This is a genomic window from Pseudomonas sp. Marseille-Q5299 (genome assembly GCF_943737035.1).
Lineage (GTDB): Bacteria > Pseudomonadota > Gammaproteobacteria > Pseudomonadales > Pseudomonadaceae > Aquipseudomonas > Aquipseudomonas putida_E.
This window is the reverse complement of sequence record NZ_CALSFR010000003.1, coordinates 792,100-848,229: the sequence shown is the minus strand read 5'-3', so window position 1 is coordinate 848,229 and position 56,130 is coordinate 792,100. Positions and strand designations below refer to the sequence as shown.

Annotated in this window: 54 protein-coding genes and 1 pseudogene (2 of these 55 cut by a window edge); 34 read left to right on the top strand and 21 right to left on the bottom strand. The window is 61.2% G+C overall.

Features of this window, described 5'->3' with window-relative positions:
- The 4 genes from NGJ21_RS12615 to NGJ21_RS12600 all read right to left on the bottom strand — a co-directional run.
- On the bottom strand, positions 1-201 hold the beginning of the coding sequence (locus NGJ21_RS12615; protein ID WP_046786736.1) for an endonuclease/exonuclease/phosphatase family protein. The gene continues 654 nt to the left of window position 1, outside the view; 201 of the gene's 855 nt are visible here — the first part of the coding sequence; the start codon lies at positions 199-201; the stop codon falls past the left edge of the window.
- An 11-nt stretch (positions 202-212) separates the two neighbouring features.
- Positions 213-848, bottom strand: a complete 636-nt coding sequence (dsbA, locus tag NGJ21_RS12610) for a thiol:disulfide interchange protein DsbA (protein WP_039602079.1) — start codon at positions 846-848, stop codon at positions 213-215.
- 169 nt (positions 849-1,017) lie between these two features.
- On the bottom strand, positions 1,018-1,635 hold the full coding sequence (locus NGJ21_RS12605) for a c-type cytochrome (RefSeq protein ID WP_115273175.1): 618 nt from the start codon (positions 1,633-1,635) through the stop codon (positions 1,018-1,020).
- A 31-nt stretch (positions 1,636-1,666) separates the two neighbouring features.
- On the bottom strand, positions 1,667-1,969 hold the full coding sequence (locus NGJ21_RS12600) for a c-type cytochrome (protein ID WP_046786739.1): 303 nt from the start codon (positions 1,967-1,969) through the stop codon (positions 1,667-1,669).
- Between the two features lie 193 nt (positions 1,970-2,162).
- Between NGJ21_RS12600 and yihA the strand changes: the two genes are divergently transcribed.
- A complete protein-coding gene (gene yihA / locus NGJ21_RS12595) occupies positions 2,163-2,795 on the top strand; it encodes a ribosome biogenesis GTP-binding protein YihA/YsxC (protein WP_012316856.1) in 633 nt (210 codons plus the stop codon).
- Positions 2,796-3,164: 369 nt separating this feature from the next.
- Here yihA and polA read toward each other — a convergent pair whose 3' ends face one another.
- Positions 3,165-5,912, bottom strand: a complete 2,748-nt coding sequence (gene polA / locus NGJ21_RS12590) for a DNA polymerase I (RefSeq protein ID WP_204919211.1) — start codon at positions 5,910-5,912, stop codon at positions 3,165-3,167.
- A 74-nt stretch (positions 5,913-5,986) separates the two neighbouring features.
- On the opposite strand from polA, the gene NGJ21_RS12585 reads away from it, so the two are divergent.
- Entirely contained in the window at positions 5,987-6,274 is a 288-nt protein-coding gene (locus NGJ21_RS12585; RefSeq protein WP_012316858.1) for a DUF2782 domain-containing protein, read from the top strand.
- Between the two features lie 69 nt (positions 6,275-6,343).
- Complete coding sequence (locus tag NGJ21_RS12580; protein WP_012316859.1) at positions 6,344-7,294, top strand: homoserine kinase; 951 nt, start codon at positions 6,344-6,346, stop codon at positions 7,292-7,294.
- 151 nt (positions 7,295-7,445) lie between these two features.
- Here the strand turns inward: NGJ21_RS12580 and NGJ21_RS12575 are convergent, their stop codons facing one another.
- On the bottom strand, positions 7,446-8,402 hold the full coding sequence (locus NGJ21_RS12575) for a zinc ABC transporter substrate-binding protein ZnuA (RefSeq protein WP_046786741.1): 957 nt from the start codon (positions 8,400-8,402) through the stop codon (positions 7,446-7,448).
- A gap of 18 nt (positions 8,403-8,420) precedes the next feature.
- Here NGJ21_RS12575 and zur point away from each other — a divergent pair, with 18 nt between their 5' ends.
- The 4 genes from zur to NGJ21_RS12555 all read left to right on the top strand — a co-directional run bounded on the left by zur (position 8,421) and on the right by NGJ21_RS12555 (position 11,286).
- Positions 8,421-8,906 carry a zinc uptake transcriptional repressor Zur gene (gene zur, locus NGJ21_RS12570; protein ID WP_046786742.1) on the top strand — a complete coding sequence of 162 codons (486 nt, stop codon included), beginning with the start codon at positions 8,421-8,423 and terminating at the stop codon, positions 8,904-8,906.
- Complete coding sequence (znuC, locus tag NGJ21_RS12565; RefSeq protein ID WP_046786743.1) at positions 8,903-9,676, top strand: zinc ABC transporter ATP-binding protein ZnuC; 774 nt, start codon at positions 8,903-8,905, stop codon at positions 9,674-9,676. Before zur ends, znuC begins: the two co-directional genes overlap by 4 nt.
- Positions 9,669-10,451 carry a zinc ABC transporter permease subunit ZnuB gene (znuB, locus tag NGJ21_RS12560; protein ID WP_046786744.1) on the top strand — a complete coding sequence of 261 codons (783 nt, stop codon included), beginning with the start codon at positions 9,669-9,671 and terminating at the stop codon, positions 10,449-10,451. The genes znuC and znuB overlap by 8 nt, the downstream gene beginning before the upstream one ends.
- Positions 10,452-10,578: 127 nt before the next feature.
- Positions 10,579-11,286 carry a PA5502 family lipoprotein gene (locus NGJ21_RS12555; protein ID WP_115273177.1) on the top strand — a complete coding sequence of 236 codons (708 nt, stop codon included), beginning with the start codon at positions 10,579-10,581 and terminating at the stop codon, positions 11,284-11,286.
- A 52-nt stretch (positions 11,287-11,338) separates the two neighbouring features.
- Here NGJ21_RS12555 and katE read toward each other — a convergent pair whose 3' ends face one another.
- A complete protein-coding gene (gene katE, locus NGJ21_RS12550; protein ID WP_251962173.1) occupies positions 11,339-13,483 on the bottom strand; it encodes a catalase HPII in 2,145 nt (714 codons plus the stop codon).
- Between the two features lie 226 nt (positions 13,484-13,709).
- Here katE and NGJ21_RS12545 point away from each other — a divergent pair, with 226 nt between their 5' ends.
- The 3 genes from NGJ21_RS12545 to NGJ21_RS12535 all read left to right on the top strand — a co-directional run bounded on the left by NGJ21_RS12545 (position 13,710) and on the right by NGJ21_RS12535 (position 16,223).
- Positions 13,710-14,717, top strand: a complete 1,008-nt coding sequence (locus NGJ21_RS12545; RefSeq protein WP_046786747.1) for a methionine ABC transporter ATP-binding protein — start codon at positions 13,710-13,712, stop codon at positions 14,715-14,717.
- Positions 14,717-15,388 carry a methionine ABC transporter permease gene (locus NGJ21_RS12540; RefSeq protein WP_039603885.1) on the top strand — a complete coding sequence of 224 codons (672 nt, stop codon included), beginning with the start codon at positions 14,717-14,719 and terminating at the stop codon, positions 15,386-15,388. Before NGJ21_RS12545 ends, NGJ21_RS12540 begins: the two co-directional genes overlap by 1 nt.
- 64 nt (positions 15,389-15,452) lie before the next feature.
- On the top strand, positions 15,453-16,223 hold the full coding sequence (locus NGJ21_RS12535; RefSeq protein ID WP_012316868.1) for a MetQ/NlpA family ABC transporter substrate-binding protein: 771 nt from the start codon (positions 15,453-15,455) through the stop codon (positions 16,221-16,223).
- Positions 16,224-16,318: 95 nt separating this feature from the next.
- Here the strand turns inward: NGJ21_RS12535 and pdxR are convergent, their stop codons facing one another.
- Entirely contained in the window at positions 16,319-17,845 is a 1,527-nt protein-coding gene (gene pdxR / locus NGJ21_RS12530) for a MocR-like pyridoxine biosynthesis transcription factor PdxR (protein WP_115273179.1), read from the bottom strand.
- An 89-nt stretch (positions 17,846-17,934) separates the two neighbouring features.
- On the opposite strand from pdxR, the gene NGJ21_RS12525 reads away from it, so the two are divergent.
- Genes NGJ21_RS12525 through NGJ21_RS12515 form a run of 3 tightly spaced genes read left to right on the top strand, consistent with a single transcriptional unit; the run spans position 17,935 to position 19,712 of the window.
- Positions 17,935-18,564: an FMN-binding negative transcriptional regulator gene (locus NGJ21_RS12525; protein WP_115273180.1), complete on the top strand. Its 630-nt coding sequence runs from the start codon at positions 17,935-17,937 to the stop codon at positions 18,562-18,564.
- A 12-nt stretch (positions 18,565-18,576) separates the two neighbouring features.
- Entirely contained in the window at positions 18,577-19,023 is a 447-nt protein-coding gene (locus NGJ21_RS12520) for a GNAT family N-acetyltransferase (RefSeq protein WP_251962172.1), read from the top strand.
- A gap of 14 nt (positions 19,024-19,037) precedes the next feature.
- A complete protein-coding gene (locus NGJ21_RS12515; protein WP_251962171.1) occupies positions 19,038-19,712 on the top strand; it encodes a GNAT family N-acetyltransferase in 675 nt (224 codons plus the stop codon).
- Positions 19,713-19,715: 3 nt separating this feature from the next.
- Here NGJ21_RS12515 and NGJ21_RS12510 read toward each other — a convergent pair whose 3' ends face one another.
- Positions 19,716-20,615 (bottom strand): homocysteine S-methyltransferase family protein, encoded by a 900-nt coding sequence (locus tag NGJ21_RS12510; protein WP_046786752.1) that lies wholly within the window; start codon positions 20,613-20,615, stop codon positions 19,716-19,718.
- 106 nt (positions 20,616-20,721) lie between these two features.
- Here NGJ21_RS12510 and NGJ21_RS12505 point away from each other — a divergent pair, with 106 nt between their 5' ends.
- Entirely contained in the window at positions 20,722-21,543 is an 822-nt protein-coding gene (locus NGJ21_RS12505) for an ABC transporter substrate-binding protein (protein ID WP_251962170.1), read from the top strand.
- Positions 21,540-22,361, top strand: a complete 822-nt coding sequence (locus NGJ21_RS12500) for an amino acid ABC transporter permease (RefSeq protein WP_237859656.1) — start codon at positions 21,540-21,542, stop codon at positions 22,359-22,361. Before NGJ21_RS12505 ends, NGJ21_RS12500 begins: the two co-directional genes overlap by 4 nt.
- 123 nt (positions 22,362-22,484) lie before the next feature.
- Here NGJ21_RS12500 and oadA read toward each other — a convergent pair whose 3' ends face one another.
- Together oadA and NGJ21_RS12490 are read right to left on the bottom strand one after the other, a co-directional pair.
- The gene (gene oadA, locus NGJ21_RS12495) at positions 22,485-24,293 is read right to left on the bottom strand and encodes a sodium-extruding oxaloacetate decarboxylase subunit alpha (RefSeq protein WP_046786754.1); all 1,809 of its coding nucleotides are present in this window, start codon (positions 24,291-24,293) and stop codon (positions 22,485-22,487) included.
- A gap of 98 nt (positions 24,294-24,391) precedes the next feature.
- Positions 24,392-25,807 carry an acetyl-CoA carboxylase biotin carboxylase subunit gene (locus tag NGJ21_RS12490; RefSeq protein ID WP_046786755.1) on the bottom strand — a complete coding sequence of 472 codons (1,416 nt, stop codon included), beginning with the start codon at positions 25,805-25,807 and terminating at the stop codon, positions 24,392-24,394.
- A gap of 205 nt (positions 25,808-26,012) precedes the next feature.
- Here NGJ21_RS12490 and NGJ21_RS12485 point away from each other — a divergent pair, with 205 nt between their 5' ends.
- Positions 26,013-26,960, top strand: a complete 948-nt coding sequence (locus NGJ21_RS12485; protein WP_251962185.1) for a LysR family transcriptional regulator — start codon at positions 26,013-26,015, stop codon at positions 26,958-26,960.
- Here the strand turns inward: NGJ21_RS12485 and NGJ21_RS12480 are convergent.
- Positions 26,902-27,120 (bottom strand): PA3496 family putative envelope integrity protein, encoded by a 219-nt coding sequence (locus tag NGJ21_RS12480; RefSeq protein ID WP_080952139.1) that lies wholly within the window; start codon positions 27,118-27,120, stop codon positions 26,902-26,904. The genes NGJ21_RS12485 and NGJ21_RS12480 overlap by 59 nt on opposite strands.
- Before the next feature lie 113 nt (positions 27,121-27,233).
- Positions 27,234-28,100 (bottom strand): transcriptional regulator HexR, encoded by an 867-nt coding sequence (hexR, locus tag NGJ21_RS12475; protein WP_012316879.1) that lies wholly within the window; start codon positions 28,098-28,100, stop codon positions 27,234-27,236.
- Positions 28,101-28,203: 103 nt separating this feature from the next.
- Here hexR and zwf point away from each other — a divergent pair, with 103 nt between their 5' ends.
- The 4 genes from zwf to NGJ21_RS12455 all read left to right on the top strand — a co-directional run bounded on the left by zwf (position 28,204) and on the right by NGJ21_RS12455 (position 33,430).
- Positions 28,204-29,646 carry a glucose-6-phosphate dehydrogenase gene (zwf, locus tag NGJ21_RS12470; RefSeq protein ID WP_046786757.1) on the top strand — a complete coding sequence of 481 codons (1,443 nt, stop codon included), beginning with the start codon at positions 28,204-28,206 and terminating at the stop codon, positions 29,644-29,646.
- Positions 29,647-29,743: 97 nt separating this feature from the next.
- Entirely contained in the window at positions 29,744-31,933 is a 2,190-nt protein-coding gene (gene uvrD / locus NGJ21_RS12465; RefSeq protein ID WP_115273184.1) for a DNA helicase II, read from the top strand.
- A gap of 120 nt (positions 31,934-32,053) precedes the next feature.
- Positions 32,054-32,908 carry a Tim44 domain-containing protein gene (locus NGJ21_RS12460; protein WP_012316883.1) on the top strand — a complete coding sequence of 285 codons (855 nt, stop codon included), beginning with the start codon at positions 32,054-32,056 and terminating at the stop codon, positions 32,906-32,908.
- Between the two features lie 114 nt (positions 32,909-33,022).
- A complete protein-coding gene (locus tag NGJ21_RS12455; protein ID WP_046786759.1) occupies positions 33,023-33,430 on the top strand; it encodes an SMI1/KNR4 family protein in 408 nt (135 codons plus the stop codon).
- 96 nt (positions 33,431-33,526) lie between these two features.
- On the opposite strand, the gene NGJ21_RS12450 is transcribed toward NGJ21_RS12455, so the two are convergent.
- Positions 33,527-35,287, bottom strand: coding sequence for a cation:proton antiporter (locus tag NGJ21_RS12450; protein WP_046786760.1), 1,761 nt, complete (start codon positions 35,285-35,287; stop codon positions 33,527-33,529).
- A gap of 321 nt (positions 35,288-35,608) precedes the next feature.
- On the opposite strand from NGJ21_RS12450, the gene NGJ21_RS12445 reads away from it, so the two are divergent.
- A complete protein-coding gene (locus tag NGJ21_RS12445) occupies positions 35,609-36,094 on the top strand; it encodes an acyl-CoA thioesterase (RefSeq protein WP_012316886.1) in 486 nt (161 codons plus the stop codon).
- On the opposite strand, the gene pdxY is transcribed toward NGJ21_RS12445, so the two are convergent.
- Entirely contained in the window at positions 36,091-36,963 is an 873-nt protein-coding gene (pdxY, locus tag NGJ21_RS12440; protein WP_046786761.1) for a pyridoxal kinase PdxY, read from the bottom strand. The genes NGJ21_RS12445 and pdxY overlap by 4 nt on opposite strands.
- Before the next feature lie 120 nt (positions 36,964-37,083).
- Here pdxY and NGJ21_RS12435 point away from each other — a divergent pair, with 120 nt between their 5' ends.
- Entirely contained in the window at positions 37,084-37,476 is a 393-nt protein-coding gene (locus NGJ21_RS12435; protein WP_012316888.1) for a DUF3301 domain-containing protein, read from the top strand.
- Here NGJ21_RS12435 and NGJ21_RS12430 read toward each other — a convergent pair whose 3' ends face one another.
- The 3 genes from NGJ21_RS12430 to zigA are packed head-to-tail and all read right to left on the bottom strand — an operon-like array spanning position 37,477 to position 40,319.
- Positions 37,477-38,448 carry a CobW family GTP-binding protein gene (locus tag NGJ21_RS12430; RefSeq protein WP_115273186.1) on the bottom strand — a complete coding sequence of 324 codons (972 nt, stop codon included), beginning with the start codon at positions 38,446-38,448 and terminating at the stop codon, positions 37,477-37,479.
- 39 nt (positions 38,449-38,487) lie between these two features.
- Complete coding sequence (locus NGJ21_RS12425) at positions 38,488-39,114, bottom strand: DUF1826 domain-containing protein (RefSeq protein WP_046786763.1); 627 nt, start codon at positions 39,112-39,114, stop codon at positions 38,488-38,490.
- A complete protein-coding gene (gene zigA, locus NGJ21_RS12420) occupies positions 39,111-40,319 on the bottom strand; it encodes a zinc metallochaperone GTPase ZigA (protein WP_174142385.1) in 1,209 nt (402 codons plus the stop codon). The genes NGJ21_RS12425 and zigA overlap by 4 nt, the downstream gene beginning before the upstream one ends.
- Before the next feature lie 111 nt (positions 40,320-40,430).
- On the opposite strand from zigA, the gene NGJ21_RS12415 reads away from it, so the two are divergent.
- Both NGJ21_RS12415 and folE2 read left to right on the top strand, forming a co-directional pair.
- Positions 40,431-40,811, top strand: a complete 381-nt coding sequence (locus NGJ21_RS12415) for a hypothetical protein (protein WP_039602354.1) — start codon at positions 40,431-40,433, stop codon at positions 40,809-40,811.
- Positions 40,812-40,835: 24 nt separating this feature from the next.
- Positions 40,836-41,723 carry a GTP cyclohydrolase FolE2 gene (gene folE2 / locus NGJ21_RS12410; protein ID WP_251962169.1) on the top strand — a complete coding sequence of 296 codons (888 nt, stop codon included), beginning with the start codon at positions 40,836-40,838 and terminating at the stop codon, positions 41,721-41,723.
- A 5-nt stretch (positions 41,724-41,728) separates the two neighbouring features.
- Here the strand turns inward: folE2 and NGJ21_RS12405 are convergent, their stop codons facing one another.
- Positions 41,729-42,256: a DUF3617 domain-containing protein gene (locus tag NGJ21_RS12405; protein ID WP_115273190.1), complete on the bottom strand. Its 528-nt coding sequence runs from the start codon at positions 42,254-42,256 to the stop codon at positions 41,729-41,731.
- 129 nt (positions 42,257-42,385) lie between these two features.
- Between NGJ21_RS12405 and cls the strand changes: the two genes are divergently transcribed.
- On the top strand, positions 42,386-43,825 hold the full coding sequence (gene cls, locus NGJ21_RS12400) for a cardiolipin synthase (protein ID WP_251962168.1): 1,440 nt from the start codon (positions 42,386-42,388) through the stop codon (positions 43,823-43,825).
- A gap of 35 nt (positions 43,826-43,860) precedes the next feature.
- Here cls and cfaB read toward each other — a convergent pair whose 3' ends face one another.
- Positions 43,861-45,045 (bottom strand): C17 cyclopropane fatty acid synthase CfaB, encoded by a 1,185-nt coding sequence (gene cfaB / locus NGJ21_RS12395; protein ID WP_046786767.1) that lies wholly within the window; start codon positions 45,043-45,045, stop codon positions 43,861-43,863.
- 201 nt (positions 45,046-45,246) lie between these two features.
- Here cfaB and lpdA point away from each other — a divergent pair, with 201 nt between their 5' ends.
- Positions 45,247-46,647: a dihydrolipoyl dehydrogenase gene (lpdA, locus tag NGJ21_RS12390; protein ID WP_046786768.1), complete on the top strand. Its 1,401-nt coding sequence runs from the start codon at positions 45,247-45,249 to the stop codon at positions 46,645-46,647.
- A 203-nt stretch (positions 46,648-46,850) separates the two neighbouring features.
- Complete coding sequence (locus NGJ21_RS12385; RefSeq protein ID WP_115273191.1) at positions 46,851-47,759, top strand: LysR substrate-binding domain-containing protein; 909 nt, start codon at positions 46,851-46,853, stop codon at positions 47,757-47,759.
- A gap of 68 nt (positions 47,760-47,827) precedes the next feature.
- Here NGJ21_RS12385 and NGJ21_RS12380 read toward each other — a convergent pair whose 3' ends face one another.
- On the bottom strand, positions 47,828-49,531 hold the full coding sequence (locus tag NGJ21_RS12380) for a BCCT family transporter (protein ID WP_115273192.1): 1,704 nt from the start codon (positions 49,529-49,531) through the stop codon (positions 47,828-47,830).
- A gap of 397 nt (positions 49,532-49,928) precedes the next feature.
- Here NGJ21_RS12380 and NGJ21_RS12375 point away from each other — a divergent pair, with 397 nt between their 5' ends.
- The 7 genes and pseudogenes from NGJ21_RS12375 to NGJ21_RS12345 all read left to right on the top strand — a co-directional run.
- On the top strand, positions 49,929-51,119 hold the full coding sequence (locus NGJ21_RS12375; RefSeq protein ID WP_115273193.1) for an aromatic ring-hydroxylating oxygenase subunit alpha: 1,191 nt from the start codon (positions 49,929-49,931) through the stop codon (positions 51,117-51,119).
- A 10-nt stretch (positions 51,120-51,129) separates the two neighbouring features.
- Positions 51,130-52,575, top strand: coding sequence for an aldehyde dehydrogenase family protein (locus NGJ21_RS12370; protein WP_115273194.1), 1,446 nt, complete (start codon positions 51,130-51,132; stop codon positions 52,573-52,575).
- 12 nt (positions 52,576-52,587) lie between these two features.
- Positions 52,588-52,749 (top strand): annotated as a pseudogene (locus NGJ21_RS12365) (rubredoxin); the annotation flags it as partial.
- Positions 52,738-53,973, top strand: coding sequence for an FAD-dependent oxidoreductase (locus tag NGJ21_RS12360; protein ID WP_239539515.1), 1,236 nt, complete (start codon positions 52,738-52,740; stop codon positions 53,971-53,973). The pseudogene NGJ21_RS12365 and the gene NGJ21_RS12360, both read left to right, overlap by 12 nt.
- Before the next feature lie 9 nt (positions 53,974-53,982).
- Positions 53,983-55,311 (top strand): NAD(P)/FAD-dependent oxidoreductase, encoded by a 1,329-nt coding sequence (locus NGJ21_RS12355; protein WP_046786774.1) that lies wholly within the window; start codon positions 53,983-53,985, stop codon positions 55,309-55,311.
- Positions 55,308-55,679, top strand: a complete 372-nt coding sequence (locus NGJ21_RS12350; RefSeq protein WP_046786775.1) for a EutQ-related cupin domain-containing protein — start codon at positions 55,308-55,310, stop codon at positions 55,677-55,679. The genes NGJ21_RS12355 and NGJ21_RS12350 overlap by 4 nt, the downstream gene beginning before the upstream one ends.
- A 28-nt stretch (positions 55,680-55,707) precedes the next feature.
- Positions 55,708-56,130 carry the 5' end (the start) of an MFS transporter gene (locus NGJ21_RS12345; protein ID WP_115273195.1) on the top strand. Its footprint extends 735 nt past the window's final position, so 423 of the gene's 1,158 nt are visible here — the first part of the coding sequence; it begins with the start codon at positions 55,708-55,710; the stop codon falls past the right edge of the window.

Genomic DNA, 56,130 nt, shown 5'->3' with positions numbered 1-56,130 from the left:
GGCGCGCCCGGTGTGCGGCAGCAGATGCTGCCAGCTGCGGGTCAGGTAATGCCGATAGCGCTCGGTACTGATGCCGACCTGGATATTGAAGCTGAGCAGCCGCAGGCGACCATCTTCCGGCAGGCCATTGGCCTGCAGATGATGCTCGTTGACCTGCGGCTGATGCAGGCCAATACCACGCGCGGCTCTGAAGCGGGGCATGGGTTCGCCGCTTACTTAGCGGCGCGCTCCTTGTCGATCAGTTGGTCAGCGACGTTCAGCACGCCTTCCGGGCCCTGAGCGGTGCCGAGGTCAAAACGGTACTTGCCGTTGACCACCATGCTAGGTACGCCGGTGATTTCGTACTTCTTCGCCAGCTCTTTGGCCTGGTTGACCTGGCCCTTGATGGCGAACGAGTTGAAGGTGGCGAGGAACTTGTCCTTGTCGACGCCCTGGGTGGCGAGGAAGTCAGCCATGTCCTGGGGATCGGTCAGGCGCTTGCGCTGGTTCTGAATGGCATCGAACACTGCGGCGTGAACCTTGTGCTCGACGCCCATGGCTTCGAGGGTCAGGAACATTTGGCCGTGGGCGTCCCATGCACCGCCGAACATCGCCGGCACACGTTTGAAGTTGACGTCCTTCGGCAGTTTTTCAACCCAAGGGTTGATCACCGGCTCGAAGTGATAGCAATGAGGGCAGCCGTACCAGAACAGCTCGACCACTTCGATCTTGCCGGGAACGGACACCGGAACAGGGTTGCTCAGCTCGAGGTACTCCTTGCCGGCTGTGGCAGGCTCCGCAGCCTGAACGGCGGACATACCGAATACGCTGGCGGCGACCAGCGCAGCGCTGAGAATCAGTTTACGCATGCTTTACTCCTGAGCAGTCTTTGGTCGCCTCGACACGACCTGTACTGAGACAGGTCGGGAAGGGCCCGAGTTCTGTAGTGTACCGGCTGCGGACTGAAAAAAGGGCGGTCCGCGCCGCCCTTTCATCTTTAGCGTTGCAGCATTAACCGAATGTTAATGCGCAGATAGCTCAGTGAAGGCCCTGGATATAACTGGCCAACGCTTCGATATCATGGTTGCTCAGCTTGCCGGCTATGGTCCGCATGGTCATGGCATCACCATCATTGGTGCGGTTGCCTTCACGGAAGTCGGTGAGCTGCTTGGTCACGTACTGCGAATGCTGGCCACCCAGGTGTGGAAAGCCGGCCAGCGCGATGCCTGCGCCATTGGGCGAATGGCACCCGGTGCAGGCAGGCATGCCTTTTTCCAGATCGCCGCCATTGAACAGCGCCCGGCCACGCTCGACCAACTTGGGGTCGGCGGCGCCGACGCTGCCTTTCTGGCTGGCGAAGTAGGCGGCGATGTCGGCCAGGTCCTGGTCATTGAAGTTGGCCAGCATGCCGGTCATCTCCAGCACGGTACGCTTGCCGGACTTTATGTCATGCAACTGTTTTTCGAGATAGCGCTGGCCCTGGCCGGCCAGTTTCGGAAAATTGGGTGCCAGGCTATTGCCGTCGGGGTTGTGGCAGGCACCACAGATGGCGGTCTTGGCCTGGCCGGCGGCGGCGTCGCCTTTGACAGGTTCTGCAGCATTGGCCGCACCTGCGACACCCATGGTCAACAGCAGACTCACGACTAGTTTGTTCATCAGCTAATCCAACACGGCTAAGGGTGAAATGTTATGTATCGGGACTGCCGCTCATCCAAAGGATGACCAAACGGTAGTCCTCGGCACTGCAGTCCCTGCACAATCCACGCGGCGGCATAGCCTTGAAACCCTGAGTCACATGTGCCATGAGTACCTCCATGCCTTGCGCCAGCCTTGGCTCCCAGGCTGCCCGGTCACCCTTCTTGGGCGCCTGTGGCAACTGCCCGGCGTGACAGGCCGCACACGTGCGGTTGTACAACGCCTCGGGATCCTGTGTAGCCTGTGCGCTGAAAAACGGCAGGAACATACCGACAGCTAGCAGCCATTTCGCCATGCGGAACGACCTGACAGGGTTGGGGGACGCGCTGCGTTCTGATGCGCGAGCTATTGTTCGACACCCCATGCCCGTTCTCCTTCGCTGGGAGAATGAGCACACAAATACTGGGGCATTATATACTTCCGCCATCCAAACGGAAACGACACCGCTTGCCGGCCTAGGCTTTGGCAACACCCACATCGGATATCCCATGCAAGTCAAGAACCCCATCCTCGGCCTCTGCCAGAAAGCCACATTCGCCCTCAGCGCTGCCAAGGTCGAACAATGCCCGGACGACCAGGGTTACGAGGTGGCTTTCGCCGGCCGTTCCAACGCCGGCAAATCCAGCGCCCTCAATACCCTGACTCATGCCAGCCTGGCGCGAACCTCGAAAACTCCAGGGCGCACCCAGCTGTTGAATTTCTTCAGTCTGGACGATGAACGGCGTTTGGTCGACCTGCCAGGTTACGGATATGCAAAAGTCCCGATCCCGCTCAAGCAGCATTGGCAGCGTCACCTGGAGGCCTACCTGGGCAGCCGCGAATGCCTGCGCGGCGTCATCCTGATGATGGATGTGCGCCACCCGATGACCGACTTCGACAAGATGATGCTCGACTGGGCCAGGGCAAGCGGCATGCCTATGCACATCCTGCTGACCAAGGCCGACAAGCTGACCCACGGCGCAGGCAAGAACACCCTGCTCAAGGTGCAGTCGGAAATCCGCAAAGGTTGGGGGGATGGCGTGACCATCCAGCTGTTCTCGGCCCCCAAGCGTCTGGGGCTGGAAGAGGCCTACAAGGTGCTGGCGGGCTGGATGGAGCTGGAAGACAAGCCGGTAGCCTGAAGCGACGTCATCGCCGGCAAGTCGGCTTCCCACCCTGTGGGGGCCGGCTTTTGGCGATAGTGCCGCCATCGTCACCCCCAAATTTCGGGCAAAAAAAACCCCGGACTTCGTATGGGGAGGGGGAAGTTCGGGGTCCAAGTCCGGACCGCTAGGGCGGGGTCCAGATATCTGCCAACACTTAACACAACATAGGAGCATCGAAGGGCTTCACCAGCCATTCAGTTACTCTGAGTTCCGCTTCACCGGTTTAGTTCCAGAGCCCTCAAAACTATTTGCGATAGTTTCATGAAACCGTAGTACTAATGGCATCGAGCCATGCCAGGATCCGCGTCGCTGCAACCCGGATCCTACACAGGTTTCCCTGCTCAATCAGTGAGCTTCGTCCCAATTCGAACCAACGCCGACTTCGACCAGCAGCGGTACATCCAGTTGCGCGGCCTTGCTCATGTGCCCGCGAATTTCATCTTTCACCTGCTCGACCAGGTCTTCGCGCACTTCAAGCACCAATTCGTCGTGTACCTGCAAGATCACACGAGCATCGAGGCCGCTTTCGCTCAGCCAGTTGTCCACGTTGACCATTGCCCGTTTGATGATGTCGGCGGCGGTACCCTGCATCGGTGCGTTGATCGCCGTGCGCTCGGCGCCCTTGCGTAGGGCCGGATTCTTGGCGTTGATGTCCGGCAGGTAAAGCCTGCGGCCGAACAAGGTCTCGACGAAGCCTTGCTCGGCAGCCTGGGCGCGGGTGCGTTCCATGTAGGCCAACACGCCTGGGTAACGGGCGAAATAGCGGTCGATGTAATCCTGCGACTGCTTGCGGTCTACGCCGATCTGCTTGGCCAGGCCGAAGGCGCTCATACCGTAGATCAGGCCAAAGTTGATGGCTTTGGCGCTACGACGCTGATCGGTGGTGACCGCTTCCAGGGCTACGCCAAAAACTTCCGCAGCCGTGGCACGGTGCACATCCAGGTCATTGCGGAAGGCGTGCAGCAGGCCTTCGTCCTTGGCCAGGTGGGCCATGATGCGCAGTTCGATCTGCGAATAGTCCGCCGCCAGCAACTTGTAGCCCGGGCTGGCGATGAACGCCTGGCGGATACGCCGGCCTTCGGCGGTACGGATAGGGATGTTCTGCAGGTTCGGGTCGCTGGACGACAGGCGCCCAGTGGCGGCCACGGCCTGCTGGTAAGACGTATGGATCCGCCCGGTTCGCGGGTTGATCTGCCCCGGCAACTTGTCGGTGTACGTGCTCTTGAGCTTGCTCAGGCTGCGGTACTGCATCAGTACCTCCGGCAACGGGTAGCCTTGCTCGGCCAACTCGTCCAGTACTGCTTCGGCCGTGGAAGGCTGGCCCTTGGCGGTCTTGCTCAGCACCGGCATGCCGAGCTTGTCGTAGAGGATCGAGCCGAGCTGCTTGGGCGAGCCGAGGTTGAATTCCTCACCCGCCAGCTCGAAGGCCCGACGCTCGAGGTCGGCCATTTTCACGCCCAGCTCACCGCTCTGTATCTGTAACAGGGCAGCATCAACCAGCGCGCCCTGGCGCTCGATCTTGGCCAGCACCGGCACCAGCGGCATCTCGATATCCATCAGCACCGGCTGTACGCTCGGTGTCTGCGCAAGGCGGGCCTGCAGCGCCTGATGCAGGCGCAGGGTAATGTCGGCATCTTCGGCGGCGTAAGGGCCGGCCTTGTCCAGGTGGATCTGGTTGAAGGTCAGCTGTTTGGCGCCTTTGCCGGCGATGTCTTCGAACGCGATGGTGGCGTGGTCGAGATACTTCTGCGCCAGGCTGTCCATATCATGGCGGGTTGCAGTGGAGTTGAGCACATACGATTCAAGCATGGTGTCATAGGCCACGCCCTGCATCTGGATCGCCGGCGAGCCATTGGCAAGGATGTTGATATCGTACTTGGCGTTCTGCCCTACCTTTGCCTTGGCCGGGTCTTGCAGGAGCGGCTTCAATGCCAGCAACACGGCTTCGCGATCCAGTTGCACCGGCGCGCCTTCATAGTCGTGTGCCAACGGTACGTAAGCCGCTTCATGGGGTTCGACAGCGAAGGACAGGCCGACCAGCTGTGCCTTTTGCGCATCGAGGCTGGTGGTCTCGGTATCGAAAGCGAACAGCGGCGCCTGACGCAGCTTTTCCAGCCAGGCATCGAAGCGAGCCTGATCGCGGATGGTTTCGTATTTCGGCTCGACCGTGGCCGCAGGCGCCTGCACAGGCGCAACTTCATCGCCGGCCCTGGCCGCGTCCCGCTGAACGTCGGCGATCCAGCTCTTGAATTCCATCTCGGTATAAAGCGCCAGCAGCGCTTCACGGTCCGGCTCGCCGCACACCAGGGCGTCCACTTCGATATCCAGTGGCACGTCGACTTTGATGGTCGCCAGTTCGTAGGACAAAAACGCCGCGTCACGGTGTTCTTCGAGCTTGGCCGGCAGGGTCTTGGCGCCACGAATCGCCAGTGCCGGCACCTTGTCCAGGTTGGCGTACAGGTCGCTGAGGCCGCCGCCGATACCGGTCAGCAGCCCTACTGCGGTTTTTTCACCGACCCCAGGTACGCCTGGGATGTTGTCGACCTTGTCGCCCATCAGGGCGAGGAAGTCGATGATGTGCTCCGGGCCGACGCCGAACTTCTCATGCACGCCAGCCACATCCAGCACACTGCCCGTCATGGTGTTGACCAGGGTAACGTGGCCGTCCACCAGCTGCGCCATATCCTTGTCACCGGTCGAGATGATCACTGGCCGCCCCTTTGCCGCACTGCTGCGCGCCAGCGTGCCGATCACGTCGTCGGCCTCGACCCCCTCGACGCACAGCAGCGGGTAACCCAGAGCCTTGACGCTGGCATGCAGCGGCTCCACCTGCACCCGCAGGTCGTCCGGCATGCTGGGGCGGTTGGCCTTGTACTCGGCGAACATGGCATCGCGAAAGGTACCGCCCTTGGCATCGAACACCACGGCGAACAGGCTGTCGGGGTATTGCTTGCGCAGGCTCTTGAGCATGTTCAACACACCCTTGACCGCGCCGGTGGGCATGCCCTTGGAAGTGGTCAGCGGCGGCAGCGCGTGGAAGGCGCGGTAAAGGTAGGAGGAACCGTCCACCAGGACGAGGGGCGCTTGGCTCATGAGCAGAATCAACCTTTTCGGCGGGTCCGGAGCTAGAATAGCCGGATCAATGACGACAAAGGGACAAGGTTATCATGCGTACACTCAATCGCCTGTTACTGCTCAGCCTGTTGGCAACCATGCCAGTCGTCACCCTGGCGGCGGACGACGCCCCCTCGGCAGATCCCGAGGTGACCATTCGCACGGAAGGCGATAAAACCATCCAGGAATACCGGCAGAACGGCTTCCTGTATGCGATCAAGATCACGCCGAAAAACGGCAAGCCTTATTTTCTGGTACGCGCCGATGGCTCTGATGGCAATTTCATTCGTTCCGACCAACCGGACATGCTGATACCGTCCTGGAAGATCTTCGAGTGGTAATCTGACGCGTACCGTTCACATCAACCTGGCACTTCCCGGCGGAAGTGCCCGTATGGGCATTCTTTCATCATGTCAGTCTTCACCCCCGTGACCCGGCCTGAGCTGGAAACCTTTCTGGCGCCGTATCAGCTGGGCCGTCTGCTCGATTTCCAGGGCATTGCCGCCGGCACCGAAAACAGCAACTTCTTCGTCAGCCTCGAACAGGGGGAGTTCGTCCTGACGCTGATCGAGCGCGGCCCCAGCGAGGACATGCCGTTCTTCATCGAACTGCTCGACACGCTGCACGCCGCCGATATGCCGGTGCCTTACGCCATACGTGACCGTGACGGCAATGGCCTGCGCGAGCTGTGCGGCAAGCCGGCACTGCTGCAACCAAGGCTGTCGGGCAAGCACATCAAGGCGCCGAACAACCAGCACTGCGCCCAGGTAGGTGAGCTGCTGGCGCATATCCACCTGGCCACCCGCGAGCACGTCATCGAGCGCAAGACCGATCGCGGCCTGGACTGGATGCTCGCCAGCGGTGCCGAGCTGATGCCACGCCTCACGGCAGAACAGGTTGCCCTGTTGCAGCCGGCGCTGGACGAAATCATCGCGCACAAGGCGCAGATCCTGGCATTGCCGCGGGCCAACCTGCATGCCGACCTGTTCCGCGACAACGTGATGTTCGAAGGCACCCACCTGACCGGCGTGATCGACTTCTACAATGCCTGCTCGGGGCCGATGCTGTACGACATCGCCATCACCGTGAATGACTGGTGCCTGGATGAAACCGGCGCGATCGATATGCCTCGTGCCCAGGCCCTGCTGGCGGCCTATGCAGCGCTACGGCCGTTCACGGCAGCCGAGGCCGAGCTCTGGCCACAGATGTTGCGGGTCGGGTGCGTGCGCTTCTGGCTGTCGCGTTTGATCGCGGCCGAGTCGTTTGCCGGGATGGATGTGATGATCCATGACCCGAGCGAGTTCGAGGTGCGTCTGGCGCAGCGCCAGCAAGTGGCTTTGCACCTGCCGTTCGCGCTCTGACCGAAGCGCCACGGCTCTCGGTAGGAGCGGCCTTGTGTCGCGAAAGGGCTGCGCAGCAGCCCCAGACATATCTGCGGCAGCGCGATATCCGGGGCCGCTTTGCGGCCCTTTCGCGACACAAGGCCGCTCCTACAGCGCCTATGCAAATGGCTTAAAGCTGCTCCAGGCACCCTGCCAGCTCTGCGCCCAGCTTTTCCAGCAAACGCTCGTAGCCCTTGGCATCCACTGGGTCATTCCCGCCCAACGCATCCAGCTCAGCCAAGCGCACCGGCAGCCCGGCCGTCAGCGTCTCAGCCAAGCGCGGTCGCAGCGGCGGCTCACTGAACACACAGGTCTTGCCCACTTCCTGCAGACGCTTGCGCATGGCAGCGACATGCTGCGCCCCCGGCTGCACTTCGGCCGCCACGCTGAACACACCCGCGTGCTTGAGCCCATAAGCAGACTCGAAGTAGTCAAACGCTTCGTGGAACACGAAGTAAGGTTTGTCGGCAATACCCGCCACCCGGGCCTTGATGCGTGCATCCAGGCTATCGAGGCGTGCAGTGAAGGCCTTCAGGTTGCTCTGGTAGCGCGCGGCATTGGCAGGGTCCGCCGACGCCAGGTCCGCCGCCATCTTCGCCGCAATCACCCGGGCGTTAACTGACGACAACCATAAATGCGCGTCCAGGCTGCCCGGACGATGATCGTGGTCATGCTCATCGTGGTCTTCTTCATCGTGTGAATGGCTGTCCTCGCCAAAGTGGCGCAACTGCATGCCCGGCAGCGACTGAACAGCCACGACAGGTTTGCTGCGGCTGCCCAACACCCGCGGCAGGAAACCTTCCATGTCGGGGCCGATCCAGTACAGCAGGTCGGCATCGCCGACGCGGCGCACGTCGGATGGGCGCAGGGCATAGTGGTGCGGCGAGGCGCCAGGAGGCAGCAGCACCTCGGGGCTACCAACCCCGTCCTGCACAGCGGCGGCAATCTGCTGCAACGGTTTGATACTGGTCAGCACACGCACGTCGGCTTGCGCCGAGCAGGCGATAAAAGCGACAAAAAGCACAAGCAATCGGGACACAGTGAATACTCGACTCGTCAGAAACAGGTAACATAATAACGTCTCCATCCAGAACCGTCGCTGCTCATGTCCATCACGCCGCTGGCCCACCGTCCCCACGATCACTCTCATTGCGTGCACAGCGCCCTGACCGAGGCCGAGGTGCTGTGCACCCGCCAGGGCCTGCGCCTGACCGCACTGCGCCGGCGTGTGCTGGAGCTGGTATGGCAAAGCCACAAGCCGCTGGGCGCCTACGACATCCTCGCCGTGCTCAGCGAACAGGATGGCCGGCGTGCTGCGCCACCAACCGTTTATCGGGCGCTGGATTTCCTGCTGGAAAACGGCCTGGTACACCGCATCGCTTCACTCAACGCCTTCATCGGTTGCAGCCACCCCGAGCACGCGCACCAGGGCCAGTTCCTGATCTGCCGCGAATGCCACGTCGCCATCGAACTGGAGCAGGACAGCATCAGCGATGCGATCATCGCCAGCGCCAAAGGCGTGGGTTTCAGCGTGGAAACGCAGACGGTGGAAATCGTCGGCCTGTGCGGCAATTGCCGGGGCGCCGCATGAGCGATGCACTGATCCGTCTGGAGCAAGTCGGCGTCACGTTCGGCGGCGAGGCCGTGCTCGACAGCATCGACCTGTCGGTGGCACCCGGCCAGATCGTCACCCTGATCGGGCCCAACGGCGCAGGCAAGACTACCTTGGTCCGTGCTGTGCTCGGGCTGCTCAAGCCGCACCGCGGCACAGTGTGGCGCAAGCCGAAACTGCGTATCGGCTACATGCCGCAAAAAATCCAGGTGGACGCCACGCTGCCGTTGTCGGTGCTGCGCTTTCTGCGCCTGGTACCCGGTGTAGACCGGCAGGCAGCGTTGTCGGCACTGCAGGAAGTGGGCGCCGAACAGGTCATCGACAGCCCGATCCAGACCATTTCCGGCGGCGAGATGCAGCGCGTGCTGCTGGCCAGGGCGCTGCTGCGCGAGCCCCAGCTGCTGGTACTGGATGAGCCGGTACAAGGCGTCGACGTGGTCGGCCAGACCGAGCTGTACAACCTCATCACTCGCCTGCGCGACCGCCATGGTTGCGGGGTATTGATGGTCTCGCACGATCTGCACCTGGTGATGAGCGCCACCGACCAGGTGGTCTGCCTCAACCGGCATGTGTGCTGCTCCGGCCACCCCGAGCAGGTCAGCAACGACCCCGCCTTCGTCGAACTGTTCGGCCAGAACGCACCGAGCCTGGCCGTCTACCACCACCACCACGATCACAGCCACGACCTGCATGGCTCGGTGGTCGCCCCTGGCACCCATGTTCACGGAGACCACTGCAAGCATGGCTGATTTTCTTCTTTACGCCCTGCTCGCGGGTCTTTCCCTGGCGCTGGTGGCTGGCCCGCTGGGCTCCTTCGTGGTGTGGCGGCGCATGGCCTATTTCGGCGATACCTTGTCCCACGCAGCGCTGCTGGGCGTGGCCATGGGCTTCGTGCTGGACGTCAGCCCGGCGCTGGCGGTAACCGTGGGGTGCCTGTTGCTGGCGTTGCTGCTGGTAACCCTGCAGCAACGCCAGCCATTGGCGTCCGACACCCTGCTCGGCATCCTCGCGCCCAGCACCTTGTCGCTGGGCCTGGTGGTGCTGAGCTTCATGCACGACGTACGCATCGACCTGATGGCCTACCTGTTCGGCGACTTGCTGGCCATCAGTACCACTGACCTGGCCTGGATCCTGGGCGGCAGTGCGCTGGTACTGCTGCTGCTTGCAGTCCTTTGGCGACCGTTGCTGGCGGTTACCGTCCACGAAGAGCTGGCCATGGTTGAAGGCCTGCCGGTCGCTGGCCTGCGCCTGGCGCTGATGCTGCTGATTGCCGTGGTCATCGCCGTCGCCATGAAGATCGTCGGCGTGCTGTTGATCACCTCCCTGCTGATCATCCCTGCCGCTGCGGCACAGCGCCACGCGCGCTCGCCGGAGCAGATGGCAGTGGGGGCCAGCCTGCTGGGCGTCACGGCCGTCTGCGGCGGCCTGGCCATGTCCTGGTTCAAGGACACCCCGGCCGGCCCATCGATCGTGGTCTGCGCGGCAGTGCTATTCTTGCTGAGCCTGGCCCTGCCCAAACGCTGAAAACCGGGGTGCGCCATGGCACACCCTGCAACCTTTTCGCGGGTAAAGGGTCTGTAAGACTTGTTTTCGAGCGTGCGCACCTGGGTGTAGACTTGCTCGCTTTTTGCGCAAATAGAGAGTCGCAGGAATGAAGCCGTTCGCATCCCGTTATCTGCTTGTTGCCGCGTTTTCCCTGTTCCTGGCCGCTTGTTCAAGTGCGCCGGTCGAGCAGCCCGGTGCACCTGCCCAAGCCGATGCCTGGCAGCAGCTGCAGCAAAGTATCAACAGCAATGAACTGGCCACAGCCGAAGATCAGCTTGCCTCGCTGCAGGCTCAATCGCCCGACGATGGCCGCCTGGAACAGTACCAGCGGCAGTTGGCTGAGGCTTACCTCAAACGCAGCCAGATCGTCCTTCAGAAGGGTGACGTCAACGCTGCCGCAACCGCGCTGGCACGTGCCCGCGCACTGATGCCGCAGGCACCTGCCGTGACTGGCGGTGACGCGGTCTCACAGGCACGCAAGGCTGAGCTGGAAAAAGCCGAGGCCGCCCTGAAGGCTGCCGAGGCCAAGCCCAAGGCGCGGGTGATCGACCCGACCGCGCCTAGCACGGTCATTGCACTGAAGACCACGGACATCCGGGCCATGCGCCGGCAGCTCGATGAAATTGCCACTGATGTGGTGAATTATCAGTGCGACGTGGTGTTCCAGGTACCTCGCACCGAAGATGCGCCTTGGTTGAAGACCTTGCTGGAAAAGCGGGTTCGCAAGATCGACAGCGGCTTCGCACTTGAGCAAAAACACGAGATTCAGCGCAAGTTGCCCGCTCAGGTGGTATTGGTACCGCATCAGCGTTGACACTTCTGGGGGCCCATCGCCGGCAGCCGGCGATGGGTACCAACGCAGCGTCTTACGCAGGGATCGCCTCTGCAGCCGCCTCCCGCTCCCAGACCCGATGCCCTTCCACGGCTTTGACGAAGGCATCCACTGCCTTCTGATCATCCCCAAGCAACAAGCCTTTGTCCTCCTTCAGGCCCAAGCTGCCCAGCAACGCTTTGGCCTCTTTGGCCAACACGATCGCCTTCAAATGCTTGTAACCCTCGAGCAGGAAGTGCTTGGCCACACCACTGCCGCTCAAGGCATCGATTGAAGCCTTGCCTCCCGGCACCACTAACCCGTCGAACATGATCGACGGCATACCCTCGATCGAAGCATCCACCGGCAATTGCTTGCCATCGGCGCTCTTCACCGGCGCCGAGGATGGCCCCAGCAGCATGGGCCGCGCGCTTTGTGCTTCGAGCGCCTTGACCAGCCTGTCGACGCTCGCGGCGTCCACGCCATCGGCGACCACAACGGCAATCTTGCGTCCCTTGATGCCCACATCTCCAGGGTGGTTCATCTGGCTCAAAGCCTTGGACTGCGCAAGCTTGCTACCTTTGACCTGAACCGTGCCCTGCTTGGGCGCCGGCAAGCCGAGGTTGGCCGCCACAGCCGCTGCCAGCTTCAGGTCGATATTGGCCAGGATCTCATTGACCTCACGCGCGCGGATTGCTTCGCGCTCCACCTTGCCCAATTCAAAGCTGTAGGCCTTGATGATGTGCTGCTGCTCGGTCGGGCTCATGCTCTGGAAGAACAGCCGCGCCTGCGAGAAATGATCGCCGAACGACTCGCTGCGCTGGCGGATCTTGTGTGCCTCGATGCGCTCCTGATAGCTCTCGAAGCCACCATCCTGCGCCGCCGGCGGCGTTTCCCGCGGCCAGCCGCCATCGATCGAATTGGGCTCGTAGGAAGCACGGCCCTTGTCGATGGTCATGCGGTGCATGGCGTCGCGCTGGCTGCTGTGGTTCGGCGCTACCGGCCGGTTGATCGGGATCTCGTGGAAGTTCGGGCCGCCAAGGCGGCTGATCTGTGTGTCGGTATAGGAGAACAGCCGGCCCTGTAGCAGCGGGTCGTTGCTGAAGTCGATGCCCGGCACGATATGGCCAGGGCAGAAAGCGACCTGCTCGGTCTCGGCGAAGAAGTTGTCCGGGTTGCGGTTGAGCACCATCTTGCCGAGCGGCGTCACCGGTACCAGCTCCTCGGGGATCAGTTTGGTCGGGTCGAGCAGGTCGAAATCAAACTTGTGCTCATCGGCCTCTGGGACGATCTGCACGCCCAGTTCCCACTCGGGGTAATCACCCGTCTCGATCGCATCCCACAGATCGCGGCGATGGTAGTCGGTGTCCTTGCCTGCCAGCTTCTGGGCTTCGTCCCACAGTACCGAATGCACACCCTGGCGTGGCTTCCAGTGGAACTTGACGAAGCTGGCCACCCCTTGGGCATTGATCAGGCGGAAAGTATGCACGCCAAAGCCTTCCATCATCCGCAGGCTCCGCGGGATGGCGCGGTCGGACATGGCCCAGATGACCATGTGCGCCGACTCAGGCACCAGCGAGACAAAATCCCAGAACGTGTCGTGGGCTGAACCGCCCGTGGGCATTTCATTGTGCGGCTCAGGTTTGACCGCATGCACGAAGTCGGGAAACTTGATGGCATCCTGAATGAAAAATACCGGCATGTTGTTGCCAACGAGGTCAAAATTGCCCTCATCGGTGTAGAACTTCACAGCAAAGCCACGCACGTCGCGCACCGTGTCACCCGACCCGCGCGGGCCTTGTACGGTGGAGAAGCGCACGAAGACCGGGGTTATCTTTTCGGGGTCCTGGAGGAAACCGGCCTTGGTCAGTTCGCTATGGTTGCCGTAGCTCTGGAAGTAGCCGTGGGCACCGGTACCTCGGGCGTGGACGATACGCTCGGGAATGCGCTCGTGGTCGAAGTGGGTGATCTTCTCGCGCATGATGAAGTCTTCGAGCAGCGATGGCCCACGAGCACCAGCCTTCAGGCTGTTCTGGTTGTCGGCTACCTTCACACCCTGGTTGGTACGCAAGGCCTGGCCAGTGGCATCGCTGCGAAACGCCTCCAGGCTCTGCAGCTTGGCGTTGGTGTTGGCGCGGTCGGGGGTCTGCGTGCCGGCGGCCTCACTGTGCTTGGGCGCGTCCGTTTTCTTGCTGGTCATGGTCGGCTCTCCTCATCAGTCTTCAGGCTTGCCCTCTGCGGGCTCGTTCCAGTAGTGACTAGAGGGCTTTGGCGAGCGTTCAATCGGGATTACCAGTTGTCGCGTTATGCCTGATGGATTGGTCCATTACGAAATAAATGCTAAGAACAACTATTGGAAAAGGCTAAAATGCGCCACCCCAGCCAACCGCTGACCCAAATTCCATGCGCCCCACAAGGTTCGCTACGTGATCGAGTTCCAACATGTACACAAGACCTACCGCGTCGCCGGTAGGGAAATCCCCGCTCTGAACCCAACCAGCCTGACCATCGAAGACGGCCAGGTGTTCGGCCTGATCGGCCATTCCGGCGCAGGCAAAAGCACCATGCTGCGCCTGATCAACCGGCTGGAAGAGCCCTCTGGCGGGAAGATCATCGTCGACGGCGAAGACGTTACCGCCTTCAACGCCAACCAGCTGCGCGGCTTCCGCCAGCAAGTCGGGATGATCTTCCAGCACTTCAACCTGCTGGCCTCCAAGACCGTCGCCGACAATGTCGCCCTGCCGCTGACGCTGGCGGGTGGGCTGTCGCGGGCCGAAATCGACAAACGCGTCACCGGGCTGCTGGCCCGCGTGGGCCTGTCGGACCACGCAAAAAAGTACCCGGCGCAGCTCTCCGGCGGCCAGAAGCAGCGCGTCGGCATCGCCCGCGCCCTGTCGACCAACCCGAAGATCCTGCTGTGCGACGAAGCCACCAGCGCCCTGGACCCGCAAACCACCGCATCGGTGCTGCAGTTGCTGGCCGAGATCAACCGTGAGCTGAAGCTGACCATCGTGCTGATCACCCACGAGATGGACGTGATCCGCCGTGTCTGCGACCGCGTCGCGGTGATGGACGCCGGCCATATCGTCGAGCAAGGCTCGGTGGCCGACGTGTTCCTGCACCCGCAGCACCCCACCACCAAGCGCTTTGTCCAGGAAGACGAGCAGGTCGATGAAGGCGAGCAGCGCGACGATTTTGCCCACGTGCCAGGCCGCATCGTGCGCCTGACCTTCCAGGGCGACGCCACCTACGCGCCGCTACTGGGCACCGTGGCCCGCGAAACCGGTGTCGACTACAGCATCCTCGCCGGGCGTATCGACCGCATCAAGGATGTGCCCTATGGGCAGCTGACCCTGGCCGTCACCGGCGGCGACATGGAAGCGGCGTTCGACCGCTTCACGGCAGCTGACGTACATATGGAGGTACTGCGTTGATGGACGCCCTGAATTTCTTCGCCAACGTCGACTGGGCCGAAATCTGGCTGGCCACCATCGACACCATGATCATGCTGTTCGGCTCGCTGTTCTTCACCGTGCTGCTGGGCCTGCCACTGGGCGTGCTGCTGTTCCTCTGCGGGCCGAAGCAGATGTTCGAACAGCGGGGCGTGTATGCGCTGCTGTCGCTGGTGGTCAACATCCTGCGCTCGTTGCCGTTCATCATCCTGCTGATCGTGATGATCCCGATCACTGTGCTGATCACCGGTACCTCGCTGGGCGTTGCCGGCGCCATCCCGCCGCTGGTGGTGGGTGCCACGCCGTTCTTCGCCCGCCTGGTGGAAACTGCCCTGCGTGAGGTGGACCGCGGCATCATCGAGGCCACCCAGTCGATGGGCGCCACCACCCGCCAGATCATCACCAGTGCGCTGTTGCCGGAGGCCCGCCCGGGCATCTTCGCGGCCATTACCGTCACCGCCATCACCTTGGTCTCGTACACCGCCATGGCCGGCGTTGTCGGCGCTGGCGGCCTGGGCGACCTGGCCATCCGCTTCGGCTACCAGCGTTTCCAGACCGATGTAATGGTGGTCACCGTGGTACTGCTGCTGGTTCTGGTTCAAGTACTGCAGAGCGTGGGCGACAAACTGGTCGTGCATTTTTCCCGTAAGTAACCCCAATGGGGTCGGCCCGGCCGACCCGTTCGGGGGCCGTCGCGGCCCTCACAAGGAGTGATTCATGAAGAAGCTGCTTGCTGTCGCTGCCGCTGTCGCGGCGTTCTCGGCCCACGCCGGTGACCTGACTGTCGCCGCCACCCCGGTGCCGCACGCCGAAATTCTCAACTTCGTCAAACCGCAGCTGGAAAAAGAGGGTGTAAACCTGAAGGTGAAAGAGTTCACCGACTATATCCAGCCGAACGTACAAGTCGCAGAGAAGCGCCTTGATGCCAACTTCTTCCAGCACCAGCCGTACCTGGATGAGTTCAACAAGGCCAAGGGCACCAACCTGGTCAGCGTTGCCGGCGTGCACATCGAGCCGCTGGGCGTCTACTCGGCCAAGATCAAGAAGCTCGACGAACTGCCTTCCGGTGCCACCGTGGTCATCCCCAACGACGCCACCAACGGCGGCCGTGCCTTGCTGCTGCTGGACAAGGCCGGCGTGATCAAGCTCAAGGACAACAGCAATATCCTGTCGACCGTGAAGGACGTTGTCGCGAACCCGAAGAACGTGAAGTTCCGTGAGCTCGAAGCGGCCACCATCCCGCGTGTACTGACCCAGGTCGATGCTGCCCTGATCAACACCAACTACGCGCTGGAAGCCAAACTGAACCCGGAAAAAGACGCGCTGGCCATTGAAGGCAGCGACTCACCGTACGTGAACATCCTAGTTGCCCGCCCGGACAACAAGGACTCGCAAGACATGAAGAAACTGGCGGCTGCGCTGCATTCGCCTGAGGTGAAGCAGTTCATCACCGAGAAGTACAAAGGCGCTGTAGTGCCGGCGTTCTGATCAGAAATCCCCGGGCCGCTTTGCGGCCCCAGGATTTCATCGGCATGCAAAAACCGTCGGCCTGCTTTGCAGGCCTTTGGCGACACCAGGCCCCCCTACCTCCAAGCCTTGCGCAAGCGCATCAACGCCTCAGCAATCTCTCCCTCTGGCACCGCCGCAAACCCAAGCACCAACCCCGCGCGTTTATCCACAGGCACCTCGCTGTCCTCAAGCCAGTAACTGCTGAGCGGATTCACTTCCACTCCCACCGCCTCGGCCTTGGCCACCAGTTCCTGCTCGCGTGTAAAGTTATCCACATCGACTTTCACATGCAGCCCCGCTGCCACATCCGGCATCCCCGCAAGCCCTGGCACGCCCACAGGCCACCCTGCCTTCAGCACATTGCGCCGGCTCAACGCCGCACGGCGCATGCGGCGTATATGCCGCTGAAAGTGCCCCTGGGCCATGAACTCGGCCATCACGCACTGGGTTCCCACCTCGGAATGCCGCACTGCCAGCGCCCTGCCCTGGCTGAAAGCCTGCACCAACCGCGCCGGCAATACCAAATAGCCAAGGCGCAGCGCTGGGAAAGCGATCTTGCCAAAGGTACCGACGTACAGCACCCGCCCTTGCCGGTCCAAAGCCGCCAACGGCGCCAGCGGTGCTCCGTTGTAACGGTACTCGCCGTCATAGTCATCTTCGATGATCCAGCCATCCTGGCGCTCGGCCCAGGCCAGCAACGCCAAGCGCCGGGCCAGGCTCATGGTCACCCCCGTCGGGTACTGGTGCGCCGGGGTGACGTAAACCAAGCGACAGTCGCCAGCGAGGGCAAGCCTGGCGCAGTCGAGGCCCTCTTCATCTACCGGCACACCCCTCACCCGCCCGCCCGCTACTGCAAACGCATGCCCGGCTGCACGATACCCGGGGTTTTCCACAGCCACCTCATCCCCGGGCTGCAACAACAACTGTGCACAAAGACTTATTGCCTCCTGCGCACCACTGGTGATCACAATTTGTCCAGCCGTGCACGACATCCCCCTCGACCGACGTAGATACGCAGCGATCAATTCACGCAGTAACGGCTCGCCCGCCGGGTCGCCATAGCCAAGCTGCGCTGGATCGGGATTTCGCCAGAAGCCCGCATGCAGCTTGGCCCAGACCTCAAAGGGGAACAGATCGAAGGCCGGAACACCTACCCGAAACGCCCGCGGCGGGCCAACTTTTGGGAATGGCAGATGGTTACTTTTCAGACGCTCCAAACGCTCACTGGAACGCCCACATCTGGATAAATCATCAGTGCTTTCTGAGCATTTTGTGGATAACCCTGTTGATAAGCCATGGGATAACCCTGTGGACAGTTGTGTGGATAGTTTCGGCAGATGGCAAACATAGGTGCCATCTCCAACCCGGCTTTCTATGTAGCCTTCGGCATACAGTTGGTCATAGGCACGCACCACGCTGTTGCGCGAGAGCGCGAGCATGCCCGCCAGGTCTCGTGTCGACGGCAGGCGCGTGCCGCTGCTCAAGCGCCCATCCAGCACGCGAGCGCGCAGCGCTTGATAGAGCTGCTGACTCAACCCTCGGCGTTGATCGAGGAGGATCCCGGCGGGATCGAATGGCAATACCAAAGGGCGCTCGCTCATCGCATTGGACCTATCAAAATCATCACCAATGGCTCTTAACCTGAACCAATAGCCTGCCTACGATGAAGCCAATCGACAAGGATCCGCCCATGTACAACAGCAAACCGCACCAGGAACACAACCTTGAGCGCCTGCATCAACAGATGCGGGAAACCCGCCTGGCCCTGCTTGTCACCCACGGCGAGCAAGGTCTGCTGGCCAGTCACATACCCGTGTTGATCGACACCAGCGAAGGTGACTTGGGCACCGTTTACGGGCATCTGGCCCGTGCCAACCATCAGTGGCTGGCCTTGGAGCAAGGTGTAGAAGCCTTGTTGGTTTTCGCCGGCCCTGACGCTTATGTCAGCCCCGGCTACTACCCGAGCAAGCTCGACAACCCCAAGGTTGTGCCCACCTGGAACTACTTGGCGGTGCATGCCTACGGCGTCGCTGAAGTGGTGCAGGGCGGCCCCGACCTGCTGGATATCGTCAGCCGCCTGACCGACCTGCACGAGCAAGGACGCAGCGCCCCATGGAAGGTCGCCGATGCACCCAGCGATTACATCGAAGGCATGCTCCGCGCCATCGTCGGCTTCCGCCTGCCCATCGCACGTCTGCAGGGGGCACGCAAACTCAGCCAGAACCGCTCGGCGCAGGACATCGAAGGCGTACGCCAAGGCTTGGCCAGCAGTACCGATCAGCTAAACAATCAACTGGCGGCGCAGATGCGCACGCCCTGAAGGAACAGCCCCATGCCCCACGTCATCCTGCGCCCCGTCAGCGCCAACGACCACGCCGCGTGGCTGCCCCTGTGGCAGGCCTACCTACGCTTTTATCAAACCGAACTGGCCGATGAAGTCAGCGCCGTGACATGGCAACGCATCCTCGACTCGCAGGAGCCAACCCACTCGGCGCTGGCCTGGATCGATGGCAAGGCGGTAGGCATGGTCAACTGGATCTATCATCGAACCAACTGGAGCATTGCCAACGCCTGCTACCTGCAGGACCTGTACGTTGACGGTAAGCAGCGCGGCCTGGGCGTTGGCCGGCAACTGATCGAACTGGTCAACGCCAGTGCCAAAGCGGCCGGCTGTTGCAAGGTGCACTGGCTGACACATGAAACCAACGCTACCGCCATCGGCTTGTACGAGCAGGTCGCCGAGCGACCCGGCTTCATCCAATTTCGCCAAACGCTGTGAGACGGGAGCAACGCATGATTCAACCCAATAACTGGCAACCTGCAGCCCTGCCCCAGGCCGAGCCACTTGAAGGGCGTTTCATCCGCCTGGAGAAGCTCGATCCGGCGGGTCATGCGGACGATCTCTGGGAGGTGCTGCAAGGTCCGCACTGCGACCCAGCACTGTGGGACTACCTGCCCTATGGCCCGTTTGCCGAGCGCGGTCCGTTCGATCAATGGCTTGCAGACAATGCCGCCAGCCGCGATCCGCTGTTTTACAGCGTCATCGACCGCAGCAGCGGCCAGGTACAAGGCATTCTGAGCCTGATGTCGATGGTGCCTGCCCACGGTCGCATCGAGATCGGCCATATTGCCTTCGGCGCAGCCATGCAACGCACCCCCAAGGGCACCGAGGCGGTATACCTGCTGGGCAAGCTCGGTTTTGAACTGGGTAATCGCCGACTGGAATGGAAGTGCAACAACGCCAATGCCCGCTCCAAGCGCGCAGCGGAGCGCTTTGGCTTCATCTACGAGGGTGTGTTCCGCAATCACATGGTGATCAAGGGCCAGAACCGCGACACGGCCTGGTACTCGATTACAGATGAAGAGTGGCCTGCAGTGGCGGCCGCTTTCGAGCGCTGGCTGAGTGCCGACAACCAGCGCCACGAGGGTCAGTCGAAAACGCTGGAAGCCTGCCGGGAGCAGGGCTGAGGCTCAGCTCAGGTTACGCTTGAGCTCAGCGATGTGCTCTGGCCCGATGCCACAGCATCCGCCGAGCAAGCTGGCGCCGCGCTGGCGCCAATCCTGGGCCCAGCTCAGGTAACCCGGCGGGTCGAGGTCTTCGCGCAGCTCATCCAGGCCATCGTTGGCGGTGGCGTCCTTGGGTTGCGGCGGGAAGGCGTTAGCGTAGGCTCCGATGGCGATATCCACACCCAGGCGCTCAAACACTTCGCGCGCAGCGTCGATGGCAGCACCGATCACTTCCGGCTGGCTGCAGTTGAACAGCATGGCTTTGACGCCCAGCGTTGCTACTGCTTCGGCAGCTGCGGTCACACTTTCACCAGAACGCAGCTGCGGTACGTCGCCGACCTCTTCATCCTGCAAGGTGAACGATACCCACAACGGCTTGCCATCTGCTGGCAACTGGCCGGCAATTGCCTGCACTTCTGCGATCGCACTCTGGGTTTCGGCCAGCCACAGATCGACATACGGTGCCAGCCCCACCACCAGTGGGAGCAATACCTCGGACACGCGCTGTGGCTCGAACAGGTCAGGGCGGTAGGAGCCGAACAGCGGAGGCAATGAGCCAGCGACTCGCACTGGCCGTGGGCTGGCATCCGCCGCAGTACGTGCCAACTGACCAGCGGTGGCGGCCAAGGCGAAGCCTTCATCAGCGAAGCGGTCTTCACCAATATGGAACGGCACCACTGCATAACTGTTGCTGGTGATCACCCCAGCACCGGCTTCGATATAAGCCGCATGCACCGCCACTACGGCTTCCGGCGCTTCGCTCAGTGCAAGTGCCGACCACTCCGGCTGGCGGAACGGCGCGCCTCGGCGCTGCAGCTCCCGACCCATACCGCCATCAAGAATTTCCAACGTCCGATCGCCCATATAACTTCCGCTTATATTGATATGAATAATATTCACTGGTGGCTTTAAACTTATAACTATTAAATATCGAAATCTGATTTTTTAACAACTTTTTCCAGGTGTCTTCATGCGTTTGCCTTCCTTGATTTGCGCAGGCCTTCTGGCCCTGAGCGCCACCTCTGCAGCCTTTGCCGGTGCCACACTGGACCGCGTCGAGTCGCGCAAGGAAGTCGTCAACGTACTGATGGAGAGCTACCCGCCGTTCTCCTTCCTCAATGACCAGAACCAGCTCGACGGTTTTGACGTCGATGTGGCCAAGGCGGTCGCGGCCAAGCTCGGCGTAAAGCTGCGACTGGAAACACCCTCCTGGGATGTCATTGCTGCGGGCCGCTGGAGTGGTCGCTACGACCTGTGCATCTGTTCGATGACGCCAAGCAAGGCCCGCGCCGAGGTGTTCGACTTCCCGGTGGAGTACTACGCCTCGCCTGCGGTGATCGTGGTCAACGCCAAGGATGAGCGGATTCACACGGCCAAGGACCTCGACGGCCTCAAGGTCGGCCTGACCAGCGCTTCCAGCTATGAGAGCTACCTGAACAAGAACCTGGTAATCGAAGGCGCGGAAGACAAGAAGATCGAGTACCCCTTCGACTTCGTCCAGATTGCCCCCTATGACACCGACAACGTCGCCTTCCAGGACCTCGGCCTGGGTGCAGGCGTGCGCCTGGATGCGATCCTGACCAACTTGGTGACCGCGCAGCCACGCCTGGCCCAGGACAAGCGCTTCAAACTGGCAGGCGCGCCGCTTTACGAAGAGCCCAACTCAGTCGCCATCGAGAAAGGCGATCCAGAGTGGGACGCCAAGCTGCGGCAAGTGTTCGCCGAGCTGAAGGCCGATGGCACGCTGGCCAAGCTGTCGCAGAAGTGGATCGGCGCCGACATCAGTAAATGAGCGCCCATCAACCTGCACCCAAGCCCGTCGCCTCCGCGACGGGTTCACGCCTGTTCGGCTTTCGCACCCGTCTGTACCTGACGTGGCTGGTACTGCTGTTGCTGTTCGTGGGTTTCTTTCTCAGCTTTGATCTGAAATTCTCGATCATCGTCGAGAAGTTCCCCAACCTGGCAGGCTTCAAGCTGGGCCCCAATGGCTTCCTGCAGGGCGCTGCGCTGACCCTGTTCCTGTGCTTGTGCTCTATGGTGGTGTCGGTGCTGTTGGGCTTTGCCGCCGCCCTGGCACGGTTGTCGAAGAGTGCGCTGCTGTTCGGCGTGGCCAGCTTCTACACCTCGTTCTTCCGCGGCACGCCGCTGCTGATCCAGATCCTGTTGATCTACCTCGGCTTGCCCCAAGTAGGCCTGGTGCCAGGTGCAATCGCAGCGGGCATCATCGCCCTGTCGCTAAACTATGGCGCTTACCTGAGCGAAATCTTCCGAGCCGGCATCATTGGCGTTGCCGTGGGCCAGCGCCAGGCAGCGCTCGCCCTGGGCATGCGCCCGGTGGCGATCTTCTGGCACATCACCCTGCCCCAGGCCATGCGCACCATCATCCCGCCGAGCGCCAACCAGTTCATCTCGATGCTCAAGGACTCGTCCCTGATTTCGGTGATGGGTGTCTGGGAAGTGATGTTCCTGGCCCAGTCGTATGGGCGCTCAAGCTATCGCTACCTGGAGATGCTGACGACAGCTGCAGTGATCTACTGGGTGCTGTCGATCCTGCTCGAACTGGCCCAGGCCAGGCTGGAGCGGCATTTTGGCAAGGGCTATCAGCGCTAGGTCCAGCGCAACCGAGGGGTATTTGAGCTAGCGCCGCCCGCATCGCAAGGGGCCTGACAACCACCCAAAAAAAGGGGAGCATCCGCTCCCCAGAGGTTAACCGCTTGTAGATGAGGGCTTATGTCAGCCCTCGATCTCGATCAGGATCTCACCCGGCGTCACGCGATCGCCCTTGGCCACGTGGATGGCAACGACCTTGCCGGCGATGGCCGCCTGCACTTCGGTTTCCATCTTCATCGCTTCGGTGATCAGCACTGCCTGGCCGGCCTTGACTGTGTCGCCTTCCTTGACCAGCACATCGACGATGTTGCCCGGCATGGTAGTGCTGACGTGGCCTGGCGCGCTGGCCTGCTTGCGCTTGCTGCTGCCGCCGCCGACAAACTCGTTGAGGGGCTCGAACACCACTTCTTCCGGCATGCCGTCGATCGACAGGTAGAAGTGGCGCTTGCCTTCGGCCTTGACGCCAACGCCGGTGATGTCGACGCGGTAGGTTTCACCGTGCACGTCGATGACGAACTCGGTCGGCACACCTTCACCCCCCGGGGCGGCGACCGCACCGGCTTCCGGGATCGGCAGCAGCGCTTCAGGGGTCAGGGTGCCGGCTTCACGCTCTTCGAGGAACTTACGGCCAATGTCCGGGAACATGGCGAAGGTAAGCACATCTTCCTCGCTGTGCGCCAAGGCGCCGATGTCGGCACGCAGTTTGGCCATTTCCGGCTTGAGAAGATCGGCCGGGCGCACATCGATCACGTCTTCGCTGCCGATCGCCTGGCGGCGCAGTTGCTCGTTGACCACGCCCGGCGCCTTGCCGTAACCGCCTTGCAGGTACAGCTTCACTTCGTTGGTGATGGTCTTGTAGCGTTCGCCGGCCAGTACGTTGAAGAACGCCTGGGTACCGACGATCTGCGAGGTCGGGGTCACCAGAGGTGGGAAGCCAAGGTCTTCGCGAACCCGCGGGATCTCGGCCAGCACTTCGTTCATGCGGTTGAGTGCGCCCTGCTCCTTGAGCTGGTTGGCAAGGTTGGAAATCATCCCGCCTGGCACCTGGTTGACCTGCACGCGGGTGTCCACCGCAGTAAACTCGCTTTCGAACTGGTGGTACTTCTTGCGCACGGCATAGAAGTACAGGCCGATTTCCTGCAGCAGTTCCAGGTCCAGACCGGTGTCGAACTCGCTGCCCTTGAGCGCGGCGACCATCGATTCGGTACCTGGGTGGCTGGTCCCCCAGGCAAAGCTGGAGATGGCGGTGTCGATATGGTCAGCACCGTTTTCCACCGCCTTGAGCTGGCACATGGCGGCCAGGCCGGCGGTGTCATGAGAGTGGATGAACACCGGCAGCGACTGCTCGGCCTTCAGCGCCTTGACCAGCTCGCCGGTGGCATACGGGGTCAAAAGGCCAGCCATGTCCTTGATCGCCACCGAGTCGCAACCCATGGCTTCCATCTGTTTGGCCTGGTTCACGAAGGCTTCGATGGTATGCACCGGGCTGGTGGTGTAAGCGATGGTGCCTTGGGCGTGCTTACCGGCAGCCTTCACCGCCTCGATGGCCACGCGCAGGTTACGCACGTCGTTCATTGCGTCGAAGATGCGGAACACGTCGATACCGTTGACCGCCGCCTTGGCGACGAACGCCTTGACCACGTCATCGCTGTAGTGGCGGTAGCCCAGCAGGTTCTGCCCGCGCAGAAGCATCTGCAGGCGGGTATTGGGCAGCGCATTGCGCAGTTTGCGCAGGCGCTCCCACGGGTCTTCCTTGAGGAAGCGCACGCAGGCATCGAAAGTGGCGCCGCCCCACACTTCCAGCGACCAGTAGCCGACCTTGTCGAGCTTGTCGCAGATCGGCAGCATGTCTTCGGTCCGCATGCGGGTAGCCAGCAGGGACTGGTGGGCGTCACGCAGGATTGTGTCGGTAACAAAGATCTTCTTGGACATTCTTATCTCCTCATGGCGACAAGCTTGAAGCTACGAGCCGCAAGAAAAAGCCGATTCGCTTCAACTTGCAGCGGGTCGCTCACAGCTTGCAGCTGCATTCATAGGCCTGCGTGGGCGGCGATGGCGGCGGCGATGGCCAGGGCCAGCTCTTCGGGTTTGCGCTTGATCGAGTAGTTGGTCAGTTCAGGGTGGCTTTCGACGAAGCTGGTGTTGAACTGGCCGCTACGGAATTCCGGATTGCGCAGGATTTCCTGGTAGTACGCGGCGGTGGTCTTCACCCCTTGCACGCGCATGTCGTCCAGGGCCCGCAGGCCACGGTCCATGGCTTCTTCCCAGGTCAACGCCCACACCACCAGTTTCAGGCACATGGAGTCATAGAACGGTGGGATGGTGTAACCGGTGTAGATCGCTGTATCGGTGCGCACACCCGGGCCGCCAGGGGCGTAGTAACGGGTGATCTTGCCGAAACTGGGCAGGAAGTTGTTCTTCGGGTCTTCAGCGTTGATGCGGAACTGCAACGCGTAGCCGCGGTGCTGAATGTCTTCCTGCTTGACCGACAGCGGCAGGCCCGAGGCGATGCGGATCTGCTCGCGGACCACATCGATACCGGTAATTTCTTCGGTGATGGTGTGCTCGACCTGCACACGGGTGTTCATTTCCATGAAGTACACCTCGCCATCGGCGAGCAGAAACTCCACAGTACCGGCGTTCTCGTAGTTCACAGCCTTGGCTGCCCGGACCGCCAGGTCACCGATGTAGGCACGCTGTTCGGGGGTGAGCTGGGGGCTTGGGGCAATTTCGATGAGCTTCTGGTTGCGGCGCTGGATCGAGCAATCACGCTCGAACAGGTGCACCACATTGCCGAAGCTGTCGCCCAGGATCTGCGCCTCGATGTGCTTGGGGTTGACGATACACTTTTCCAGGAACACTTCCGCTGAACCGAAGGCCTTGGTAGCTTCGGAGATGACGCGGGGGAAGTTCTGCTCCAGCTCTTCACGGCTGTTGCACCGGCGAATGCCCCGGCCGCCACCGCCGGAGGTGGCCTTGAGCATCACCGGGTAACCGATACGCTCGCCTTCGCTCAGGGCTTCGTGGATGTCGGCAACGTTGCCTTCGGTGCCTGGGGTAACGGGCACGCCGGCCTGAATCATGGTGCGGCGCGCTTCGGTCTTGTCGCCCATGCGGCGAATGACGTCGGCGGCCGGGCCGATGAACTTGATACCGCGCTCGGCGCAGATCTCTGCCAGCTCCGCGTTTTCCGACAGGAAACCGTAGCCCGGGTGCAGGGCATCACAGCCGGTTTCCACAGCAAGATTCACCAGCTTGCGCGGGTTCAGGTAACCAGCCAGCGGCTCGGCACCAATGCTGTAGGCCTCGTCAGCGCGCTTGACGTGCAAGGCGTGACGGTCGGCGTCGGAATAGATCGCGACAGAGCGAATGCCCATCTCGGCGCAGGCACGCACGATGCGGACTGCGATTTCACCCCGGTTGGCGATCAGGATTTTTTTTATCACTGGAGTCTTCCCAAAGCCGTAGGAACAGTCGAGCCGGTTCTACCGGTCGGCGCGTGACCAAGCGTCGCTGGCCAGTCGCACATTCACCCTAGCGCTGTAGGTCGATAAACAAAAATCAATATTTGTTAGAGGCTGTATTAGCAAAAGCTTATAGTTAGGTAACAAGGTTTTACCGGAGCCTAGAATAAAAATGCGTAAGTCCTTGATGCGTATGACTTTGCGTCAGTTGCAGGTCTTCAATGAGGTGTGCGATTTGCGCTCATACAGCCGCGCCGCCGAGGAGATGGCGCTGACGCAACCCGCCGTTAGTCTACAAATTCGTCAGCTGGAAGAGCTGGTAGGGCAGCCGCTGTTCGAATACGTCGGCAAGAAACTTTACCTGACCGAAGCCGCCGAGGCGCTGCAGCGCGCCAGCCGGGACATCTTCGGGCGCCTGGAAAGCCTCGACATGCAGCTTTCCGACATGCAGGGCTCACTGCAAGGGCAACTGAAACTGGCGATCGAATCCAGCGCCAAATACTTCGTCCCACACCTGTTCGCCGCCTTCAAGCAACGTCACCCGGAGGTCAACCTGACCCTTACCGTGGTCAACCGCGCCCAGGCGATTCGGCGCCTTTCCGACAACCGCGACGACCTGATCATCATGTCCATGGTGCCGCAGGACATGGGCCTGGAGTTCCTGCCGTTTCTCAACAACCCGATCATCGCCGTGGCGCCGCCGGACCATGCGTTGTGCAAACTGGAGCAGTTGCGCCTGCAGGACCTGGAGCCTCATACACTGCTGGTCCGTGAACAGGGCTCAGGGACGCGCAAAGCCTGCGAGGAGTACTTCAAGGACAAGCGTGTGCACTTCACCCAGACGCTGGAGGTAGCGTCGGCCGATGCCCAGCGCGAATGCGTCATCGCCGGCCTTGGTATCGGCCTGCTGACCCGCCATGCAGTGAACATGGAGCTGGCCATGGGCGTGCTCAAGGAATTGCCAGTGGAGGAACTACCGCTGTACCGCAGCTGGTGTGTGGTGCAGGCCAAGGCCAAGCGGCAGTCACCGGTAGCCTTGGCCTTTCTGGCTTTCATTCGCAGCGAACGTGCGCTGATCAGCGCGCTTGTTGAGCGCTTTTCGGGGAAGCTGCCGCTGAAGTCTGCCACACCGTGAGGGCTTGCAGCTCCGGGTAGTCTGCAAGGTCGCGCAGCAGTTGACGTTGGTCGCAGTAGCTTTCGATCGCACGGCGGTACTCCATGCGGCGCTGATCTTTTTCCTGCTGTTTGCGAGCCTTGGCGCTAGGTAGGTAAGAGCCATCGAAATCACGAGCCATGCCTGTCTCCCTGATCGAGTGCGGGGAGTTTCAGACTGGCTCGAGCGCTTTACCGTTTTGCTGAGGATTGGTGACAAATCGATGAAATTTGCAGATTCTTCCGCAATTGCCGATCAGTCATCCATCGCCTTGATCGACTTGGGCGACAACCGCAGGCTGCGCAAGCTGCGCTTCACACTCTTGAGGTGATTGACCAGGCTCGGCCCACGGGCCATGGCCACGCCCATGGCCAGCACATCGATCACTACCAGGTGGGCGATACGCGAGGTCAGCGGGGTGTAGATTTCAGTGTCTTCGTGCACATCGATCGCCAGGTTGACGGTCGAAAGCTCGGCCAGTGGGGTCTGGCTGGGGCACAGGGTGATCAGGTTGGCGCCGCTCTCACGCACCAGGTTGGCGGTGATCAAAAGGTCCTTGGAGCGCCCGGACTGGGAAATGCATACCGCCACGTCGCCTGGCTTGAGGGTGACCGCCGACATGGCCTGCATGTGCGGGTCGGAGTACGCGGCGGCACTGAGCAACAGGCGGAAAAACTTGTGCTGCGCGTCTGCAGCAACCGCGCCGGATGCACCAAAGCCATAGAACTCCACACGTTGCGCCTGCGCCATGGCACTCACCGCCTGTTGCAACGCGTGCGGGTCAAGGTGCTCGCGCACTTCCATCAGGGTGTGCAAGGTAGTGTCGAAAATCTTCAGGCTGTAATCGGCAACCGAGTCGTCCTCATGGATGGCGAACTGCCCGAAGCTGGCGCCGGCAGCCAGGCTCTGCGCCAGCTTGAGCTTGAGGTCCTGAAAACCTGAACAGCCGATCGCCCGGCAGAACCGCACGATGGTCGGCTCGCTGATACCCACGCTGTGTGCAAGGTCCGCCATCGAGCTGTGCATGACGGCAGCCGGGTCCAGCAGCACGTGGTCGGCCACTTTCAGTTCCGATTTGCGCAGCAGGTGGCGCGATTGGGCGATATGTTGCAACAGATTCACGGGCTGGACTCGGTTATGATCGGCTGGCCGGGATGTAGCTTTCTTGTAGTTATACTACATGGACGCCAACCCGCCCAGTTAAACGAACGTGGAGAGTGGTGGTTTGACTATTCCTTGCGACATTCTGGTGTTCGGCGGCACTGGCGATCTGGCCCTGCACAAACTGCTGCCGGCGCTCTATCACCTGTATCGCGAGGCACGCCTGAACATTGCCGTGCGCATCATTGCCCTGGCCCGGCGCAACCTGTCGCGCAATGAGTACCTGAAGCTCGCCGAACGCCATTGCCGAGTGCAGATCGCCCGGAGTGATTTCGACGAAGAAGTGTGGCAACGCTTTTGCGCACGCCTGGACTACTTTCCCATGGACGCCGCGCAAAGTGCCGACTTCGGGCGCCTGGCGCGCTACCTCGGCGAGCCTGGCGGGCTGACCCGCATCTATTACCTGGCCACCGCGCCCAATCTGTTCGTGCCGATTGCCAACCACCTACGGGTGGCGGGCCTGGCCGACCATGAGGCGCGTATCGTGCTGGAAAAGCCGATTGGCCATTCGCTGGAGTCGGCCACCGCCATCAACGAAGCGATCGGCGCGGTGTTCGAGGAATCTCAGGTGTTTCGCATCGACCACTACCTGGGCAAGGAGACCGTGCAGAACCTCATGGCTCTGCGTTTCGCCAATGCGCTGCTTGAACCGGTTTGGCGCAACGGGCAGGTCGATCATGTGCAGATCAGCGTCTGTGAAACCCTCGGTGTAGAAAACCGGGGCGGCTACTACGATCGGTCCGGGGCCACCCGCGACATGCTGCAGAACCACCTGCTGCAGCTGCTGTGCCTGGTAGCCATGGAGCCGCCTGCGCAGTTCGAGGCCGAGGCGGTACGCGACGAGAAGGTCAAGATTCTGCGCGCCCTCAAGCCAATCACCGGCCAGGACGTTCAGGACAAGACCGTGCGCGGTCAGTACGGTGCCGGGCACATCGGCGGCCAGGAAGTGCCCGCCTACTACTTCGAGAAGGACGTGGACAATGACAGCGACACCGAAACCTTCGTCGCCGTCCACGCCCACATCGACAATTGGCGCTGGGCTGGCGTGCCTTTCTATCTGCGCACCGGCAAACGCATGGCACGACGCTCGTCGCAGATCGTCATCCAGTTCAAGCCCGTCCCCCATGAGCTGTTCAACGGTGGCCAGGTCAACCAGCTGTTGATCCGGCTACAGCCCGACGAGCGCATCAGCTTGCGCATGATGACCAAAAGCCCCGGCAAAGGCATGCGCCTGGAGCCGGTGGACCTTGACCTCAACCTGGCGCAGGTGTTCGGCCAGACGCGTCGCTGGGAAGCCTATGAACGCCTGCTGCTGGACGTGCTGGAAGGTGATTCGACGCTGTTCATGCGGCGTGACGAGGTGGAAGCCGCCTGGGCTTGGGTCGACCCGATCATCAAGGGTTGGGAGGAGCATTTTCAGGCCCCCCGCCATTATGCGGCCGGCAGCAATGGCCCCGACCAGGCCAACAGCCTGTTGGCCAGGCACGGCAGGCACTGGCATGGCTGAAGAGGTACGCCACGCAACGATGGGCGGCGGCGCGGCAGGGTGAATATTTATACAGTAGGCGTTTGCCCCGTAACCGGCCTGCCCCTAGAATGGGCGGATGCACACAGATGACCTCTCCCTCCTGCTGAACTCCCTCAACGATGCCCAACGCCAGGCCGTCGCGGCCACGCTCGGGCGTCAGCTGGTGCTTGCTGGCGCCGGTTCCGGTAAAACCCGCGTGCTGGTGCACCGCATCGCCTGGCTGATCCAGGTCGAACAGGCCTCGCCGCACTCGATCCTGTCGGTGACCTTCACCAACAAGGCCGCCGCCGAGATGCGCCAGCGCATCGAGCAATTGCTGGGCATCAACCCGGCCGGCATGTGGGTGGGCACCTTCCACGGCCTGGCGCATCGGTTGTTGCGCGCTCACTGGCAGGAAGCCCGTCTGGTGCAGAACTTCCAGATCCTCGACAGTGATGATCAGCAGCGCCTGGTCAAGCGGGTGATCCGTGAGCTTGGCCTCGATGAGCAGCGCTGGCCCGCGCGCCAGGCCCAGTGGTTCATCAATGGGCAGAAGGACGAAGGCCTGCGCCCACAGCATATCCAGCCCGGTGGCGACCTGTTCCTGGGGACCATGCGCAGCATCTACGTGGCCTACGAGCAGGCCTGCGAACGCGCCGGGGTGATCGACTTCTCCGAGCTCCTGCTGCGGGCCCTGGACCTGTGGCGCGACCACCCGGGCCTGCTCGAACACTACCAGCGGCGCTTCCGTCACCTGCTGGTGGACGAGTTCCAGGACACCAACGCCGTGCAGTACGCCTGGCTGCGCCTGCTGGCTGGCAAGGGCGGCGGCAGCCTGATGGCCGTGGGCGACGACGACCAGTCGATTTACGGCTGGCGCGGCGCCAAGATTGAAAACATTCACCAGTACACGGCTGACTTCCCTGATGCCGAGATGATCCGCCTGGAGCAGAACTACCGCTCCACCGGCGGCATCCTCAAAGCCGCCAACGCGCTGATCGCAAACAACAGCGGGCGCCTGGGCAAAGAGCTGTGGACCGACCTGGGCGAAGGCGAGCCTCTGACCCTTTATGCGGCTTACAACGAGCATGACGAAGCGCGCTACGTGGTCGAGACCATCGAGAGCCTGATCAAGCAAGGCAATTCGCGCAGCGACATCGCCATTCTTTATCGCTCCAACGCCCAGTCGCGCGTGCTGGAAGAAGCGCTGCTGCGCGAGCGCATCCCCTACCGCATCTATGGTGGGCAGCGCTTCTTCGAGCGCGCCGAGATCAAGAACGCCATGGCTTACCTGCGCTTGATGGAAGGCCGTGGCAACGACGCCGCGCTCGAACGGGTAATCAATGTGCCGCCGCGTGGCATCGGTGAAAAAACCGTCGAGGCCATCCGCGAACATGCGCGCCACGGTCAGTTGTCGATGTGGGGCGCCATGTGCCAGTTGCTGGCAGCCAAGGCACTCAAAGGCCGGGCCGCCAGTGCATTGGGCGCTTTCATCGAGCTGATCGAGAGCCTGGCTGGCAAAGTCGCGGACATGCCCCTGCATACCATGACGCAGACGGTCATCGAGCAGTCCGGCCTGATCATCTATCACCAGGAAGAAAAGGGTGAAAAGGGCCAGGCACGGGTAGAAAACCTTGAGGAACTGGTCAGCGCCGCTCGCAACTTCGAAACCACTGACGATGACGCCGACCTTTCGCCGCTGTCGGCCTTCCTCGGCCATGCTTCGCTTGAAGCCGGCGAGGCCCAGGCTGACGAGCACGAAGACAGCATTCAGCTGATGACGTTGCACAGCGCCAAGGGCCTGGAATTCCCCTACGTCTTCTTGGTGGGCATGGAAGAAGGCCTGTTCCCGCACAAGATGAGCCTGGAAGAGCCAGGCCGCCTGGAAGAAGAGCGCCGCCTGGCGTACGTGGGCATTACCCGCGCCATGCGCCAGCTATTTATGACCTATGCCGAAACGCGTCGCCTGTATGGCAGTGAGACCTACAACAAGGTGTCACGATTCGTACGTGAAATTCCGCCTGGCCTGGTTCAGGAAGTGCGTCTTTCGAACAGCGTCAGCCGCCCGTTCGGCGGCGCCAAGAGCACCAGCGCGAGCAGCCTGTTCGCCAATGCCAACATTCCGCAGACCGCTTTCAATCTGGGCCAGCGGGTACAGCATTCGGTATTCGGTGAAGGCGTGATCCTCAACTTCGAGGGTTCCGGCGCACAGGCGCGTGTGCAGGTGAACTTTGCCGAAGGCAGCAAGTGGCTGATGCTTGGCTATGCCAAGCTCGAAGCTATCTGAAGCCTGTGGGGCGCGCTGAAATATTTAGGCAAAAGCTGGAAACATTATGTCGCTGGTCATGTGCACAGGAACCTGTGCAACATGACGCGCGTGCAATCCACAACAGGGGAAATCCCATTTATGCAACGTTTTCTTAGCATCGCACTGGCGCTTTGCGTCGGCCTGACGCTGAGCCTGGACGCCAACGCCAAGCGCTTCGGCGGCGGCAAGAGCTCGGGCTCCGCGCCTATCCACCAGACCCGCCAGGCTACGCCAACCACGCCTGCCGCTGCACCGACCGCTCCTGGCCGTGCACCGGCCGCCGCCAGCGGTGCTTCGCGCTGGCTGGGCCCACTGGCCGGCCTCGCCGCCGGTGGCCTGCTGGCGTCCATGTTCATGGGTGACGGCTTCGAGGGCCTACAGATCATGGACTTCCTGATCGTCGCCCTGATCGCGTTCCTGGTGTTCCGCTTCATCGCCGCACGGCGCCGCCAGCAGCAGCCGCAGATGGCCGCTCCGGGCCACGCACCGTTCCAGCGTGAAGCCCACGGCCAGCCTGCCCAGCCGTCGATCTTCGGTGGTTCGGCTGCACCTGCAGCGCCAGCCGCGCCGGTCATCAACGCCCCGGCCTGGTTCAACGAGCAGAGCTTCCTGGCCGCAGCCCGTAGCCACTTCCAGTCGCTGCAGCAGCACTGGGATGCCAACGAGATGGACAAGATCGCCGAGTTCGTCACCCCGCAGATGCTCGAGTTCCTCAAGCGTGAGCGTGCTGACCTGGGTGATGGTTTCCAGGCTACCTACATCGATAACCTCGATGTGCAACTGGACGGTGTCGACGATCGTGCCGACCGCACCGACGCCACCCTGACCTTCCGTGGCGTGTCGAAGACCTCGCGCTTCGACCAGGGCGAACCTTTCAGCGAAAGCTGGCACATGGTTCGTGCCCCGGGCGAGAACCAGCCTTGGCTGGTCGCCGGTATCCGCCAAAACGGTTAACCGTCGCACGTTGCACAAAAAACCCCGGGCTAGCCCCGGGGTTTTTGCTTTTGCCAGACCGCCCTACTAGGGTATAACGCGCAGCGATGTCATCAAGGTTGGAGGAAATGAACCGTGGAAGAAGTGATCGAACAACTCCGTGAAGCCAATGAACCGGTACCGGTGCCCCTGGAGCTTCCCGACGAGGACCAACTGGTCGAGATCGAGGAACAACTGTTCATCAACATTCCGTTCGTATTCAAAGAATTCCTCTTGACCGTCAGCGACGTGGTGTACGGCTCCCTGGAACCGGTCACCGTCACCGATCCCCAGTCACATACCTACCTGCCCGACGTGGCCGCCAATGCCTGGGATGCTGGAGTACCGCGTGACCTGATCCCGCTGTGCCAGGACGGCGACAATTTCTACTGCGTCGAGGAAGACGGCACGGTGGTGTTGTGGGATGCCGACGAGGAAGGGGTTGGTGAAGACAGCTGGGAATCGGTCTGGCACTGGGCACGGGACGTCTGGCTGGAAAGCTGATGACTTGCACGGTCGCCAGGCTTTAAGCGCCTGGCGACATCGTTACCGCTCCGTCCACTCCGACAATGGTGGAATCCAGCGCAGATACCCTCCCGCTCAGTGCGTGTTTTCCCGGCTGTTTTCCAGCGTCTCCAGCAGGGCGATCTGCATCCGCGAATGCACACGGATGAACCAGCGCCACAGCACCGCCACCACTATTGCGGCCACCACGGCAATGATCAGCAGCAATTCGTTGGTCGGCAGGATGCTTGCCGACAACGCCGACAGCAGCAGGAAGATGACCAGCAGTGACAGCAGCGGGATCACTTCGGCCACTACACGGCGAACGCGCTGGGTATGGCGCCCTGCCATTTCCGGTTTGACACCCATCTCCGCCAACAGCATCGACAACGCTTTGAGCTTGCGATAGGCAGCGATAAGGAAGGGCAGCGACAACAACAGCGCCGCGCCCCAGATTATCGCCTTTTGCTGGCTGACATCGCTCACCCATTCACTGAGCCAAGTACCGATACGTACAGCGAAATAGCCGCCGCTGAAGAAAATCGCGATCACCAGCGCCAGGTTGACACCCACCTGCAGCAGGATGCGCCGGATCATCGCGGCCAGCATCGCGCTTTCACCCTGCGGCTGGATACTGCGCAGCCATTCGCCATACAGCGACAGCACGCGCGACAGCCGGCTCGGCATCACCTTGCCCAGCTTCAGCGACAGCGGGTCCGCAGCGCGGATGAGATAGGGCGTGAGCAACGTGGTGATGGCCGAAACAGCCACCGCAACCGGGTAGAGGAAGTCACTGGTAACCTGCAGCGTCATGCCCAAGGCCGCAATGATGAAAGAGAACTCGCCGATCTGTGACAGCCCCATGCCCACGCGCAGCGAGGTACGGCCGTCGTTGCCGGCAATGAATGCACCCATGCCGCAGGACAGCATTTTGCCCAGCACCACGGCTACGGTGATCACCACAATCGGCCAGGCGTAGTCGAGCAGCACGTTCGGGTCGATCATCAAGCCAATGGCAACGAAGAATATGGCGCTGAACAAGTCACGTACCGGCTCGATCAGCCGTTCGATCTTCAGCAACTGGCGGGATTCGGCCATGATCGCACCGATCAGGAAAGCCCCAAGCACCATGCTGTACTCGAGTTTGACCACCAGCAGGCAGAAGCCGAAGCACAGGCCCAGGACGGTGATCAGCAGCATCTCGTTGCTTTCGAATTTCGCCACGTAGGCCAGCAGTCGCGGCACCAGCAAAATGCCGATGACCAGCGCCACGATCATGAACAGTGACAGCTTGCCGACCGTGGAAAAGACCTCACCGGAACTGACCGTACCGCTGACCGCAATCCCCGACAGCAGCGCGATAATGCCGATGCCCAGAATATCCTCGACGATCAGCACGCCGAAGATCAGCTGCGCAAAACGCTCGTTTTTCATCTTCAGGTCGTTGAGTGCCTTGACGATGATGGTGGTCGAGGAAATCGCCAGGATCGCACCGAGGAACAGCGAGTCCATGGTGCTCCAGCCAAACCAGCGGCCGATCTCGAAACCGATCCAGATCATCAGGACGATTTCCAGAAACGCTGCAATGAACGCCGTGGCCCCCACCTTGAACAGCTTGCGCAGGCTGAATTCAAGCCCCAGGCAGAACATCAGGAAGATCACCCCCAGCTCGGCCAGGGTCTTGATGGTGTCTTCATCGTGAATCAGGCCGAACGGCGGGGTGTGCGGGCCGATGATGAAACCGGCAACGATGTAGCCCAGCACTACTGGCTGCTTGAAGCGATGAAACAGAATGGTCACTACCCCGGCGACCAGCATGATCACTGCCAGATCCTGGATGAAGCTGATGGCATGCATGGCGCGATACTCCTTTTCGTTGCCCGGGCAAACCGCTCCTCTGCCAAGGAAAACCCGAGCGAGCAGCAAGTACATACTGTATTGAATGCAGGAAGGCCCATGTTGCATGGGCGTACTCAGGTTAACATCGCACCCCGCCGCATATTGCCGACGCAATATGTAGAAACAGATCGGCCGAGCAACGGCCCCTGATGGCATGATCGGCGTGACGACGGAGCGTCTGTCAGCGTCCCGTATCAGGAAGGCAAACTTCAAGAGGGGAAACAGAAAGTGTCAGCAGATACCCGCCCCGATTCAGCGCAACCTCACCGTGAGCACACTATGGAACCTGGAAACGCCCAGCTGAGCATGACCGTCCTGATGACCCCGGACATGGCCAACTTTTCTGGCAACGTACATGGCGGCACCTTGCTCAAGTATCTCGATGAAGTGGCGTATGCCTGCGCTAGCCGCTATGCCGGCAGCTATGTGGTAACCCTGTCGGTCGATCAGGTGATTTTCCGCGAGCCGGTGCACGTGGGCGAACTGGTGACGTTCCTGGCCTCGGTCAACTACACCGGCAATACCTCCATGGAGGTGGGCATCAAGGTGGTGACCGAGAACATTCGCGAACGCTCGGTGCGACATTCCAACAGCTGCTTTTTCACCATGGTCGCGGTCGACGACAACCGCCGCCCGGTCCCGGTCCCTGCGCGTCAGCCGCAGTCCAGTGAAGAAAAGCGCCGTTTCCTACAGGGCCAGCAACGCCGGCAGATCCGTCAGGAGCTGGAAAAGCGTTACCAGGACCTGAAGACCGACGCCCTTTAAAACGCCAGGGGCTGCGCCTCGAAGCGTACCCGCGGATGAGCGATGCGGTCCTGAGCGCGCACCAACTGCAGTTCGTAGCTGGCGCAGGCCTGGGTTTCCAGCAGCACCTCATGCACAGCTGCCGCGGTGTATTCGAAGGCTTGCACCCAGCTGTCGCCCAACAGCACCCGGGCCAGGAACAGCCCTGAGGTCAAGTCCCCTACCCCGACCGGCTGGCGAGGGAATGCCAGCAGCGGGCGGCGCAAGTGCCAGCTGTGATCATGGGTGACCAGCAACATTTCAAACATGTCTTCGCAACGCCCCGGGTAGGCCAGGTGCTTGACCAGCACAACCTGCGGGCCACGCTCGAGCAGGCCGCGAGCCATGTCCACGCAATCTTCCAGGCTTTGCGCGCGCCGGCCACAAAAACTGTCCAGCTCCAGCTGGTTGGGGCACAGGATGTCAGCCTGGGCAACCGCATCGTCCAGCAGGAACTCGCTCACCTCCTGGGGCACGATGCAGCCCTTCTCCGCATGCCCCATGACCGGGTCGCACAGGTACAGCGCCTTCGGGTTGACCGCCTTGATCCGCTCTACACCTGCCAATATCGCCCGCCCCTGCTCGGCGCTACCCAGATAGCCCGAGAGCACGGCATCGCAATGCCCCAGTTCGCCAATGTTGGAAATACCTTCCACCAACGCAGGAATTTGCGCTGGAGCAAGCACTTCGCCCGCCCACTGGCCATACTGAGTGTGGTTGGAGAACTGCACGGTATTGAGCGGCCAGACATTGACCCCTATACGCTGCATGGGGAACACCGCGGCGCTGTTGCCGGCGTGGCCGAACACCACGTGGGACTGAATGGCGAGCAGGTGCGGAGTGCGTTTCATGCGGGCGTTTTCCAAAGCTGTTTCAAGGATTGTGCGTCGCGCAGTATGAACTCGATTGCCACCTGTACGACAGACCAGGGACGCAGTTAAGCTGGATCGACCTGTTTGGAGCATACGCAAATGTTGACCCTGGAGAATCTCTTCGTCCTGATGCTGGTGGCCACGGCAGGCGCTTGGTTATGGCACAACCACGGGCTGCGCGAGAAAGCCTTGGAACGGGTCAAACAGCATTGTGCCAAGCTGGATCTGGAGCTGCTCGACGATGCCGTCGCGCTCAAGCGCATCGCATTCCTGCGCGATGCCAACGGCAGAAAGCGCCTGGCCCGCGTGTATGCCTTCGAGTTCACTGTCACCGGCGAACAACGCCACCCGGGCACGGTGACTCAGTTTGGCGCTCATAGCGTGCAGATCGAGCTGGCGCCCTACCCGTTCGAGATCAATACGCCGCCACGGGCCGACAACGTGATCGAGATGAAGCAATGGCGCCAGGAACACAATCGCTGGCACAACTGATCACACCACCCGGCAAGCCTCCAGCGCAGCCTGCAGCGCTTGAAGGGGTTGGGGCTGGTCGAAAATAAGCTCAATGCGCGTGTCCTTGCGCCAGTCACTCGGCTGCCAAGCCGGCAAATTGCCGTCAAGGCCGTTGAAAGACTGCCACCCCTGCGGGCTGTGGATAACACCTTTGGCCCGACGCCATGAGTGAGAGTCAAGCAAGCCACGCAGAGCCTGTGGATCGAATTGCTGGCTTGGGTGCCAGCGCCAGCCGACACTCCAGCCGCCCTCACCTTGCTGTGCATGACAGATTGGCTGACGTGGGTCTATCCACAGGGCGCCTGCGGCCGCTTGGTGATTGTCCACAACCCTTTTATCCACAGCAGCATCGCTCACGGCGGCTGTGGATGAATAAGGAAGTCTGGAAACTGCTAACAGCCCCTGCTCTGTCCAAACGCCCTGTTTCGCTGCAAATTCCTTATTTATCAACAACCTACTATTTTCATCAACAGCCTCGCTCTTATTGAAAACGACCAGCGCCGCGGCTGCCAGGGCCTGCTGTTGCGCATCAGGTAACGGCTCACCTCGCGCTAGCGCTTGAGCATCCACAACCATGACCATCGGCTGCAGCGTCAGCACTCCAACCCAGGGGGCCTGATTCAGTTGAGCCAGTAACTGCAAGGGGTGACCAAGACCCGAAGGTTCAATGAACAGCCGGTCGGGCCGCACCTTGCGCAACAGGCGCCCCAGCCCGACCTGAAACGGAGTGCCATTGACGCAGCACAGGCATCCACCCGCCACTTCGGCAATGGCAACCCCATCTTCATCACGGCTGAGCAGGGCCGCATCCAGGCCGATCTGGCCAAACTCATTGACCAGTACGGCCCAACGCTCGCCGGCCGGGCGCTGAGCCATAAGCTGACGGATGACGCTGGTCTTGCCTGCACCCAAGGGGCCAGCGATGACGTGGGTAGGAATGTTCTGCAGCATGCGTTTACTTCAGGCCGAAATTCACTCCACTATGCCCCGTCACGCCAACCAGTCAAGGCTGAGCAACAGGCGAGGGTCATGGCCAGCCGGCGAGCGATGGATCAGGCCTGCCCCTTCGTTGCCTACCCATTTTTCGCCCTTCAGCAGCGCAACATCACCCGCTTGCAGTCGTTGGATGTTATCCACAGGTGCCGGTGCGAGCTGCAATCCGGCTCGTTCGATGGCTCCTTCGCACAGCCATTCGCTGCCGCAGCCCACATAAGTCGTGAGCAAGCGCACAGGCACGTTATCCACATGAAAGCGCGGGCACATGGCATTGTGCAGTACCCGCACGCGCAGACCGACCCGACGTGCACCCAACAGGCACGTATAGGCTGAAATCAGCCAGCACACATCTGCGACGAAACTCTCATAGCCCTGCAGATCAGCCGCTTCCCCCAAAAAGCCCGGCAGTAACGGCGGCTCATGCTCATGCACCTCGAGCACCCGCTGGTCCGCCAACGGTTGGCCGAGGCTGACCACCAATCCCGCGAAGTCTTCAACCTGGGCAGGCAAGCGTCGCTGCCAGACTGCCAGGTTCACGCCCTCTTGAAATATGTCGGTGAGTACCCGAGGCGATTCGCCGTGTACTTGGCGGATATCCACAGGCTGAGCCGCTGGCGTCATGCTGCCTCCTCGGTGTGCCAGGGACCGAAGGGATCCGGCAAGCGCAGCCAGCCCGCATGACCCATTTCCATCTCGTCATCGGTCAACAAGCAGGCATCCAGGTCTGTGGATAACTGGGCGAAGTCGATGTTCTGCCCAATGAACACCAGCTCCTGACGGCAGTCACCACTCTCAGCCACCCAGTGTTCAAGAATTTCTGCAGCGCTCTGTTCGTCCTGCGGCCAGTGTTCCTTTGGCACAAAACGCCACCAGCGACCGGCCAGTCCATAGCGCATCATGCCGCCAGCCTGCGACCAGCTGCCAGCCTCCTGAAACTTGCTGGCCAGCCAAAAGAAGCCTTTGGAGCGCAGTAACCGGCCATTGCTCCATTGCTTGTGGATAAAATCAAAGAAGCGTTGTGGGTGCAGCGGCCTGCGAGCTTGCCAGGTAGTAGCGGCAATGCCGTATTCCTCGGTTTCCGGCACATGCTCACCGCGCAGTTCCTGAAGCCATCCAGGTGCCTGTGCAGCCTGCTCGAAATCGAAAAGGCCGGTATCCAGGATCTGTGCCAGCGGCACCTGGCCCATGACCATCGGCAAAATCTGCGCTCGGGCATTGAGGCTGCGCAAAATGGCGATGAGCTCCTCGCGCTCATGCTGGCTGATCAGGTCGATCTTGCTCAGCAGCAGCACATCAGCAAACTCCACCTGTTCGATCAGCAGGTCGCTGATCGATCGCTCATCGTCGTCCCCCAAGGTTTCGCCACGGCTCGCCAGGCTGTCCGCCGCCTGATAATCGCGCAGGAAGTTCAGGCCATCGACCACCGTCACCATGGTGTCCAGCCGTGCCATGTCGCTCAAGCTACGGCCCTGCTCATCGCGGAAAGTGAACGTCTCAGCTACAGGCAGCGGCTCGGAGATGCCTGTGGACTCGATCAGCAGATAATCGAACCGGCCTTCATTCGCCAGCCGTGCGACTTCCTCCAGCAGGTCCTCGCGCAGGGTGCAGCAGATGCAGCCGTTGCTCATCTCAACCAGCTTTTCTTCCGCCCGATTCAGGCTGACATTACGCTGGACCTCACTGGCATCAATGTTGATTTCGCTCATGTCATTGACGATGACTGCGACACGTAGGTTGTCGCGATTACGCAGGACATGGTTGAGCAAGGTGCTTTTACCGGCACCCAGGAAGCCGGAAAGCACAGTAACGGGAAGACGATTGGGCATGGCGAAACCTCTACAGGCAGACGCATTCGAAACGATGCATTGCACAATGTTATAAAGTAACAATACAATTTCGCCAAGCCGTACTCGTCGGATGAGTACCCGGAGATGGAAATGAACCTGTCACCTGCCGCCCTGTTGCTGCTGCTCGCTGCGCCTACATCCTTGCTTGCGATGCCTCAGCAAAACACGCTGGCGGTATGTACACGCAGCGCGACGCTGTTGGCCTGCAAGGACGCCAATGGCAGTTACTACAGCGTGCGTACGGAGGGCAGCCACTTCTACCTGCGCGGTTTCGACAGTGCGACGCGCCGCTTATGGGCGCAAACCAACAGCCGCTATGGAGCGCTTACATTCTTCACCGGCCTGGCCAGCGATGGTGAAGCCTGGGTTGGCTACAGCCGCCGAGTTGGCTGGACCTCTCTTAACCGCGTTTCCAGCTCCAACGGCCAACGGTTCAATCTGCATTGCAGCCTGGTCGGTGGCTGCCGCTGACATTTCTTTTATCTGGTATTGCCAATGACTAGCCTGACGCTCCCCGATATCGCCGCACAGACACATCAGCATGCTACGCCACTGGCCTGGGTGGGCATGTGCGGGATCGCCCAGCCCTTGCACTTCGACGGGCGTAGCGTAGCGGCCATGGCCGATGCAGGTGTAAGCCTGGAGGATGGCGCCTCGCGCGGTATTCATATGTCCCGGCTGTACCTGTCACTGGAGCGTCTCGAACGTCAATCGCTGACTCCGTTGGCAATCCGCCAAATACTGGCAGATTTTCTGGCTAGTCATGAGGCCCTATCCCATGCCGCCTACCTGCGTTTGACCTTCGATCATTTGTTGAAAAGGCCGGCCCTTGTCAGCCCATTGGCAGGATGGAAAAGCTACTCGATCACCGTGAATGCCAAGGTTGAAAATGGAATGTTCCACGTGGAACTATCGGTTCGCGTGCCTTATTCGTCGACCTGCCCATGCTCTGCGGCACTTGCACGGCAATTGATTCAGCAACAATTCCAGGCAGACTTTTCCGGGCAGGCAATGAACCGAGAGGCGGTCGTGGAGTGGTTGGGCAGCAGCCAGGGCATCGTTGCTACCCCCCACAGCCAACGGAGCCTGGCTGAGGTTCACGTACGATTGGGCGAAAGCCTGGAAGTACTACCGGTCACGGAGCTGATCGACCAGATTGAGGCAAGCTTGGGCACCGCCGTTCAAACAGCCGTGAAACGCGCAGACGAACAGGCATTCGCCTTGGCCAACGGACAGAACCTGATGTTCTGCGAAGATGCCGCCCGCCGCCTGCATGAAGCGTTGCGACAGATGGAATGGACCACCGCCTTCAAGCTGCGTGTGGTACATGCAGAAAGCCTGCATGCCCACGACGCAGTAGCCGCCAGCCATTGGCAATGGTGAGCTCTTCAGGTACGCGGCTTTACTGTTCCACAGTCATTTCCCAGCCATACCGCACGGGTATTCATACTGCCCCGTTGTTGGACACCCGAAGCATTGAATGTCCCGTTGACCTGGGTAGTGAACTCCTTATCGCTGAGGAAAGTAGCCTGGCCGGTACCCTGAGCTTTTGGGCAACTGAACTGAAACTTCCAGACATTGCCGGTCCGGTCGGTAATCTTTTGCGTGCAGCCTGACTGAGGGTCCTGCAAGGGAATATCGTTTGTTTTCACCTGCTCCGGCGTCAGGCAGGAACGCACGCCATTACCTGCTACCGCGATGCCCTGCTTGGCCAGCGCCCCTTCCATCATAGCCCTCTGCTCGGGCGGCAGGTTCTTCAGTTGGCCAAGCATGAACTGCATGTCCGGCAACGGCTTACCGTCGACCTGCATGTTGCTGGTGGTGAGCTCCCACAGACCAGGCTGCAACATCTGCGCATGCACCAGTGGGCTGGCCAGGCCAAAAGCCAGGGCCAGCATTGGCAGACGAATCTTCATGGACGAACGCTCCTCAAAATAACCGGCTCATGGCCGGGCAAAGGCTTAGACGGCAAATCCGCTTTCAGGTTGCAAGGCGGCCCTGGAAGTGTTCTGTTATCTGCTGTGTATTTGCCAAGCAGGATGCGTATGGATTACCACAGCCCCTACTTCTTCGGCTATGTGCTCGGGCTCGTTCACTTGCTTGGCATCATCGCCGCGCTGCATGCGGTGTTTACCGTGCGTACTGCCCAAGGGGCCATCGCCTGGGCCATGTCGCTGTTCTTCATTCCCTACTTCACCCTCATCCCCTACCTGGTATTCGGTGCCCGCTCCTTCAATGCCTACATCAAGGCTCGGCGCCAGGCCAACCAGGAAATGCACGTGGCCATGGCCAACCTCAACTGGCGGCCATGGGTGGAGGAAGCCCTCACCGCTCGGGAGTCACAGAGCTACGCCGCCCTGCGTGCCATGCCGAAACTTGGGCGATTGCCATGCCTGGCCAATAACCAAGTGAAGCTGTTGATCGATGGCAAGGCCACCTTCGACGCCATCTTCGCTGCTATCGAACAAGCGCGAGAAGTGGTGCTGGTACAGTTCTTCATCATCCACAACGACACCCTCGGCAAAGCACTGCAGCAACTGTTGCTGCGCAAAGCGGCCGATGGCGTGAAGGTGTTCGTGCTGTATGACAGGGTTGGCAGCCATGCCTTGCCCGCCAGCTACAGCCAGAGCCTCAGAGACGCAGGTGTACAGATCCATGCCTTCGCCACCCGCCGCGGCTGGTTCAATCGCTTCCAGGTGAACTTCCGTAACCACCGCAAGATTGTCGTGGTCGATGGGGTCACCGGTTTCATCGGCGGGCACAACGTCGGTGATGAATACCTTGGCGGCAACCCCCAGCTCTCGCCCTGGCGTGATACCCACGTGCAGATCGGCGGCCCGGTGCTGGCTTGCCTGCAGGAGTCTTTCGCCGAAGACTGGTACTGGGCAACGCGTCAGCTACCGCCACTGATCCTGCCGGACACCTATCCTGACAATGGTGTGCTGTGCCAGGCCCTGGCCAGCGGGCCGGCAGATTCCCAGGAAACCTGCTCACTGTTTTTCATCGAAGCCATCCACTCCGCGACTCGCCGCGTATGGATCACCAGCCCCTACTTCATTCCCGACGAGGCCGTGTTCGCCGCACTGCGCCTGGCCGTGCTGCGCGGTGTGGATGTGCGCATCCTGATTCCAGCGCGGCCTGACCATCGGATCGTTTACGCAGCTTCCAGCCTGTTCGCCTTCGAGGCCGTACGGGCGGGGGTACGCATGTTCCGCTATCAGCCAGGTTTCCTTCATCAGAAGGTGGTGTTGGTGGACGACGAGGTCAGTGCTATCGGTAGTGCCAACCTGGACAACCGCTCGTTCCGGCTCAACTTCGAAATTACCCTGCTGACCGTGGATCGGGATTTCGCGGATCAGGTCGAAACGATGTTGACCACTGATTTCGAGAAGGCCAGGGAAATTACGCCTGAGGACAGCAGTAAAACCCACCGCATTCAACAGCTAGGGATGCGTATTGCGCGGTTGATTTCGCCGATACTCTGATAGGTAACCGGGGCCGCTGAAGCGCCCCCGGGGAATCAGCGATACAGGTCTTCACGCGTCCAGGGCAGGTCATGATGCCCGTCGGCGTAGGGCTTGACGGCAAGGATCTGGTGCAGGTTGATCCAGCCCTTCTGGAATGCGTAGGCGCAGCCGGCCAGGTACAGACGCCAGATGCGCAGGGTCTTTTCCGGCACCAGCGCGGCAGCCTTGTGCAACTGGTTCTCCAGGTTTTCGCTCCAGTGGTGCAAGGTCTTGGCGTAATGCAGGCGCAGGCTCTCGACGTCGACGACCTCCAGCCCGGCCGCACAGATACTTGCACTGATCATCGACAAGTGCGGCAGCTCACCGTTGGGGAATACGTAACGGTCAATGAACTCACCCGCCCCTCGCCCCACCGGACGGCCATCGACATGCTTGGCGGTGATGCCATGGTTCATCACCAGGCCGCCCTCTCGCACAGCGCCAAACAACTTCTGGCTATACAGCGCCAGGTTGGCATGCCCGACATGCTCGAACATGCCAACGCTGACCACCTTGTCGAAGCGGCCATCCTGAGGAAGGTCGCGATAATCGAGGATCTGCAGGTCGACCCTGTCGGCCAGGCCTTCTGCCTTGACCCGTTGCCGCGCCAGCTTGAGCTGCTCTTTGCTCAAGGTAATGCCGAACACTTTCGCCCCGTACTCACGTGCGGCAAAGCGTGACAGCCCACCCCAACCGCAGCCGACGTCCAATAGGTAGTCATCGGTTTGCAGGCGCAGCTTGCGGCACAAGTGGTCAAACTTGTCCTGCTGTGCCTGATCGAGGGTGTTGTCCTGCTCACGGAAGTAGGCGCAGGAATACGCCATGTCCTGATCGAGCCAGAGTTGATAGAACGCGTTGGAGACGTCGTAGTGATAGGAGATGGACTTGGCGTCTGTGCGCTTGTCGTGAGCCACACGCTGTGGCGGTGCATCATCTTCCCCCGTCAGCAAGGCTTCGCTCAGCTCATCGCACACCCGAATGGCTTCACCGATATCGCCCTCCAGCTCCAGCTTGCCTTCCACGAACGCGGCGCCCAGCTGGTCCATGGTTGGATGGGTCAGCTGAGCGATCAACTGAGGCTCCTTGACGAGGATGGTGACCTGCGGACTGGGCCCCAGATCGAACTGGTTACCGTCCCACAATTTCAGACGAAGTGGCAGATGCAGGCTCTGCAGCGCCGGCGGAAGTTGCGCAAGCATGAACGACCCTCCTTCTGGGCTCGATACATGAAATTTCGAACACCACCGAAACAGGGTAGTTCATTCGTGCGAAGTTTCCGCTGAACGATACCAAGGTCTAGAACCAACTGATCTTATGAATACCTCAGATTGTATACAACTTAGCGCTCTCAGCTTAACCTTGTGTCCATCTCGCGCTTCTTCATCTGGAGTAGAAAACCCATGAAATCCTATGACGTGGTGATCATCGGCGGTGGCCCCGGCGGCTACAACGCGGCGATTCGTGCCGGGCAACTGGGCCTGAGTGTCGCCTGTGTGGAAGGCCGCTCGACCCTTGGCGGTACCTGCCTGAATGTCGGCTGCATGCCGTCCAAGGCATTGCTGCATGCCTCGGAGTTGTATGAGGCTGCCAGCGGTGACGAGTTTGCCCACCTCGGCATCGAAGTGAAGCCAACCCTGAACCTCGCCCAGATGATGAAACAGAAGGACGAGAGCGTGACTGGCCTGACCAAGGGCATCGAGTACCTGTTTCGCAAGAACAAGGTCGACTGGATCAAAGGCTGGGGCCGCCTCGATGGCGTCGGCAAGGTCATTGTCAAAGCCGAGGACGGCAGCGAGACGCCGTTGCAGGCCAAGGACATCGTCATCGCTACCGGCTCCGAGCCCACTCCCCTGCCAGGCGTGACTATCGATAACCAGCGCATCATCGATTCCACGGGCGCCTTGGCCCTCCCCGAGGTGCCCAAGCACCTGATCGTGATCGGCGCTGGCGTCATTGGCCTGGAGCTGGGTTCGGTGTGGCGTCGCCTGGGCAGCCAGGTCACCGTCATTGAATACCTCGACCGCATCTGCCCCGGCACAGATGAGGAAACCGCAAAGACCCTGCAAAAGGCCCTGGCCAAGCAAGGCATGGCCTTCAAGCTCGGCAGCAAGGTGACCCAGGCGACGGCCTCGCCCGACGGGGTCAGCCTGACGCTGGAACCGGCCGCCGGCGGCGCTGCAGAAACACTGCAAGCCGACTACGTACTGGTTGCCATCGGCCGTCGTCCTTATACCCAAGGCCTGAACCTGGAAAGCGTCGGGCTGCAGACCGATAAACGCGGCATGCTCACCAACGAGCATCATCGCACCTCGGTGCCAGGTGTCTGGGTCATTGGCGACGTCACCTCCGGCCCGATGCTGGCGCACAAGGCCGAAGACGAAGCGGTCGCCTGCATCGAGCGCATCGCCGGCAAACCCCACGAGGTCAATTACAACCTGATCCCCGGCGTGATCTATACCCGCCCCGAGCTGGCCAGCGTCGGCAAGACCGAAGAGCAACTCAAGGCAGAGGGCCGCGCCTACAAAGTGGGCAAGTTCCCCTTCACCGCCAACAGCCGCGCGAAGATCAACCATGAGACCGAAGGCTTCGCCAAGGTCCTCGCCGATGCCAACACCGATGAGGTACTGGGCGTGCATCTGGTCGGCCCGAGCGTCAGCGAGATGATCGGCGAGTTCTGCGTGGCGATGGAATTCTCGGCCTCGGCTGAAGACATCGCCCTCACCTGCCACCCGCACCCGACCCGCTCCGAGGCCTTGCGCCAGGCGGCGATGAATGTGGATGGGATGGCGATGCAGATCTGAGGTTCGAAACCCCGGAACGACGCCCCTCTCACTGAGGGTTGTTACAGTGAGTTCGAAGAACTGAAGCTGTTGCGGCAGGCCCCAAATCATGGGGCCTGTGGTCTGGTCCAGTCTTCAAAATATTTCTCCCGACTGCCCCCTGGAGACTGAACGGATCATTAATATAGAGCGGCTGATAATAATAATGAGTGGAACCCCAAGCCGTGAAAATCCAGCCTCTTCCGCCGCTCAACAGCCTGCATGCGTTTGAGTCTGCAGCCCGCCATTTGAGCTTTACCCTTGCTGCCAAAGAACTGAACGTCACCCAGGGTGCCATCAGCCGTCAGGTTCGCCTGTTGGAAGACTACCTGGGCAAGGCACTGTTCACCCGTACCACCCGCACCATGACCCTCACCCATACCGGCACGCAGTACTACGAAACGGTGCGCGAGTGCATGTTGCACCTGGCCCGTACCACGGGCGAGATTCGCCAGTGGCATGGCAACCAGCAAGTGACGGTGGCCACCAGTACCGCCATGGCCTCACTCTGGTTACTGCCCAAGGTGTCGGAGTTCCAGAGTGCCCATGAAGACATCGATCTGCGGATCATCGCCCACGATCATGTGAAGGATTACGCCAGGCTCGAGAGCGACCTCGCGCTGTACTACTGCAACCCACCGCCCAAGGACATGACTGTCACGCCGCTGTTCTCGGAAAAGATCTTTCTGGTATGCAGCCCGGCCTATCTGGCCAGGCATCCGCAACTGAGCAGCATCGAAGGCTTGTCGACGTGCACCTGGCTGTGGCTTGAAGACTCCCAGCGCGACTGGGTAGGTTGGCCGGAGTGGTTCAAGCGCCTGGGGTATCAGCCGATGACGCCCAAGCACCGCGTGAACATCAACAGCTACAGCATGTTGATCCAGTCGGCGATCAGTGGCCAGGGCGTGGCTCTGGCCTGGGGCAACCTGGTGGACGATGCGTTGAGCAGTGGCGCGCTGGTCATGCCCAATGATGTGGTGCTGCAGACCGATGCCAAGTTCTGCCTGCTGGAGTCGACCAACGAGCGGGGCCCCCGTGAAAGCGTGCGGCTGTTCCGGGACTGGTTGATGGCCCAGCCATCCGTGCAGAAATAGGCTGCCAGAAAAGCCCAAGACCGACAGCGGATGACTGCCGGTCTTGGGTATTGCATACCGGGTTGGGCTCAGCTGGCTTTCTTCGCCGTCAGCCCTCCATCAAGGCCCCCGCCCGTCAGTGTGCCCGTCACCGGGGTGATGCCCTGAGGGATGATCTGCGGGATTGGCATGCGCCCGCCCGGCGGTGTATCGAGCACGCCATCAGCCATTTCCTGGCGCAAGCTGCGCATCAGGGTGTAACTGATAAGCAGGATGAACCCCGCAATGGGCAAGCCCGCTGCGATGCTTGCCATCTGGATCGCCTTGAGCCCTCCCGCCATCAGCAGGGCCGTAGCAATGGCACCCTCCAGAATGCACCAGAGCAGGCGGATACTCTGCGGCGGGTTGGCACTGCCCATGGAGTTCAACGTACACAGCACCTGGGTGCCGGAGTCAGCCGAAGTGATGAAGTACGTCGCAAGCAGGATACAGACCAGCACGCTCAGCACCTTGCCCAACGTACCTGCTTCGATCTTGTGCAGCAGGGTGAACATGGCGGCGGTGGTTTCCTGCTTGGTCGCCAGCAACACCGTGCCACCTTCGAACTTGGCCTTGTCGCCCTGCAGTTCGCCGCTGGCTACCTGCTGCTCGTGGTGCTGGCGGTCGACCTGTTCGGTCTTGAGGGCTGCGCCCCCGAACACCGACATCCAGACAATGGTCACCAAGGTTGGCACCAACAGCGCGCCGGCAATCAGTTCACGAATGGTGCGGCCCTTGGAGATGCGGGCGATGAACAGACCTACAAACGGCCCCCAGGTCATCCACCACGGCCAGTAGAAGGCCGTCCACCAGTTCTGCCAGCCACTGTCCTTCTGGGCATCGCTCCAGAAGCTCAAGCCGACGATGTGTTGGGCATAGTCGCCGGTGCTTTCAAGCATCAGGTTGAGAATGTAGCGCGTCGGCCCAAGCAGCAGGATCAACACCACCAGTATCACCGACAGCAGCATGTTCCATTCCGACAGGCGCTTCATGCCACGCGAAACACCGGCCATCACCGATACGGTGGTCACCAGGGTAATGAGCACGATCAAGGTGACTTGCACCCCCAGGCTGATGGGCAGGTCGAACACCTGGCTCAAGCCGGTGTTCATCTGCACCACACCCAGCCCCAACGACTGGGAGACACCGAATGCAGTGATCACCACTGCAAGGATATCGACCACGTGACCGATAGGCCCATAGATGCGCTCACCGATCAGTGGGTAGAGGATCGAGCGCATGCTCAGCGGCAAGCCCTTACGATAGGCAAAGTACGCAAGACCAAGGCCCACGATGGTAAAGATTGCCCACGGATGCAGGCCCCAGTGGAACAAGGTGATGCGCATGGCGGTGGTCGCCGCTTCGTCGGTCAGGCCCGTGGCAAAGGGGTTGCCCGCGTAATGCCACATGGGCTCTGCAACCGACCAGAAGATCAGGCCGATGCCCATGCCACCACTGAACAACATGGCGATCCAGGAGCCGAAGCTGAACTCAGGCTTGTCGTCGTCACGCCCTAACTTGATGTGCCCGAACTGGCTGCACATGAGATAAAACAGTAACCCCAACACACCAGTGACCGAGATCAGGTAGAACCATTTGAAGTTCTGCAAGATAAAGTCGGAGGCACGTTGAAAGGCAGCAGCCGCGTGTTCTGCGAACAGGGCGCAAAACAGCACGAAAAGTACAACGGCCAGCAACGACCATATCGTCACGGTGGGATTGAGGCCTTTGAGCAGGCCAGATTCGGCACGCATGGGTTATCCCCTATTGTTTTTGTTCAAGGGTTTTTTGTCACGGCTGGATAGCGCCGCTGCCACAGGCAGGTGCCAGATCCCTGGCGGCGGTCCTCCCGTAGGCCCAAGGCACGGCACGCTCCCTTGGGCCCTGACAAAATGGGAGAATCACCCACACTTCGACAAACTATTTCTTGTCATCAATTGATTACAAAAAATCATAAACGTAGGCAATCCAGAAGATGACCGTTCATCAACTATTCCTTTGCGAAGACCCTAACCTGCGCGCAAATCATTAATGATTAAAACTGATAAATAACGCTGAAATAAATCGTTTGTCGAGCCCTCCTTCTCTTGCTGAAACTGGCGCCAGGCATCAAGGCACTGCCTGCCGTGCATCTGACAAGAGAAAACAAAAATGACCGTATCGACTGATTCCCGCCTTATTCCCGTCCACGCCCTGGAAACCGTTCTGGCACCGATCCATGAAGCCCATGGCCTGACCAATGAGTTCTACACCGACCAGCGCTATTTCGAGCTTGAGCGCGATGAAGTGTTGGGGCGCAACTGGGCCTGTATCGGTTTTGCCAGCGACCTGCCGACCACCAGCTACGTCAAGCCTGTGGACTTCATGGGCCTGCCGCTGTTGATGATGCGCAACCGCGAAGGCCTGGTGCAGGTGTTCCATAACGTCTGCAGCCACCGCGGCGTGAAACTGGTGCAGCAGGCGGGTGAAGTGCAGGGCGTGATCCGCTGCCCCTACCACTCCTGGACCTACGACCTCAATGGCGGCCTCAAAGGCACACCGCACGTCGGCGGGATCAATCAGCACAAGGACGAGCGTTTCGCCTGCGAAAAGCATGGCCTGAAGGCACTGCGCACCACGATCTGGATGGACATGGTGTTCATCAACCTGTCCGGCGATGCACCGGCCCTTGAAGAGCAACTCAAGCCACTGACCGAGCGCTGGACCCAGTTCCTGGGCAGCGACGGCATGAACCTGCTGCGCCGTGAAGCGAACAGCGGCGCCATGAGCATCGAGGTCAACTGCAACTGGAAGCTCGCGGTCGAGAACTACTGCGAGGCCTACCACTTGCCGTGGGTACACCCGAGCCTGAACAGCTACTCGCGCCTGGAAGACCACTACAACATCATGTTCGAGGAGTTCGCCGGCCAGGGCAGCCACGCCTACAACCTCTCGGCCGTTGCCGGCACCCATTTGCCGATTTTCCCATCCTGGCCACAGGAGCGCCTGCGCACCGCCGAGTACGTGGCGTTCTTCCCCAACGTGCTGCTCGGCATCCAGGCCGACCACGCCTTCGCCATGATGCTGGAGCCCGTGGCCCCAGGCAAAACCATCGAACACCTGCGCCTGTTCTATGTCGGCGATCAGGCCCTGGACAGCCACTACGACGCCTCGCGCAAAGCCGTGATGGAGTCCTGGCGCGTGGTGTTCGCCGAAGATATCGCTTCGGTCGAAGGCATGCAGAAGGGCCGCCTCTCCCCTGGCTATAGCGGTGGCGCATTCTCGCCGGAAATGGACCTGCCGACCCACTACTTCCACAAGTGGGCTGCCCGCCAATTGCTCGACTGCGCGCAGCGCGCCTGAGGTGATCACCATGCATTCGATAGCCCCGCACTGGCTGAACTTCATCGACGGCCAGTGGACCGACAGTGAGCAGCACCTGACCATCCACAACCCCGGCACCAGCGCACCTGTGGCGACCGTCGCCCAGGCCAGCGTGGCCGACGCCGAACGCGCCCTGCAGGCCGCCCGACGCTGTGTCGACAGCAATGTGTTGAGCCGCGTGCGGCCGGCGCAGCGTGTGACCTGGCTGCTTGAGATTGCGGCGCAGATTCGTGCAATCACCGATGAAGGCGCCTGGGTGCTGTGCCAGGAAAACGGCAAGAGCCTGCGTGATGCGCGTGACGAATTCGTCGAGGCTGCGCGCTACTTCGAGTATTACGCCGGCATGGCCGACAAGATCGAAGGCAAGTCGATTCCGCTGGGCGACGGCTACATGGACTTCACCGTCTACGACCCGATGGGCGTGTCGCTGCAAATCGTGCCGTGGAATTTCCCGGTGTCGATCTGCGCGCGCTCCCTGGCCCCGGCCCTGGCGGCGGGCAACGCTGTGGTGATCAAGTCGCCGGAGCTGTCGCCGCTCGGCCTGTGCGTGCTGATGCAGGCCATCGAGCGTGCTGGCCTGCCACAGGGTGCGGTCAACCTGATCTGCGGCCGGGGCCGTGAAGTGGGGGCCTATTTGGCCGGCCATCGCGACGTCGACCAGATCGTCTTCACCGGCTCTGTTGCTACCGGCCAGAGCATTTTGCGTTCCGCCGCCGACCACGCGACCCCCAGCGTCATGGAGCTGGGCGGCAAGTCGGCTGCCCTGGTGTTCCCCGATGCCGATCGCGAGCAAGTGATCAACAGCGTGAAAAGCGGCATTTTCTTCAACGCAGGCCAAGTATGTTCGGCCATGTCACGCCTGTTGGTGCATCGCTCGGTCTACGACGATGTCGTCGCTGATGTCGTGGCAATGGCAGAGGGGTTGAGCGTCGGCCTGGGCCAGGACAACCCGGACCACACACCGGTGATCTCTGCAGGCCAGCTCGAGGGTATCGAAGCCCTGTGCCAGCGGGCCCAACAGCAAGGCGCCGTCGTCGCAACCGGCGGCGAGGCCATCTCTGGCCTGCGTGGGCACTACATGGCGCCGACGGTACTGCGCGATGTAACCCCGGACATGGAGATCGCCCAGGCCGAAGTGTTCGGCCCGGTGTTGGCAGTGATGCCCTTCGACAGCGAAGAGCAGGCCATCGCCATTGCCAACGGCACCGTCTTCGGGCTGGTGGCAGGCGTGTTCACCCAGGACCTCAACCGCGCTCTGCGCTGCGCACGGCGCCTGTGCGCCGGCCAGGTGTTCGTCAACGAGTGGTATGCCGGCGGCATCGAAACCCCGTTTGGCGGGGTCGGGCTCTCGGGCTTCGGACGCGAAAAAGGCCAGGAGGCGCTCTACAGCTACGTCAGGACCAAAAACCTGGCCGTACGTATCAAGGGCGAGTGAGGAGGTAACGCGATGAAAACCTGGCTCTGCATCATCTGTGGCCTGATCTACGACGAAGCCAAAGGCTGGCCCGACGACGGCATCGCCCCCGGCACCCGCTGGGAAGATGTGCCCGAGGACTGGCTGTGCCCTGAGTGCAAGGTCGGCAAGGCCGACTTTGAAATGATCGAACTGAGCACTCCGATTGCTGCTGTGGCGGCGGCGCCGGTCATCCAGGCACCACCTGTTGCCATCGCCCGCCCGGCGCAACCGGTGGTCATCATCGGTAGCGGCCATGCCGGCTATGGCCTGGCACAAGCCCTGCGCAAGGCCGACCCGCAGCTGGAGATTCGCGTACTGACCCAAGAGTCGGGGCATATCTACTCCAAACCTGCCTTGTCGATCGCCCTGGCCCAAGGGCGCACTGCTGCAACCCTGGCAACTGAAAGCCCGCTGGCGATCGAGCAGCGATTGGGCATTCGTATCTATGCCGGATGCAAGGTCGAGCGTATTGATACCCAGGCGCGACGGCTGCATACCAGCCTAGGCGAAATGGACTACGGCCAACTGGTACTGGCCAGCGGTGCTTCTGCGGTGCGGTTGCCTATCGAGGGGTGCGCCGAGGCGCTGCTCAGCGTCAACAACCTGCACGATTACCAGGCGTTCCGCCAACGTCTCAAAGATGTAAAGAGCGTGGCAATTCTGGGTGACGGGTTGATTGGCTGCGAGTTCGCCAACGATATGGCGAGCAATGGCTACAAGGTGCGGGTGATCGGCCTGGGCGCCTGGCCCATGGAGCGCCTGCTGCCCGAGGCGGCAGGCCAGCACTTGCAGCAGGCGCTTTCGGGCCTTGGCGTGCAATGGAATCTGCGCACCACCTTGCAGCGCATCGAGCGCAACAGCGACGGCTACCAACTGACTCTGGCCGACGGTCAAGTGGTCGAGGCAGACCTGGTGCTCAGCGCAGTGGGCTTGCGCCCCAACCTTGAACTGGCGCTAGAGGCCGGCCTGGACTGCGGCCGGGGGATCAAGGTCGATGCACAACTGCAGACCTCGCACCCGGGCATATACGCCTTGGGTGACTGCGTCGAGATCAATGGCCAGTTGCTGCCCTACCTGGCGCCGATCAACGAGGGTATTCGTGCCCTGGCCAAGACGTTGCTGGGTCAACCGACCGCTGCCCACTACCCACTGGCGCCTGTGACCGTGAAAACCCCGGTTGCCCCACTGTGCCTGCTGACGCCACCCGGTGACTGTCAGGGGCAATGGCGTTGCGATCCGACCAGCGATGGATTGAGCGCGGCGTTCCACGACCACGCCGGTGCCCTGCGCGGGTTCGTGCTGCTCGGGCGCCAGGCGCAACTGCAACGTAATACCTGGCTGCAAAGCTGCCAGGACACCCAGCAACATGTGGCCTGAGGCCGAACCATGAACAGTATTGTCAATCTGCCTCACGACGACCGCAGCTGCGGTTGGTACGCCGCGCTGCCTGAGCCGGCACCGAGCAAGCGCCTGAGCGGCGAACAGAATGCCGACCATGTAGTGATCGGTGCAGGCTTCGCCGGGCTTGCGGCCGCACGGCGGCTGGCCGAGCACCTGCCACAGGCGCGCATTATCCTGGTGGATGCCCAGCGCATCGCCTATGGCGCCTCGGGTCGCAACTCGGGCTTTGTCATCGACCTGCCGCACAAGTTCGCTCTGGAGCATCCCGACCCGCAACACAAGCAGCGCCTGCTGGGGCTGAACCGGGCCGCCATCGACCAACTGCAGACCTTGATCGACCGTCATGGCATCGAGTGCCAGTGGTCTCATGCGGGCAAGTACCAGGGCGCGGTGGGCGAGCGTGGCCAGGGCTACCTGGACCATTTCGAAAAACTCATGGCCGACCTGGGTGAGCCCTATCGCGTGGTGGAGCGTGACGAACTGGCCGGCGTACTCGGTAGCCGCTACTACAGCCGTGCTATCTATACCCCGGGTTGTTACTTGATGCAGCCTGCCGCCCTGGTCCGTGGCCTGGGTGGTGCGCTGCCGGCCAACGTCGAAGTGCTTGAAGAGTCGCCCATCCGCTCACTCGAGAAAGACCCCAGCGGCAAATGGCTGCTGCGCGGCGACAACGGACTGATCCGTACCCCGCAGGTATTGCTGGGCACCAGCATTTTCACCCAGGAGTTCGGTTACCTGCGCAACCGCCTGCTGCCGGTGATGACCTTCGCCAGTTGGACACGGCCGCTGAGCGATGCCGAGATGGCAGCAATCGGCGCCCAGGCCGACTGGGGGCTTACCCCTGCCGACCACGCCGGTACCACGGTGCGCATGACCCAGGACCGACGCCTGATCATTCGCAATACCTACAAGCACGTTCCTCGCTACGGCCGTAGCATCACCGATACCGCCCGCAACAAGATTCGCGATGATCATCGCAAGGCGTTCGAGGCGCGCTATCCACAACTCAAACAGGTGCCGTTCACGCATACCTGGGGCGGTGCCTATGCGATCTCGCGCAACTTCACCAATTACTTCGGTCAACTCGATGACGGCGTCTACGCAACCGCCTGCGACAACGGCGTTGGTGCCGCCTGGGGCACCATTTCCGGCACGCTGCTGGCCGACATGGCAGTGGGCGCGGACTCGCGGCAATTGAGCGACATCCGCGCCGTGACCGGGATGCCCTCACGCAACCCGCCTGAGCCGTTCCTGGGCCTGGGCGTGCGCACTCGGATTCGCTGGGCAGCGTTCAACAGCAGGCGCGAAGTATGAGCCGCGTGCCGAGCGGCAAAGGCCCGGTGCGCCTGGTCGATCATCGCGACCTGGATTTTGCCCAGCGTGGCGGCCCGCCGGGTGACGCGTGGGTCGCACGCGCCATCAGCAACGAAGTGTCGCCCAACCTGGGCGTAGGCTTTGCCCGCTGGGCAGGTGCCGAAGTGGCCTGGACGGTGCTCTACGACGAAGTGATTTTCGTCATCGAGGGCTGCTTTGAGCTCCAGGCCAACGGTGAGCTGTATCGGGTATCGCCCGGCCAGGTGCTGTGGATTCCCGAAGGCACGCAACTGGTTTATGCAGGCCACGCACTGTTCGGCTATGTGGTGTACCCGGGCGACTGGAAGCAGCGTCACGGCCTTGCCTGACTACCGACCCTCTCCCTGGGGAAGCCAATTGTTCGCACTAAGTAAAAGGTTCGGCACGATTTATGTCGCTGCCTTGTTGATGCAACTGGGCTCCAGCCTGCTGATGACCTACCTGGCCCTGCGCCTGGATGCAGCCGGAGTGGCACAGTTGTGGGGCGGCGCGCTGATGGCCGCAAACGCGTTGGGGATGGTGTTCGGAGCCCGCTCCGGCTACTGGCTGATTGGCCTGGCCGGCCATGCGCGGGCCTTTGTGGTGAGCGCCGGGGTGATAGTGACCGCGGTGCTTACGCACCAGCTCAGTGATGGCTTGCCGCTGTGGCTTGCCCTGCGGTTTATCGTGGGGGCAGCGATGATGTGCCAGTTGATGGTCATCGAGAGCTGGCTCAACGACTGTGCTCCGGTTAACCGGCGAGGCGGCGCCATGTCGCTGTACATGGTGGCCAGCTATGTC

Excerpts from the sequence above, each read along its gene's own strand:
- dsbA (WP_039602079.1), bottom strand. The coding sequence starts at position 848 with ATGCGTAAACTGATTCTCAGCGCTGCGCTGGTCGCCGCCAGCGTATTC.
- NGJ21_RS12605 (WP_115273175.1), bottom strand. The coding sequence starts at position 1,635 with ATGAACAAACTAGTCGTGAGTCTGCTGTTGACCATGGGTGTCGCAGGT.
- NGJ21_RS12600 (WP_046786739.1), bottom strand. The coding sequence starts at position 1,969 with ATGGCGAAATGGCTGCTAGCTGTCGGTATGTTCCTGCCGTTTTTCAGC.
- yihA (WP_012316856.1), top strand. The coding sequence starts at position 2,163 with ATGCAAGTCAAGAACCCCATCCTCGGCCTCTGCCAGAAAGCCACATTC.
- polA (WP_204919211.1), bottom strand. The coding sequence starts at position 5,912 with ATGAGCCAAGCGCCCCTCGTCCTGGTGGACGGTTCCTCCTACCTTTAC.
- NGJ21_RS12585 (WP_012316858.1), top strand. The coding sequence starts at position 5,987 with ATGCGTACACTCAATCGCCTGTTACTGCTCAGCCTGTTGGCAACCATG.
- NGJ21_RS12580 (WP_012316859.1), top strand. The coding sequence starts at position 6,344 with ATGTCAGTCTTCACCCCCGTGACCCGGCCTGAGCTGGAAACCTTTCTG.
- NGJ21_RS12575 (WP_046786741.1), bottom strand. The coding sequence starts at position 8,402 with ATGGAGACGTTATTATGTTACCTGTTTCTGACGAGTCGAGTATTCACT.
- zur (WP_046786742.1), top strand. The coding sequence starts at position 8,421 with ATGTCCATCACGCCGCTGGCCCACCGTCCCCACGATCACTCTCATTGC.
- znuC (WP_046786743.1), top strand. The coding sequence starts at position 8,903 with ATGAGCGATGCACTGATCCGTCTGGAGCAAGTCGGCGTCACGTTCGGC.
- znuB (WP_046786744.1), top strand. The coding sequence starts at position 9,669 with ATGGCTGATTTTCTTCTTTACGCCCTGCTCGCGGGTCTTTCCCTGGCG.
- NGJ21_RS12555 (WP_115273177.1), top strand. The coding sequence starts at position 10,579 with ATGAAGCCGTTCGCATCCCGTTATCTGCTTGTTGCCGCGTTTTCCCTG.
- katE (WP_251962173.1), bottom strand. The coding sequence starts at position 13,483 with ATGACCAGCAAGAAAACGGACGCGCCCAAGCACAGTGAGGCCGCCGGC.
- NGJ21_RS12540 (WP_039603885.1), top strand. The coding sequence starts at position 14,717 with ATGGACGCCCTGAATTTCTTCGCCAACGTCGACTGGGCCGAAATCTGG.
- NGJ21_RS12535 (WP_012316868.1), top strand. The coding sequence starts at position 15,453 with ATGAAGAAGCTGCTTGCTGTCGCTGCCGCTGTCGCGGCGTTCTCGGCC.
- pdxR (WP_115273179.1), bottom strand. The coding sequence starts at position 17,845 with ATGAGCGAGCGCCCTTTGGTATTGCCATTCGATCCCGCCGGGATCCTC.
- NGJ21_RS12525 (WP_115273180.1), top strand. The coding sequence starts at position 17,935 with ATGTACAACAGCAAACCGCACCAGGAACACAACCTTGAGCGCCTGCAT.
- NGJ21_RS12520 (WP_251962172.1), top strand. The coding sequence starts at position 18,577 with ATGCCCCACGTCATCCTGCGCCCCGTCAGCGCCAACGACCACGCCGCG.
- NGJ21_RS12515 (WP_251962171.1), top strand. The coding sequence starts at position 19,038 with ATGATTCAACCCAATAACTGGCAACCTGCAGCCCTGCCCCAGGCCGAG.
- NGJ21_RS12510 (WP_046786752.1), bottom strand. The coding sequence starts at position 20,615 with ATGGGCGATCGGACGTTGGAAATTCTTGATGGCGGTATGGGTCGGGAG.
- NGJ21_RS12505 (WP_251962170.1), top strand. The coding sequence starts at position 20,722 with ATGCGTTTGCCTTCCTTGATTTGCGCAGGCCTTCTGGCCCTGAGCGCC.
- NGJ21_RS12500 (WP_237859656.1), top strand. The coding sequence starts at position 21,540 with ATGAGCGCCCATCAACCTGCACCCAAGCCCGTCGCCTCCGCGACGGGT.
- oadA (WP_046786754.1), bottom strand. The coding sequence starts at position 24,293 with ATGTCCAAGAAGATCTTTGTTACCGACACAATCCTGCGTGACGCCCAC.
- NGJ21_RS12485 (WP_251962185.1), top strand. The coding sequence starts at position 26,013 with ATGCGTATGACTTTGCGTCAGTTGCAGGTCTTCAATGAGGTGTGCGAT.
- NGJ21_RS12480 (WP_080952139.1), bottom strand. The coding sequence starts at position 27,120 with ATGGCTCGTGATTTCGATGGCTCTTACCTACCTAGCGCCAAGGCTCGC.
- uvrD (WP_115273184.1), top strand. The coding sequence starts at position 29,744 with ATGCACACAGATGACCTCTCCCTCCTGCTGAACTCCCTCAACGATGCC.
- NGJ21_RS12460 (WP_012316883.1), top strand. The coding sequence starts at position 32,054 with ATGCAACGTTTTCTTAGCATCGCACTGGCGCTTTGCGTCGGCCTGACG.
- NGJ21_RS12450 (WP_046786760.1), bottom strand. The coding sequence starts at position 35,287 with ATGCATGCCATCAGCTTCATCCAGGATCTGGCAGTGATCATGCTGGTC.
- NGJ21_RS12445 (WP_012316886.1), top strand. The coding sequence starts at position 35,609 with ATGGAACCTGGAAACGCCCAGCTGAGCATGACCGTCCTGATGACCCCG.
- pdxY (WP_046786761.1), bottom strand. The coding sequence starts at position 36,963 with ATGAAACGCACTCCGCACCTGCTCGCCATTCAGTCCCACGTGGTGTTC.
- NGJ21_RS12435 (WP_012316888.1), top strand. The coding sequence starts at position 37,084 with ATGTTGACCCTGGAGAATCTCTTCGTCCTGATGCTGGTGGCCACGGCA.
- NGJ21_RS12430 (WP_115273186.1), bottom strand. The coding sequence starts at position 38,448 with ATGCTGCAGAACATTCCTACCCACGTCATCGCTGGCCCCTTGGGTGCA.
- NGJ21_RS12425 (WP_046786763.1), bottom strand. The coding sequence starts at position 39,114 with ATGACGCCAGCGGCTCAGCCTGTGGATATCCGCCAAGTACACGGCGAA.
- zigA (WP_174142385.1), bottom strand. The coding sequence starts at position 40,319 with ATGCCCAATCGTCTTCCCGTTACTGTGCTTTCCGGCTTCCTGGGTGCC.
- NGJ21_RS12415 (WP_039602354.1), top strand. The coding sequence starts at position 40,431 with ATGAACCTGTCACCTGCCGCCCTGTTGCTGCTGCTCGCTGCGCCTACA.
- folE2 (WP_251962169.1), top strand. The coding sequence starts at position 40,836 with ATGACTAGCCTGACGCTCCCCGATATCGCCGCACAGACACATCAGCAT.
- NGJ21_RS12405 (WP_115273190.1), bottom strand. The coding sequence starts at position 42,256 with ATGAAGATTCGTCTGCCAATGCTGGCCCTGGCTTTTGGCCTGGCCAGC.
- cls (WP_251962168.1), top strand. The coding sequence starts at position 42,386 with ATGGATTACCACAGCCCCTACTTCTTCGGCTATGTGCTCGGGCTCGTT.
- cfaB (WP_046786767.1), bottom strand. The coding sequence starts at position 45,045 with ATGCTTGCGCAACTTCCGCCGGCGCTGCAGAGCCTGCATCTGCCACTT.
- lpdA (WP_046786768.1), top strand. The coding sequence starts at position 45,247 with ATGAAATCCTATGACGTGGTGATCATCGGCGGTGGCCCCGGCGGCTAC.
- NGJ21_RS12380 (WP_115273192.1), bottom strand. The coding sequence starts at position 49,531 with ATGCGTGCCGAATCTGGCCTGCTCAAAGGCCTCAATCCCACCGTGACG.
- NGJ21_RS12375 (WP_115273193.1), top strand. The coding sequence starts at position 49,929 with ATGACCGTATCGACTGATTCCCGCCTTATTCCCGTCCACGCCCTGGAA.
- NGJ21_RS12370 (WP_115273194.1), top strand. The coding sequence starts at position 51,130 with ATGCATTCGATAGCCCCGCACTGGCTGAACTTCATCGACGGCCAGTGG.
- NGJ21_RS12360 (WP_239539515.1), top strand. The coding sequence starts at position 52,738 with ATGATCGAACTGAGCACTCCGATTGCTGCTGTGGCGGCGGCGCCGGTC.
- NGJ21_RS12355 (WP_046786774.1), top strand. The coding sequence starts at position 53,983 with ATGAACAGTATTGTCAATCTGCCTCACGACGACCGCAGCTGCGGTTGG.
- NGJ21_RS12350 (WP_046786775.1), top strand. The coding sequence starts at position 55,308 with ATGAGCCGCGTGCCGAGCGGCAAAGGCCCGGTGCGCCTGGTCGATCAT.